This window comes from Microbispora sp. H10949 (genome assembly GCF_014161435.1).
Lineage (GTDB): Bacteria > Actinomycetota > Actinomycetes > Streptosporangiales > Streptosporangiaceae > Microbispora > Microbispora triticiradicis.
Genome location: NZ_JABBWZ010000007.1, coordinates 115,343 through 173,013, shown reverse-complemented (window position 1 = coordinate 173,013; position 57,671 = coordinate 115,343). Strand labels below are relative to the sequence as shown.

37 protein-coding genes and 1 pseudogene (1 of these 38 cut by a window edge) are annotated in these 57,671 nt (G+C 73.8%); 24 read left to right on the top strand and 14 right to left on the bottom strand.

All coding sequences use genetic code 11. The annotated features are described in order from the left end of the window. The first annotated feature begins 72 nt into the window (after window positions 1-72). From HHX40_RS20060 to HHX40_RS20050, 3 genes are all read left to right on the top strand, one after another. Entirely contained in the window at window positions 73-1,305 is a 1,233-nt protein-coding gene (locus HHX40_RS20060) for an ATP-grasp domain-containing protein (RefSeq protein WP_182881831.1), read from the top strand. A gap of 38 nt (window positions 1,306-1,343) precedes the next feature. Continuing rightward, a complete protein-coding gene (locus tag HHX40_RS20055; protein WP_182881830.1) occupies window positions 1,344-3,152 on the top strand; it encodes an AfsR/SARP family transcriptional regulator in 1,809 nt (602 codons plus the stop codon). A gap of 189 nt (window positions 3,153-3,341) precedes the next feature. After that, window positions 3,342-3,554, top strand: a complete 213-nt coding sequence (locus tag HHX40_RS20050; RefSeq protein ID WP_111697459.1) for an aroma-sacti cluster domain-containing protein — start codon at window positions 3,342-3,344, stop codon at window positions 3,552-3,554. A gap of 34 nt (window positions 3,555-3,588) precedes the next feature. On the opposite strand, the pseudogene HHX40_RS20045 reads toward HHX40_RS20050, so the two are convergent. After that, window positions 3,589-4,314: pseudogene (locus HHX40_RS20045) on the bottom strand (RNA-guided endonuclease TnpB family protein); the annotation flags it as partial. A gap of 158 nt (window positions 4,315-4,472) precedes the next feature. Here HHX40_RS20045 and HHX40_RS20040 point away from each other — a divergent pair. The 4 genes from HHX40_RS20040 (at window position 4,473) to HHX40_RS20025 (ending at window position 9,443) form a co-directional block, all read left to right on the top strand. Then, the gene (locus tag HHX40_RS20040) at window positions 4,473-7,547 is read left to right on the top strand and encodes an AAA family ATPase (protein ID WP_182881828.1); all 3,075 of its coding nucleotides are present in this window, start codon (window positions 4,473-4,475) and stop codon (window positions 7,545-7,547) included. Then, window positions 7,544-8,431 carry a S8 family peptidase gene (locus HHX40_RS20035; protein ID WP_111697457.1) on the top strand — a complete coding sequence of 296 codons (888 nt, stop codon included), beginning with the start codon at window positions 7,544-7,546 and terminating at the stop codon, window positions 8,429-8,431. The genes HHX40_RS20040 and HHX40_RS20035 overlap by 4 nt, the downstream gene beginning before the upstream one ends. Beyond that, window positions 8,418-9,044, top strand: a complete 627-nt coding sequence (locus tag HHX40_RS20030; RefSeq protein ID WP_182881827.1) for a GAF domain-containing protein — start codon at window positions 8,418-8,420, stop codon at window positions 9,042-9,044. The genes HHX40_RS20035 and HHX40_RS20030 overlap by 14 nt, the downstream gene beginning before the upstream one ends. 114 nt (window positions 9,045-9,158) lie before the next feature. Next, window positions 9,159-9,443, top strand: coding sequence for a DUF1540 domain-containing protein (locus tag HHX40_RS20025; protein WP_182875976.1), 285 nt, complete (start codon window positions 9,159-9,161; stop codon window positions 9,441-9,443). A gap of 27 nt (window positions 9,444-9,470) precedes the next feature. Here the strand turns inward: HHX40_RS20025 and HHX40_RS20020 are convergent, their stop codons facing one another. The 5 genes from HHX40_RS20020 to HHX40_RS20000 all read right to left on the bottom strand — a co-directional run bounded on the left by HHX40_RS20020 (window position 9,471) and on the right by HHX40_RS20000 (window position 15,899). Next, window positions 9,471-11,369, bottom strand: coding sequence for an IucA/IucC family protein (locus HHX40_RS20020; protein ID WP_182881826.1), 1,899 nt, complete (start codon window positions 11,367-11,369; stop codon window positions 9,471-9,473). After that, complete coding sequence (locus tag HHX40_RS20015) at window positions 11,366-11,959, bottom strand: GNAT family N-acetyltransferase (RefSeq protein WP_182881825.1); 594 nt, start codon at window positions 11,957-11,959, stop codon at window positions 11,366-11,368. The genes HHX40_RS20020 and HHX40_RS20015 overlap by 4 nt, the downstream gene beginning before the upstream one ends. Then, a complete protein-coding gene (locus tag HHX40_RS20010; protein ID WP_182881824.1) occupies window positions 11,956-13,251 on the bottom strand; it encodes a lysine N(6)-hydroxylase/L-ornithine N(5)-oxygenase family protein in 1,296 nt (431 codons plus the stop codon). The genes HHX40_RS20015 and HHX40_RS20010 overlap by 4 nt, the downstream gene beginning before the upstream one ends. Window positions 13,252-13,268: 17 nt before the next feature. Beyond that, window positions 13,269-14,753 (bottom strand): pyridoxal phosphate-dependent decarboxylase family protein, encoded by a 1,485-nt coding sequence (locus HHX40_RS20005; protein WP_208758811.1) that lies wholly within the window; start codon window positions 14,751-14,753, stop codon window positions 13,269-13,271. 84 nt (window positions 14,754-14,837) lie between these two features. Next, on the bottom strand, window positions 14,838-15,899 hold the full coding sequence (locus tag HHX40_RS20000) for an ABC transporter substrate-binding protein (protein WP_310738198.1): 1,062 nt from the start codon (window positions 15,897-15,899) through the stop codon (window positions 14,838-14,840). A gap of 136 nt (window positions 15,900-16,035) precedes the next feature. Here HHX40_RS20000 and HHX40_RS19995 point away from each other — a divergent pair, with 136 nt between their 5' ends. From HHX40_RS19995 to HHX40_RS19970, 6 genes are read left to right on the top strand one after another with little or no spacing between them, the layout of a single operon-like run. Beyond that, entirely contained in the window at window positions 16,036-17,076 is a 1,041-nt protein-coding gene (locus HHX40_RS19995) for a FecCD family ABC transporter permease (RefSeq protein WP_310738197.1), read from the top strand. A 46-nt stretch (window positions 17,077-17,122) separates the two neighbouring features. Further along, window positions 17,123-18,166 carry a FecCD family ABC transporter permease gene (locus tag HHX40_RS19990; protein ID WP_310738196.1) on the top strand — a complete coding sequence of 348 codons (1,044 nt, stop codon included), beginning with the start codon at window positions 17,123-17,125 and terminating at the stop codon, window positions 18,164-18,166. A gap of 28 nt (window positions 18,167-18,194) precedes the next feature. Beyond that, a complete protein-coding gene (locus HHX40_RS19985; RefSeq protein ID WP_310738195.1) occupies window positions 18,195-19,034 on the top strand; it encodes an ABC transporter ATP-binding protein in 840 nt (279 codons plus the stop codon). After that, window positions 19,031-21,562 (top strand): penicillin acylase family protein, encoded by a 2,532-nt coding sequence (locus HHX40_RS19980; RefSeq protein WP_220499349.1) that lies wholly within the window; start codon window positions 19,031-19,033, stop codon window positions 21,560-21,562. The genes HHX40_RS19985 and HHX40_RS19980 overlap by 4 nt, the downstream gene beginning before the upstream one ends. Further along, entirely contained in the window at window positions 21,552-22,121 is a 570-nt protein-coding gene (locus HHX40_RS19975; RefSeq protein WP_182881822.1) for a GNAT family N-acetyltransferase, read from the top strand. Before HHX40_RS19980 ends, HHX40_RS19975 begins: the two co-directional genes overlap by 11 nt. Before the next feature lie 17 nt (window positions 22,122-22,138). Further along, window positions 22,139-22,948: a (2Fe-2S)-binding protein gene (locus HHX40_RS19970; RefSeq protein WP_182881821.1), complete on the top strand. Its 810-nt coding sequence runs from the start codon at window positions 22,139-22,141 to the stop codon at window positions 22,946-22,948. A gap of 69 nt (window positions 22,949-23,017) precedes the next feature. Here the strand turns inward: HHX40_RS19970 and HHX40_RS19965 are convergent, their stop codons facing one another. Then, window positions 23,018-23,218 carry a hypothetical protein gene (locus tag HHX40_RS19965; RefSeq protein ID WP_182881820.1) on the bottom strand — a complete coding sequence of 67 codons (201 nt, stop codon included), beginning with the start codon at window positions 23,216-23,218 and terminating at the stop codon, window positions 23,018-23,020. A gap of 350 nt (window positions 23,219-23,568) precedes the next feature. Between HHX40_RS19965 and HHX40_RS36860 the strand changes: the two genes are divergently transcribed. Both HHX40_RS36860 and HHX40_RS19955 read left to right on the top strand, forming a co-directional pair. Then, a complete protein-coding gene (locus HHX40_RS36860; RefSeq protein ID WP_259403755.1) occupies window positions 23,569-23,826 on the top strand; it encodes a hypothetical protein in 258 nt (85 codons plus the stop codon). Window positions 23,827-23,938: 112 nt separating this feature from the next. Then, a complete protein-coding gene (locus tag HHX40_RS19955; RefSeq protein ID WP_182881819.1) occupies window positions 23,939-24,196 on the top strand; it encodes a hypothetical protein in 258 nt (85 codons plus the stop codon). A gap of 345 nt (window positions 24,197-24,541) precedes the next feature. Here the strand turns inward: HHX40_RS19955 and HHX40_RS19950 are convergent, their stop codons facing one another. From HHX40_RS19950 to HHX40_RS19935, 4 genes are all read right to left on the bottom strand, one after another. After that, a complete protein-coding gene (locus tag HHX40_RS19950) occupies window positions 24,542-25,606 on the bottom strand; it encodes a glucose 1-dehydrogenase (protein WP_182881818.1) in 1,065 nt (354 codons plus the stop codon). Next, window positions 25,606-27,402, bottom strand: a complete 1,797-nt coding sequence (locus tag HHX40_RS19945) for a glycoside hydrolase family 15 protein (RefSeq protein ID WP_182881817.1) — start codon at window positions 27,400-27,402, stop codon at window positions 25,606-25,608. Before HHX40_RS19945 ends, HHX40_RS19950 begins: the two co-directional genes overlap by 1 nt. A 184-nt stretch (window positions 27,403-27,586) precedes the next feature. Further along, entirely contained in the window at window positions 27,587-28,150 is a 564-nt protein-coding gene (locus tag HHX40_RS19940; protein WP_182881816.1) for a dihydrofolate reductase family protein, read from the bottom strand. Between the two features lie 32 nt (window positions 28,151-28,182). After that, a complete protein-coding gene (locus HHX40_RS19935) occupies window positions 28,183-28,770 on the bottom strand; it encodes an NADPH-dependent FMN reductase (RefSeq protein ID WP_182881815.1) in 588 nt (195 codons plus the stop codon). Between the two features lie 112 nt (window positions 28,771-28,882). Between HHX40_RS19935 and HHX40_RS19930 the strand changes: the two genes are divergently transcribed. The 7 genes from HHX40_RS19930 to HHX40_RS19900 all read left to right on the top strand — a co-directional run bounded on the left by HHX40_RS19930 (window position 28,883) and on the right by HHX40_RS19900 (window position 40,356). Next, the gene (locus HHX40_RS19930; protein WP_182881814.1) at window positions 28,883-32,146 is read left to right on the top strand and encodes a BTAD domain-containing putative transcriptional regulator; all 3,264 of its coding nucleotides are present in this window, start codon (window positions 28,883-28,885) and stop codon (window positions 32,144-32,146) included. A gap of 209 nt (window positions 32,147-32,355) precedes the next feature. Next, complete coding sequence (locus HHX40_RS19925; protein ID WP_111697438.1) at window positions 32,356-32,445, top strand: potassium-transporting ATPase subunit F; 90 nt, start codon at window positions 32,356-32,358, stop codon at window positions 32,443-32,445. Next, complete coding sequence (gene kdpA / locus HHX40_RS19920; RefSeq protein WP_182881813.1) at window positions 32,445-34,145, top strand: potassium-transporting ATPase subunit KdpA; 1,701 nt, start codon at window positions 32,445-32,447, stop codon at window positions 34,143-34,145. The genes HHX40_RS19925 and kdpA overlap by 1 nt, the downstream gene beginning before the upstream one ends. Window positions 34,146-34,204: 59 nt before the next feature. After that, on the top strand, window positions 34,205-36,271 hold the full coding sequence (gene kdpB, locus HHX40_RS19915; RefSeq protein ID WP_259403754.1) for a potassium-transporting ATPase subunit KdpB: 2,067 nt from the start codon (window positions 34,205-34,207) through the stop codon (window positions 36,269-36,271). Beyond that, window positions 36,272-37,123, top strand: coding sequence for a potassium-transporting ATPase subunit C (locus HHX40_RS19910; RefSeq protein WP_182881811.1), 852 nt, complete (start codon window positions 36,272-36,274; stop codon window positions 37,121-37,123). A gap of 9 nt (window positions 37,124-37,132) precedes the next feature. Next, a complete protein-coding gene (locus HHX40_RS19905) occupies window positions 37,133-39,691 on the top strand; it encodes a sensor histidine kinase (protein WP_182881810.1) in 2,559 nt (852 codons plus the stop codon). Beyond that, window positions 39,688-40,356, top strand: coding sequence for a response regulator (locus HHX40_RS19900; protein WP_111697433.1), 669 nt, complete (start codon window positions 39,688-39,690; stop codon window positions 40,354-40,356). The genes HHX40_RS19905 and HHX40_RS19900 overlap by 4 nt, the downstream gene beginning before the upstream one ends. Before the next feature lie 23 nt (window positions 40,357-40,379). On the opposite strand, the gene HHX40_RS19895 is transcribed toward HHX40_RS19900, so the two are convergent. From HHX40_RS19895 to HHX40_RS19885, 3 genes are read right to left on the bottom strand one after another with little or no spacing between them, the layout of a single operon-like run. Continuing rightward, window positions 40,380-41,096, bottom strand: a complete 717-nt coding sequence (locus HHX40_RS19895) for a 4'-phosphopantetheinyl transferase family protein (protein ID WP_182881809.1) — start codon at window positions 41,094-41,096, stop codon at window positions 40,380-40,382. A 20-nt stretch (window positions 41,097-41,116) separates the two neighbouring features. Beyond that, window positions 41,117-42,313, bottom strand: a complete 1,197-nt coding sequence (locus tag HHX40_RS19890) for an FAD-dependent monooxygenase (protein WP_182881808.1) — start codon at window positions 42,311-42,313, stop codon at window positions 41,117-41,119. Window positions 42,314-42,315: 2 nt separating this feature from the next. Next, window positions 42,316-49,506 (bottom strand): amino acid adenylation domain-containing protein, encoded by a 7,191-nt coding sequence (locus HHX40_RS19885; RefSeq protein WP_220499348.1) that lies wholly within the window; start codon window positions 49,504-49,506, stop codon window positions 42,316-42,318. Between the two features lie 241 nt (window positions 49,507-49,747). On the opposite strand from HHX40_RS19885, the gene HHX40_RS19880 reads away from it, so the two are divergent. Next, window positions 49,748-56,074, top strand: coding sequence for a type I polyketide synthase (locus tag HHX40_RS19880; RefSeq protein WP_182881807.1), 6,327 nt, complete (start codon window positions 49,748-49,750; stop codon window positions 56,072-56,074). 28 nt (window positions 56,075-56,102) lie between these two features. After that, a protein-coding gene (locus HHX40_RS19875; RefSeq protein ID WP_182881806.1) for a type I polyketide synthase crosses the window boundary here: on the top strand, window positions 56,103-57,671 show its 5' end (the start). 7,068 nt of this gene lie beyond the right edge of the window; the window shows 1,569 of its 8,637 coding nt (coding positions 1-1,569); the start codon lies at window positions 56,103-56,105; its stop codon lies beyond the right edge, outside the window.

Below are 57,671 nucleotides of genomic sequence, written 5' to 3'. Positions count from 1 at the left end.
GAAGACGAGACCGGCGGGGGTGTCGCCGGGACGATCCGCCGGATCCGGCCCGCGTACGACTACGGTCACGCCTTGCTGAGCGCCGCCGGCGGCTCCGGCGTCTCCGGCACGGCCGGCCCCGGCCGGTCGTACGGCCCTCCCCTCACCGTCGACCTGCGCGGAACACCGGGATCGGTGTCGTGGCGGCCGGTGGACATTCAGCCGGACACCGAGCCGGACGCGGAGGCCCTGCCCTGCGTCGTGCTGGCCGACCGCGCGGGCTGCGCCGAGTTCGCCGTCCTCCAGGACGCCCTGCACCACCTCGGCGTGCCGAGCGTGCGCGTCGACGCCGAGACCATCGCCTCGCTGCGGCTGTCCGCCACGGTCGGCGCCACGGTCGGCGCCGGCGACGCGAACGGTGTCGCGGGCGGTGTCGCGGGCGGCACGACCGGCGGGACGACCGGCGGCGGGATGTGCGGTGTGCTCGACCTGGACGGCCGCCGCATCGCGCCGACCGTCGTGTGGGCGCGCCACTTCTCGCCCCGGGCCATGCCCGCGACGGCGGACGCCGTGGAGACCCTCCTCCGCGCCGAGTCCTGGCACGCGCTGGTCCGCCAGCTCTGCTCGCTGGCCCCGGCGAGCCTGCCCGGCAACCGGCCCGGCAGGCTGGAACAGCTCGCCGGTGCGGCGAGGGCCGGTGTCCGCGTCCCCCGCACGGTCGTCACCACCAGCCCGGCGGAGGCCGCGGCCGCCATGGACGGGCCCAGGGTCGTCGTCAAGGTCGTCGAGGAGCACTTCGTCGAGACCGAGCCCGGGCTCCTGACCGGGGTCCTCCCCGAAGTCGCGGCCCGCGAGGAGGTGCTGCGCCGGCCCGCCCTCGACTACCCCGTCATCGTGCAGGAGTACGTCGAGCACGACGCGGAGCTGCGGGTCTACCACGTCGCCGGCGCCCTGCACGCGTACGCCGTGGGCAAGCGGTCCCCCGACTCGCCGTGGCGCGAGGAGGGCGAGGTGACGGTCACCCCGGTCGCCGTCCCGCCCGCGGCCGCCGACGCCGTACGGCGGCTCGCGGGCCTGTGGGGGATGACGTACGGCGCCTTCGACCTGCTGCTCAGGAAGGACGAGGTGGTGTTCCTGGAAGTGAACGCGGACGGCGACTGGCGCTGGTTCGAGGCGAAGGCCGGGGGACACGCGGTCTCCACGGCGGCCGCGCTCGCGACACGAACGCTCCATCTGGCGGCCCTGGGCAACGCCGTGCCCCCGCCGCCGCTCGACCTCGTCGACTTCCTCCTGCTGGGCGCCAGGACAGCCGGTTCCGTCCGGTGACCGGGGTCGCCGCGGAGACCGGGACCAAGGAACGCACCATGGGTGACGCGATCTCACCGCGACTGCACTGCTCGATTCTCGGTCCGCTGGAGGTCCACGTGGCGGACCACCGCGCGGTCATCGGCGCTCCGAAACAACGGCTGCTCCTGGCGATCCTGCTGTGCCACGCGAACGCGGTCATCCCGTCGGAGCAGTTGATCGACTGTCTGTGGGGCGAGACCCCGCCACGCACGGCGCGCAAGAACCTGCAGGTCTACGTGTCCGCGCTGCGCAAGATCGTAGGCGACCGGATCAGCTTCCAGGGGTGGGGCTACCGGATGCGCGCCGACCGCGAGGAACTCGACCTGCTGCGCTTCCTGGAACTGAGCAGGTCGGGCCGCGCCGCCGTCCGGAGCGGAGACCTCCCGTCCGCCGCCACGCTGCTGGGCGACGCCGTCGGCATGTGGCACGAACGGCCGCTGGTCGAGTTCCGCCACGTCCCGCTCGTGGCCGCCGAGGTGGGCCGCTTCACCGAGCTCTTCCTGTCGGTCTACGAGGACTGGGTGGAACTGGAGATCGAGCTCGGCCGCCACGTCGAGGCCCTGGGCTCCCTCGACGTCGTCGCCGCGCGGTTCCCCGCCCGCGAGCGCGTCGCCGCGGCGAGGATGACCGCGCTGTCGCGGTGCGGGCGGGCCGCCGAGGCATTGTCCCATTTCGAGGGCCTGCGGCGGCACCTCGCCGCCGAGATGGGCATCGACCCCAGCCCGCTGATCAGACAGCTCTACCAGACCATCCTCCGCGGTGACGGGCCTCCGCCCCCGCGACTTCCCGGCCTGGCCGGCGCCGCCGCCCGCCCCCGGCCCGTACGGGCCCTGGCGAACCGGCTGCCCCGCGACGTCGACGACTTCGTCGGCCGGGAGACGGAGGTGCGGCGCGTCCTCGAGGAGCCCGCCCACGTGACGGTGATCACCGGCGGGCTGGGCGCCGGCAAGACCGCCCTCGCCGTACACGTCGCGCACCTGCTGGCCCTCCGCTATCCGGACGGCGCCGTGGTGATCCCGCTGCGGCGCGACGGCGTCCCCCGGCCGGCCGCCGGCGTCCAGCGGGAGATCCTGGAGAGCGTGGGCCTGGATGTCACCGGCGTGCGCGAGGACGACGCGCTGGCGTCCGTCTGGCGGTCCTGGCTCGCCGACCGGAAGATCCTGCTGGTCCTCGACGACGCGCCGGACGAGGCGAGCGTACGCGTGCTGCTTCCCGGCACCACGTCGAGCAGGGTCCTGGTGACGAGCCGGAGCAGGCTCAGCGGGCTGGAGTCGGTGGCCCGGATCGGTCTCGGAGAACTGTCCGCGAGCGAGGGCGTCGAGTTCCTGAGCCGGGTGATCGGCCGCGACCGGGTGGCCGGGGACCTGCCCGCCGTCCTGCGGATCTTCCGGAGGTACGGGCTGTCGCCCCTGGTCCTGCGCCTGCTGGGGGCTCGGCTCGCCGGGCTGTGGCACCTGCCGCTCAGTCTGCTGGCCGAGCGGCTGGACCGGACCGCGAACGTGCTGGACGAGTTCGTCGCCGGGGACGTGTCGCTGCGCCGGCGGTTCGAGGAGTCCTACGCCCACCCGTCGTGGCCGCACCGCACCGCGTTCCTCGCCCTGGGCGCGCTCGGCGGCCCGGTCTTCGGGCACGAGGAACTCGTCGAGGCCCTGGACCGCGCCGGCGAACCGGGCGAGCGGGTCGTCGAGTCCCTCCTGGAGGCCGGCGTCCTGTCGATCTCGCAGACCCCGGCCGACGCCGAGGTGGTCGCCCACTCCCTGGCGTACGCGATGTCACCGCTCGCCCATCGGTTCGCGGCCGAACTGCACGGAAACCGGGAGCTCTGACGAACCGGGATCATCCGGACCGGGACCGGTCGGCACGCCATGGCTCCTCAGGGCGGGGCCGAGCGAGGCGGACGCGCGGCCAGTATGGCGGCGGCATGGCGTCGCCATACTGGCCCTGAACCCCTCGTCCCTACCGTTGGCGGCGTACCACAGTGGCCGGCAGGCCAGGCACGACCAGGAGGTGGGCCGTTGAACAGCCACGACGTTCAGACCGGGCCGGCGCCGTTCGACCCGCTGACGGCCCTGCGCGAGGCGGGGCATCCGGTGGACCTGCTCAACGAGCGGCAGCGGCAGGTGTTCGCCGAGCTGAGCAGGCCGGAGGTCGAGCTGCTGAACTCGATCAAGACCCGCCTGGACGAGGCCGCGGGCGAGGTCGAGGGCCAGGAGCTAAAACTCGTTTGACATCCTCCCCTCCCTTGAGGAAGGGGATTCCGACCGTCGCCGGCCGGGTTTCCTGCTTCACCGCCGGTTGCCCCGTCCGAGAGGGCTCTCGTTGAGGTCTTACCCCAGCTCCACAGGCGTTTCACCTCTCCGCCAGTCCGGCGGCGAGGATGTTCCTGGCGGCGTTGACGTCCCGGTCATGGGTCGCGCCGCAGGCGCACTCCCAGACCCGGACGTTCAGCGGCATCGACTTCTGCAGTGCCCCGCAGGCCGAGCACAGCTTGGAGGCGGGAAACCACCGGTCGATCACGACCAGTTCCCGCCCGTACCACCGGGCTTTGTACTCCAGCATCGACCGCAGTTGTCGCCAGCCGGCATCGGAGATGGCGCGGGCCAGCGAGTGGTTCTTGACCATGGCGCGGACGGCCAGGTCCTCGATCACGACCACTTGGTTATCGCGGACGAGCCGAGTCGACAACTTGTGCAGGAAGTCCCGGCGCCGGTCGGCGATCCGGGCGTGGGCGCGGGCGACCTTGAGCCGGGCCTTGGCCCGGTTCGCGCTGCCCGCCGCCTTGCGCGCCAGCGAGCGCTGGGCCTTGGCCAGGCGCCTGCGGCCGGCCCGCTCATGCCGGGGGTTGGCGACCTTTCCGTTCTCGTCGGTCAGATCGGGGATCGGGCGGGACAGGGTCACCAGGCTGGTGATCCCCGCGTCCACCCCGACCACGTCCCCTGCCTGCTCGGGAGTCGGATAGAAGCGGTACCGGTAAGCCCGCTTCACCATCTGAGCCACGCCGCACATCATGCCACCCGGCCAGCCGAGAATCGCATGTTTGTTCGCATGGAACTCCAACCAACAGCGAAACGCCGACCCCTGCCCCGCTCCGCAGGGAGCCCGATCCCTCCCCCGCCCGAAGGCGGGGGTCTCCGCGGAGGATCTTGATGACCGCCGGGGCGGCCCGCCCTGCGCGCCGGAACGTCGTGGTCGTCTTCATCGACCTGGTGGGCTCGACGGAGCTGGCCGAACGGCTCGATCCCGAGCTCCTCCGGGACGTCCTCGACCGCTACTACCAGGCGTGCACCTCCGGGATCAGCGAGCACGGCGGCGTGGTGGAGAAGTACATCGGGGATGCGATCATGGCCGTCTTCGGCATCCCCGCCGGCCGTGAGGACGACGCGCTCCGGGCGGTCCGCGCCGCCCACGCCGCGCTGCAGGGAGTGCGGGAGCTGAGCGACGGCCTCGCTCCCACGCACGGCATCCGGCTCGACGTGCACTGCGGCGTCAGCGCCGGGGAGGCGGTGGTCATCCCCACCCCGGGAGCGGACCTGCGCGTCATCGGCGACACCGTCAACACGGCCGCCCGCCTGCAGTCCGCCGCGGGCGTCGGCGAGATCCTCGTCGGGGACGAGGTCGCGCGCCTGGTCCGCGCCCAGGCGCGGCTGGAGCCCGTGCCGCCGCTCACCCTGAAGGGCAAGAGCAACCCCGTGCGGGCCTGGCGGGTGACCTCGCTGGAGCCGGACGCCGGGGACGACGACGACCAGGTCCCGCTCATCGGCCGCGCCGCGGAGACCGCGCGGCTCCGCACGGCGTACCGGGAGGCGGTGCGGGACCACCGGTGCCGGGTGGTGACCGTGTTCGGCGTGCCGGGCATCGGCAAGTCCCGGCTCGTACGCGACTTCGTCCACGAACTGCCCGCCGAGGTCACCGTGCTCACCGGGAGGTGCCGCTCGTACGGCGCCGGGATCACCTATCGCCCCATCACGGAGATGATCGAGTCCCTCGGCGACGACTGGCCGGACACGCTGGAGGCGGCGAGCGGCGCCGCCCTTCGCGGCCTGGTGACCGCGCACGCCGCACGCCCGCCGCGTACAGGAGAGGACGCGGGTGTCGAGGAGATCGCCCGGGCGGTGTGCGCGTTGTTCGAGGCGCTGGCCCGGCGCGAGCCGCTGGTGGTGGTCTGGGAGGACCTCCACTGGGCCGAGCCGACCCTCCTCGACCTGATCGACGACCTCACGACGTGGCTGGTCGACGTGCCGGTCCTGGTCGTACGGGTGGCCCGGCCCGAGTTGCTGGAGGCGCGGCCCTCCTGGGGGATCGACGTCGGCCGCGCCGTCGCGTTCGAGCTCGGCGTGCTGGACATGGCGCAGATGGAGCGGCTGGTCGCCGGGCTCGCCGAGCTCCGGTCGCCGGAGGGCGAGGTGGTCGCCCACGCCGTGGCCACCGGCCCGGCCCTGTTCCGGCGGGTCGCGGAGAGCTCCGACGGCAACCCGCTGTTCGCCGAACTTCTGCTGGAGACGCTGGCCGAGGAGGGGGAGGACGCCCCGCTGCCGCGCACCATCCAGGCGCTGCTCGGCGCGCGGCTCGACCTGCTCGACGACGGGGAGCGGGACGTGCTCGAACGGGCCGCGACGATCGGCCACGTCTTCACCCTCGACCAGCTCGGCGTCCTCTGCGCGGCGCAGCCGGAGACCCGGTTCGACGTCGACGAGACGGTCGGGCTCCTGATCCGCAGGCGCCTGGTCCGGCGCGGGGAGGCGGCGGGGTCGTTCCACTTCACCCAGACGCTGACCCGCGACACGGTCTACGCCATGACCCGCAAGGACCTGCGGGCCACGTGGCATCTGGCCCTCGCCGACCGGATCTCCGGGCGCTCGGGACGGGCTGAGGCCGCCGTCTCGTCCTCGTCCGGGGAGGAGTCGTCGCACGGCGACCTGACCCACCATCTGGAGACCGCCTGCCTGCTCAAGCGCGAGGTGCGGCCGGACGACCCACTGCTGCCGGCGCTGACCGAGCGGGCCGCCCGCGCCCTCGTCGGCGAGGGCACCCGGGCCCTGCACCGCAAGGACCTGCCCGCGGCCATCGCCCTGCTGGAGCGGGGACGCGACCTGCTGCCGGCCGGGCACCCCGAGCACCGGCCGCTCGCCGTACGCATCTGCGACGCCGGCCTGGCCCGGGGCGAGGCCGACCGGCCGTACGCCGCGCTGGACATGGCCGAGCGGATGCTGCCGGGCGACCCGCGCACCCGGCTCACGTGCGCGGTCCAGCGCGAGACGCTGGCGGTGCGCTTCGGCACCCGGCCCGCCTCGGCCAAGCCGTTCCGGGACCTGCTGGCCGCCGACCCCGGCGACGATCTCGGCTGGTGCCGGTTCCACCACCTGGAGGCGCTGCTGCGCATCGGCGAGGGCCGCTTCGGGGCGGCCGAGGCCGCGCTGCGCGAGGCTCTGGACCGGGCCCGCTCCCTCGGCGACAGGTACGAGGAGAACCGCCTGCTCAGCGGTTTGTGCGAGCTGGCGCAGTGGTCCCCCACCCCGCTGGCGGAGGGGCTCTCCCTGTGCGCCGGTCTGTCGGCCAGGTTCTGCGCCGACCGGGCGATGCTCCTGCCCGTCCTGGTCACCGAGGCGCGCCTGCTCGCGCTGGCCGGTGACGTCGCCGAGGCGTGGGCCGTCCTCCACGCCGCCGACCGGCACGCCCGGGACCTCCACCTCGACCTGGCCGCGGCCGCGGTCCTCCAGGTGCGCGGGCTGGTGGAGTCGCTCGTCGGGCGGCACGCCGAGGCCGAGGCGCTGTTCCGCCGGGCGGCGGCCGACCTCCACCGGGTGGGCCAGTCCGAGCCGGCCAGGACGCTGGAGCTGTACGCGGCGCGCGAGCTGCTGCGGCTGGGCCGTCACGCCGAGGCCGCGGGAGAGCTGGCGCGGCTGCGCTCGACGGGCGCGCGGCTGCAGGCCCGCGGTGAGCTGACCCTTCTCGCGCTGAGCGCCTGGGTCGCGTCCCTCGACGGCGACCACGGCGCGGCGGGCGCCCTCGCCGCCCGCGCGGAGGAGCTGCTCGCCCGGACCGACGACCCCTGCCTGCGCGGGGACGTGCTGGCCGACCTGGCGAAGGTCCACCACGCGGCCGGGCGCACCGGCCCGGCGGCCGAGGCCGCGGCCCGCGCGCTGCGGGGGTACGCGGCCAAGGGCGCGGAGCTGCCCGCCCGGCGGGTACGCCGGTGGATCGAGGAGGAGAGGCTACCGTGACACAGCCCCCCTGGCGCCGCGAGCGGCGTGAGCAGTTCCCCGGCGTGCCGGCCTGGAGCCTGGCGACCTCACGGCTGGCGCCGGAGGAGTTCGGCGTGAGTCGCCTGGAGGAGGTCACCAGGGAATGGGCGTGGGGCGACGACGGCACGGGGCCCGCCGACGGGGCGGGGGTGCGCGTCTGCGTGCTCGACACCGGGGTGGACGCCTCCCACCCGCGGGTCGGCCACCTGGACCGTTCGCTGGTGGTCGCCGACGACGGAGGGGACCTCACGGTCGTCGACTGTGACCCGGCCGACCCGGTGGGGCACGGGACCGCGTGCGCCGGCGTGATCCGCTCGATCGCCCCGGCCGTCTCGCTGACCTCGGTGCGGGTGCTGACCGACGGCCGGTCCGGCAGCGGCGCCGCCCTCCTGGCCGGTCTGCGCTGGGCCGTCGAGGAGGGGTTCGACCTCGTCAACCTCAGCCTGTCCACCACCAGGAGCCAGTTCCTGCCCGAGCTGCACGAGCTGGCCGACCGCGCGTACTTCCGGCGCTGCCTGCTCGTGGCCGCGGCGCACAACATGCCGGTGGTCAGCTTCCCCTGGACGTTCTCCTCGGTCATCTCCGTGGCCAGCCACGACGAACCCGACCCGATGACCTACTACTACAACCCCGCGCCGCCGGCCGAGTTCTACGCGAGGGGCGTCCGGGTCCGGGTGGCCTGGCGCGGCGGCAGGGAGATCCGCAGCACCGGGAACAGCTTCGCCGCGCCGCACATCACCGGGATGTGCGCGCTCGCCCTGAGCAGGCACCGGTGGATGACCCCGTTCCAGCTCAAGTCCGTGCTCTACCTGGCCGCCAGCAACGTCGTCGTATCCAAGGGAGACGCGCATGTCCGTGCCTGAACGGCGCTCCGACAGCGAAATCACCGAGCGCAGGCTGCTGCAGTCGACCGTCGAGGTCGCCCGGCACGTGTTCGCCTCCGCCGCGGCGTCGGTCTTCCTGGTGGACCAGGAGACCGGCGAGCTGGTCTTCGAGGCCGTGTCGGGTGAGGGGGAGAAGCACCTCATCGGCACGCGTTTCCCGTCCGGCACGGGCATCGCGGGCTGGGTGGCGGCGAGCGGCCAGCCCATGATCGCCGACGAGGTGGCCGCCGTGCCGCAGTTCGCCCACGACGCCGCCGAGTCCACGGGATACGTCCCGCACAGCATCATGGCGGCGCCGGTCATCCGGGAGGAGAGCTGCATCGGCGTTCTGGAGGTGCTCGACAGGTCCTCCGACTGGCGGGGCGAGCTCGCCGACGTGGACCTCCTCGCGATGCTCGCCGCCCAGGCCGCGTACGGCCTGGAGTTGCTGCTGCGGCTGCGGCGGTCGGAGGCGGCGCTCCCGGCCGCGGCCGGCGGGGACGACGTCCACCTCCTGCTGCAGCGGATCTCCGACCGGGTGCCCAGGGGCGCCGGGGCCGCCGACCCCACCGCCCTGAAGCTCCTCGCCGTCGCCGAGGAACTGCTGCACTAGTGCTGCTCCCCTGGCATGGCTTGGCCGACTCTGGTGGCGTCGGGGAGATTGCCGACCTGGTCAACAGCGGTATGAGCCGGGCGAAAGCCGTGACTGCCAGGGGGGACGCCGCTCATGGAGATGCCCGTTGTCAACCGTTGCGAGGCCACCTCGTGCGTGTACAACCGTGACCGCAGGTGCCACGCGACCGCCATCACGGTCGGCGACCTGTCCCACGCGCACTGCGACACCTTCTTCACCACCGCGGGGCCGGGCGGCGACCAGCAGACCGTGGGCCGCGTGGGCGCGTGCAAGATGTACGACTGCCGGCACAACGTGGCGTTGGAGTGCCAGGCGCCCGGCATCGACATCGGTTACGTGCAGGACGAGGCCGACTGCATGACGTACGCGCCCGCCTGAGCCGGACGGGGCTCAGGCGGGCGGTGCTCAGGCGGGCGGGGCGTACCGGGCGATCGGGTTGACCAGGTCGCCGGCCGTCTGGAGCGCGGCCGACGGGTCGGCGAGGTCCACCATCTGCCGGTTGTCGCGCAGTTGCAGGCGGTTGAGGCACGAGAGCGCGAACGTCTCCGCGAACAGGTCGTGGCGCCGGAACCGCTCGGCGAGATGCGGCGCCGACCGCCGGTAGTCCGCCGCGCACTCGGCGACCGTGCGCCAGAACGCCTCCTCGCCGAGCACGCCGCCCGTGGCCAGGATCGCGTTGAGGAAGCGCAGGAAGCAGTCGAACACGTCGGTGAAGATCGACAGTAGCCGCATGTCCTCGGGCACCTCGGCGCGGATCCGCCCCACGCCGGGCGGCAGGTCCGTGTCCGGGTCCATCACCACGATCTCCTCGGCGATGTCCTTGAAGATCACCCGCTCCACCGCGCCGCCGTCGAGCACCAGGATCACGTTCTCGCCGTGCGGCATTAACGCGAGGCCGTACGCGTAGAAGGCGTGCAGCAGCGGGGTGAGATAGGCGTCGAGGTAGCGCCGCAGCCACACCTCGGGCGGCAGGCCCGACTGCTCGATCAGCGCCGCCGCGAACGACCGGCCTTCCTCGTCGACGTGCAGGAGGGAGGCCATGGTGGCCAGGCGCCTGCCCGGCTCCAGGCCCGCCACCGGGCTCTCCCGCCACAGCGCCGCGAGCATCTTCCGGTACGGCGAGTGGGGACGGGTGGCCGACTCGTACAGGCGGTCGCGGTAGCCGGCGGCGGCCCGCTCGCGGATGATCGTCAGGCGGGTGGCGCGGAAGACCTCGTCGTCCCGCAGCAGGCCGGCGAGCCAGTCGTTGATCGCCGGGGTGGCCTCCATGTACGCCGCGGACAGGCCGCGCATGAAGCCCATGTTGAGCACCGACAACGCGGTCTTCACGTAGTGCTTCGACGGCGCGCCGGCGTTGAAGAACGTGCGCACCGACTGCTGGGGGAGGTAGTCGTCGTCGCCGGGGCCCAGGCAGACCAGGCGCCGTGTGGCGACCGCCGCGGCGAAGGTGACCGACAGCTTGTTCCACCACTGCCACGGGTGGACCGGAAGGAGCAGGTAGTCGGTCATGTCGAGGCCGAGGCCGGTGAGCGTGCCCGCGAAGCGGGCGAGGGTCTCCTCGCCGAGTTCGCCGCGTGTCAGCCGCTCGTAGTCGATGTCGCCGGAGCAGGAGAACACGCAGTGGTCGCGGTGGGCGGCCAGCCAGATCAGGCGTACGGGGGCGGCGGCCTCGGGGGCGTACCGGTGGTGGTCGTCGATCCCGTAGCCGATCCGGCCGCTGTTGGCCACGAAGCACGGATGGCCCTCGGTCATCGCGGCCTCGATCTCCTGGAATCCGGCCTTCGCCAGTTCGTCCGCGCCGGCCGTGCGCCTGGTCAGCTTGTACGCGAGGCTCGCCAGCGTGGAGGAGATCTCCTCCAGGTAGACGGGGAGGATCTCGTCGGTCAGCCCGAGGGAGCCGCGCATCTCCACGACGAGGTCCAGTGCGTCGAGAGGCAGGGCCTCGCCCGTCGTGCGCTGCCGGGTGATCTCGCCGATGTGCCAGTGGTCGAGCGACAGCACCGTCGCGGTGAAGCGGTATTCCACGGCTCCGTCGTCGGACCGCACGGCGTACCGGCCGTCGCCGAGCGGGCGCGGGACGAGCAGCCGTTCGTGGGCGAACTCGGCGAGTGCCTTGCGGACCAGCCGCCGGTTGGCCTTCTCCCAGGTCGCCGGGGTGAGGTGGGCGACCGCCGCGACAGGATCGCCGGCAGGATCTCCGGCGAGGCTCCCGGCGGAGTGCTCGGCGGGGTTCTCGGCGGCGTCTCCGGTGGGGGTTCCGGCCGCATCGGCCGGATCGGCGGCGCGGTTTCCGGGGCCGGTCACCGGTGGATCCCCTCCCCCCGCACACCGGCCGCGACGCTCGCGGCGTGGAATCGCTCGCGCGTGCACACGCTCAGCAGGGCCTCCTTCTCGGGTTTGGCGATCACGCCGACGACCTCGAAGCCGACGGCCGCGTTCAGCGCGTGGACGGCGGTGTTGCGCACGTCGGGCTCGACGACCACCCGCCGCACCGCCGGGTCGGCGAACAGCATCTCCAGCACGGTGGTGATCACGGCGCGGGAGAAGCCGTGCACCGGGGTGCCGGTGGGCGCACAGAGGAAGTGCATGCCCACGTCGCCGTCCCGCGCGTCGTACCGGCCCGCCAGCTCGACCCGGGCGGGGTCGTACCGCTCGGCCAGGAAGGCCGGGCGCCCGTTCACCAGCCCGAGGTAGGCGTCGCGGTGCGGGTGCGCCACGATCCGGCGGTACTCCTCGGCGACCTCGGCGACGTCCGCGTCCCCCATCATCCAGAACACGGCCTTGGGGTGGGTCACCCAGGCGTGCACGATCTCCGCGTCGGCGTCGGGGTCGAGCCGGCGCAGGGCCAGTTCGCCGACCCCGTCGTGGACGCCGCGGAAGACGATCCCGCTCACGCGACCACCCCCTCGGGTGCGCCGAACTCCTGGAAGGCGATCGCCTTCTCGATGGGGTAGTGCTCGCGGCCGAGGATCTGGGCGATGATCCACGAGTTGCGGTACGGGCCCATGCCCAGGTCGGGAGAGGTGACGCTGTGCGCGTGGGTCGCGCCGTTCTGCACGAAGATCCCCCGCCCGGTGACGTCGACGCTGTAGTTCCTGGCCACGTCGAACCGGCCGCGCCGGTCCCACCGGATGCGGTCCCGTACGGGATCGAGGAAGGCGGGCGGCTCGTAGCGGTAGCCGGTGGCCAGCACGAGGCCCTGCGTGACGAGCGTGAAGTCGCGCTCCTGCTCCAGGTGGCGCAGGCCGAGCGTGTACTCGCCCCGGGCCGCGTCGTAGCCCGCGTCGCGCAGCTCGGTGCAGGTCAGCAGCCGCGCCGGGACCGGCCCGCCGACGGTCTTGGCGTACAGCAGGTCGTAGATCTCGTTGATCAACGCCGCGTCGATGCCCTTGTGCAGGCACTTCTGCTCGGCTTCGAGGCGGTAGCGGGTGTCCTCGGGCAGCGCGTGGAAGTAGTCCACGTAGTCCGGGGAGGTCATCTCCAGGGTCAGCTTGGTGTACTCCAGCGGGAAGAACCGCGGCGACCTCGTCACCCAGTTCAGCCGGTAGCCGTGGGTGTCGATGCCGGCCAGCAGGTCGCGGTAGATCTCGGCGGCGCTCTGCCCGCTGCCGACGACCGTGATGCTCTCCTTGGCGAGCAGGTCCTCCTTGCGCGCGAGGTACTCGCTGTTGTGGACGACGCCGCCGCCGAGGCCGCGGCAGGGCTCGGGCACGTACGGCGGGGTGCCGGTGCCGAGCACGAGGTGCGGGGCGCGGTGCTCGCTCCGCTCGCCGGTGTCCGTCAGCGCGTGGACGACGTAGCACCCGTCCGCCTCGTCGTACGTCACGGAGGTCACCCGGTGGCCGAAGCGGACGCTCCGCAGCCGCCCGGCGGCCCACCTGCAGTACGCGTCGTACTCGGCGCGGAGCTGGTAGAAGTTCTCCCGGATGTAGAAGGGGTAGAGCCTGCCGGTCTCCTTGAGGTAGTTCAGGAAGGAGTACGGCGAGGTCGGGTCGGCCAGCGTGACGAGGTCGGCGATGAACGGCGTCTGCAGCGTGACCGAGTCGAGCATCATCCCCGGATGCCAGGCGAAGCCGGGCCTCGCCTCCAGGAACAGCCCGTCGAGCCCGGCGACCGGCTCGGCCAGGCAGGCGAGGCCCAGGTTGAACGGCCCCAGCCCGATGGCGACGAAATCATGGGCGGACATGCGTTTCTCCCTGGTGGTCAGCTACTGGACGGGGCGGCGAGCGGCACGAGGTCGTCCACGTGGCGCTGGGCGTGACCGGCGAGGAGATCGAGGACGTACGCGACGTCGTCCCGCGTGGTCTCCGGGTTGAGCAGGGTGAACTTCAGGTAGTGGCGGCCGTCGACGGTCGTCCCCGCGACGACGGCCTCGCCGGAGGCGGCCAGCGCCTCCCGGGCGTACAGGTTGGCGTCGTCGGCCAGTTCGCGGCCCGGGCCCTCCGGCGGCAGGTAGCGGAAGACCAGCGTGCTGAGCGGCGACCGCGTGACGACCTCGAAGCGCGGGTCCGCGGCGACCATGTCGTACGCCTCGCCCGCGAGGTCCACCACCTGGTCGAACAGCTCGCCGACCGCGTCCGCGCCCATCACGCGCAGGGTCAGCCAGAGCTTCAGCGCGTCGAAGCGGCGGGTGGTCTGCAGGCTCTTGTCCACCTGGTTGGGGATCCCCCGCTCGGCCATCCGCAGCGGGTTGAGGTAGTCGGCGTGGTGGGCCGCGTGCCGCAGCACCGCGCCGTCCCGCACCAGCAGCGCGCTCGAGCTGACCGGCTGGAAGAAGGACTTGTGGAAGTCGACCGTGACCGAGTCGGCCCGCTCGATCCCGTCGAGCAGGTGCCGCCGTCTGCGGGAGACCAGCAGCCCGCAGCCGTACGCCGCGTCCACGTGCAGCCACACCCCGGCCGCCGCGCACAGCCGGGAGATCTCCGGCAGCGGGTCGATCGAGCCGAAGTCGGTGGTGCCCGCGGTGGCTGCGACGGCCATGACCGTCAGCCCGGCACGGCGGCAACGGTCGAGTTCGCGGGCGAGCCCGCCGGGCCGCATGCGCCGCTCCGCGTCGGTCTCCACGGCGACGACCGCCTCCGGCCCGAGGCCCAGCAGGGTCGCCGCCTTGCGCACGCTGAAGTGGCCCGCCTCCGACGTGATCACCCGTAGCCGGGACAGCGGCACCCCGGCGGCGCGGGCCTCCTCGCGGGCGAGGAACAGCGCCTGGAGGTTCGACTGGGTGCCGCCGCTGGTGAAGACGCCGTCGGCGGCGGGGCCGAAGCCGATGCGGCCAGCCGTCCACTCCACCAGGCGGCGCTCGATGAGCGTGCCCCCCGCGCTCTGGTCCCAGGTGTCGAGCGAGGAGTTGACCGCCGACAGGACCACCTCGCCCAGCAGCGCGGGGAGCACCACCGGGCAGTTGAGGTGGGCGAGATAGCGGGGGTGGTGGAAGTAGACGGCGTCGCGCAGATAGACCCGTTCGAGCTCGTCGAGCGCGGCGGCGTGGTCGTGCAACGGCCGTTCGAGGTCGATCGCGGCGATCTCCGGCGCGAGCCGCGCCGGAGCGACGCCGCTGAACGGCCGTTCGGTCCGGCCGACCCGGCCGGCCACGCGGGTGGTCCCGGCGGCCATCGCGCTCCGGTATCCCTCCACGGTGTGGTCGTTGAGCAGATACGACCGCGCGTCTCCGGCGCGGGGATGGGTCATGGTCATCCTTAGTTAGTTAGGCTAGGCAAACCTAAGTCGGTGGAGCGCGGACGGGGGCCCGGGTGATTTCCGGTGAGATACGGGTCAGCCGAGCTTCTTGGCGTTCCGGATCGCCGTCGCCAGGTTCTCCAGGATCGGCGCGGCGCCCGCGTACGAGAAGCGCGGCACCGGGTCCCAGGCGGCGACCTGGCCGGCCTTGACCGCCGGCAGCTTGGGCCAGGCGGGCTTGGCCTCAAGGTCCTTGGGCTGCAGCGCGGTGGGCCGGTTGTCGAGCAGGATCAGGTCGGCGTCGTACTTGCCGGCGTTCTCCCAGCTGAGGTTCTCGTAGTAGCCGCCGTCGCCGGGCTTCTCGGGCTCGACGACCTCGACCCCCAGCTCCGCGAAGTACATCAGGTCGGTGTTGACCTTCGGATTGGAGACGTACAGCACGTCGGGGCTGCCGGAGGCGGCCATCACCTTGATCCCGGGGTTCTCGGCGACCGCCTTGCGCACGCTGTCGGCCGCGGCCTCGAACCTCGCCTTGGCCTGGGCGACGCCGGGGGACTTCAGGTCGGCGCCGAGGGTCTCGGCGAGGGCCGCGTAACGCTCGATCGTCTCGGTCATCGGCACCCGGGCGGCGCTGACGGCGACCGTGGGGGCGAGCTTGACGATCTTGTCCTTGCTCTCGTCCGGCACGTACCACAGCGCGCCGGGGTCGTACATGTGGGTGACGAGCAGGTCGGGGCGCAGCGCCGCGTACTTCTCGATGTTGAACTCGCCCCAGACGTTGCCGAGGATCGTCACCTTGTCCACGTCCAGGTCGCCCGCCTGCGGCTCCGGCGAGCCGTCGGCGCGCTTGGTCTCGCCGAACACGCCGACGAGCTTGTCCTGCAACCCGTAGTCGGCGAGGGCCGCCGCCGTGCCGGTGAACGCCACCACCCGCGCCGGGACCCCCGCCGCCGTGGCCGTCTCCTTCCTGTCGTCGGTGAAGGACCACGCCCCGGCGCTCGCACCGGCGGCGGCGCCCTGGCTCGCGCCGGCGCTCTGACCTGCGGAGGAAGGGGCGGAACCGCCCGATCCGCAGGCCGCCAGCGCCAGCGTGAGGGCGGCGGCTCCGCCCGCGGCGAAGAGCCCGCGACGGGACATGGTGGTGTTCAGGTTTCGCACGGTTCGTCTTTCTCTCGCACAGTCATCCCCCCTTGGACAGATAGACGGGGGACAGATCGATTGTTAGGTTACCCTTACCTAAGTTCTTGTCCAGAGGGGCGATCGGAATTCGTCCCCCGCCCCGATGGAGCCGGCCGTGGTCGTCACCGAGTCCTCGCAGATCAGCGGGCCCGCGCGGGTGCCGCGAAAACATCCGGCGAGGGCCCGTCCGGTGGCCACGGTGCTCGGCCCGGCGCTCGCGCTGCTCGCCGTCCTCGTGCTGAGCCTCGGGCTCGGCGCCCGGCCGATGTCCCCGGCCGAGGTCTGGCAGGGGCTCGTGGACACCGGATCCGGCGCGTACACGGTGGTGCACGAGATGCGGCTGCCCCGCACCCTGCTCGGGCTGCTCGCGGGCGCGGCGCTGGGCGTGGCGGGCGGGGTCATGCAGGCGCTGACCCGCAACCCGCTCGCCGACCCCGGCCTGCTGGGCATCAACGCGGGGGCCTCCGCGGCGGTGGCGACGGCCGCCGGACTGCTGGGCGTGGCGACGTTCCAGGGCTACGTCTGGTTCGCGCTGGCCGGCGCGGCGGCCGTGTCCGTGCTCGTGTACGGCGTGGGCGGCGGGCGGGCGGCCACCCCGGCGCGGCTGGCGCTCGCGGGAGCCGCGATCAACGCCGCGCTCTACTCGTACGTGAACGGGACGATGCTGCTCGACGCGGCCTCGCTGGAGACGATGCGCTTCTGGACGGTCGGCTCGCTCGCGGGCGCGCAGAGCGGGACGGTGGCCATGGTCGCGCCGTTCGTCGCGGCGGGGCTGCTGCTGGCCCTGGCCCTGGCCCGGCCGCTCAACGCGCTCGCCCTCGGCGACGACTCCGCCCGGTCGCTCGGCGCGCGTCCCGCCGTGATCCGTACGGCCGCCATCGTGGCCGTGACGCTGCTGTGCGGGGCGGCGACGGCGGCCTGCGGGCCGATCGTCTTCGTCGGGCTCATGGTGCCACACCTCGTGAAGACGCTGACCGGCCCCGACCTGCGCCGGCTGCTGCCCTGCTGCGCGGTGCTCGCGCCCGCGCTGCTGCTCGGCGCGGACGTGCTCGGGCGCATCGTGGCACGGCCCGGCGAGTTGCAGGCGGGCATCGTCACGGCGGTGCTCGGCGGCCCGCTGTTCCTGTACTTCGTGCGAAGGAAGGTGCGGGCATGAGGCCGGAATCCGCGTGCGGGCGGGCGGCGTGGGAGAGGTGCGGCCGGTGAGCGTGGTCCGCGCCGCCGCCGGGCGGCCCGTCGTGGCCGGGATCGTCGCCGTACGCCCCCGGGCCGTGGCGGTGGGGATCGGCTGCCTGCTGCTGGCCCTCGCCTTCGGCGTGCTCACGGTCGGCGGCGGCGACTACCCGATGAGCCCGGCGGACGTGCTGCGCACCCTCGCGGGCGGCGGCGGCCCGGCCGAGGACTTCGTCGTACGCGAACTCCGGCTGCCCCGGGTGGTGACCGCGCTGGTCGTGGGCGCGGCCCTCGCGCTGGCCGGCGCGATCTTCCAGGCGCTCGTGCGCAATCCGCTCGGCAGCCCCGACCTGCTCGGCTTCACCCAGGGCGCGGCGACGGGCGCGCTCCTGGTGGTGGTCGCGGGCGGCGGCAGCGCGGCCCTCGCGGGCGGCGCGGTGCTCGGCGGCGTCGTCACCGGAGTGGTGATCTACCTCCTGGCCTGGCGCGGGGGCCTGCACGGGCACCGCCTCGTGCTGGTGGGCATCGGCGCCACCGCGGTCCTCACGGGAGTCAACGGCTATCTGCTGACCCGCGGACGGCTCATGGAGGCGGCCCGCGCCATGCTGTGGCTCACCGGCAGCCTGGACGGCCGCGGCTGGGAGGACGCTCTCCCCCTGCTCGCCGCGACGGCGGTGCTGGTTCCGGTGGTGCTGCTCGGCTGCGCGCGACCCCTGGCGATCACCGAGATGGGCGACGACCTGGCCCGCGGCCTCGGTGTGCGGGTGCAGGGACTGCGACTCGTCCTGACGGCGGCGGCCGTGCTGCTCGCCTCCCTCGCGGCGGCGGCCGCCGGACCGGTGTCGTTCGTGGCGCTCACCGCGCCGCATCTGGCCCGGCGGATGACCCGGACCCCCGGGCCCAACCTGCTCACCGCGGCCTGCGTGGGCGCCGCGCTGCTGACCGGCGCCGACCTCGCGGCGCAACGACTGTTCGGAGACCACCAGTTGCCGGTGGGAGTGGTGACGGGCGTGCTCGGCGGCGGCTACCTCGTCTGGCTGCTCGCCGCCCAGCGGAAGGCGGGCCGGATTTGACCAGGACGAACGGAAACGGAGTGATGACGTGGTGAGCGGCGCGGTGGAGGCCGTGCGGGGCGACGGGCCCCGGTTGCGCGGCGACGCGCTGACCCTCGCGTACGACGGGCGGGTCGTGGTGGAAGGGCTGGACGTCGCCATCCCGGACCGGTCCTTCACGGTCGTCGTGGGGCCCAACGCCTGCGGCAAGTCCACCCTGCTGCGGGCGCTGGCACGCACGCTCAGGCCGTCCGCCGGGGCGGTGCTGCTCGACGGACGGGACGTCACCTCGCTGCCCGCGAGGAAGGTCGCGCGCACCCTCGGCCTGCTGCCGCAGACGTCGGTCGCGCCTGACGGGATCACGGTCGCCGAGCTGGTCGGCCGCGGCCGGTATCCCCACCAACGGCTGCTGCGCCAGTGGTCGGCGGACGACGAACGGGTCGTGGGGGAGTCGATGGCCGCCACCGGGGTCGCCGACCTCGCCGGACGCCTGGTCGACGAGTTGTCCGGCGGCCAGCGGCAACGGGTGTGGATCGCGATGGCGCTGGCGCAGGAGACGCCGCTGCTGCTGCTGGACGAGCCGACGACCTACCTCGACATCGCCCACCAGATCGAGATCCTCGACCTGTGCGCCCGGCTGCACGAGGAGCGGGGGCGCACGCTCGTGGCCGTGCTCCACGACCTCAACCACGCCGCGCGCTACGCCACCCATCTGATCGCGATGCGCGGCGGGCGCGTCGTGGCCTCCGGCGCTCCCGCCGAGGTGATGACCGCCGGCCTGGTGGAGGAGGTCTTCGGCCTCCCCTGCCGGGTGATCGACGATCCGGAGACCGGCACTCCGCTGGTCGTCCCAGCCGCCCGCCGCCGTACGGGGGAGAAGGAGTCGTGAGCGTGCGGATCTACCGCGATCGGTGGGGCATCCCCCACCTGCGCGCGGGCGACGCCCGCGAACTGGCCTACGCCCAGGGGTTCGTCACCGCGGTGGACCGGGCCTGGCAGCTCGAGGTCGAGCGGCTCCGCGGGGCCGGCACCTCGGCGGCCGTCCTCGGCGCGGACGCCGTCCCGTGGGACCGGTTCGTACGGCAGGTCCGGCTGGACGACACCGCCCGGCGCTGCCTCCGGGCGCTCGACGCGGACACCGCGGCATGGGTGGGCGCGTACGTGGACGGCGTCAACGCGGGCCTGCCCGAGGGAGCCCGCCGCGCCCCGGAGTTCCGGGCGGCAGGGCAGGCGGGGAACGCGGCCGGTCACGACGAGACAGAGCCCGCCGGGGACGACGGCGCTGCAGGAGACGGCGCGGCCGCGCTCGTGCCGGGCCGGTGGGAGCCGTGGACGCCGCTGGCGGTCTGGCTGTCGCACCACGTCCTGTTCGCGCACGTCCCGGCGAAACTGTGGCGTGAGGCCGTCACCGCCCGGCTCGGCGCGGAGACCGTGGCGCTGTTCGCCACCGACGGGCCGGGCACCTCCGGAAGCAACGGCTGGCTGGTCCCCGGCGACCGCACCCGCACGGGGGCGCCGATCATCGCCGGAGACCCGCACCGGATCATCGAGGACCCCGGCTTCTATCAGCAGATTCGCCTGGCCTGCCCGGAGTTCGACGTGGCCGGGCTGGCCGTGCCGGGAGTTCCGGGCATCGCCCATTTCGGGCACGCGGGGACGGTCGCCTGGGCGATCACCAACGCCATGGCCGACTACCAGGACCTCTTCCGCGAACGCCTCCGGCGCCGGGACGGCCGCGTCGAGGCGCTCGGCCCGGCCGGCTGGCGGCCCGCCACCGCCCACACCGAGGTCGTCGAGGTCGCCGGAGGCGAGCCCGTCGAGGTGGAGGTGATCGAGACCGAACGCGGCCCGGTCGTCATGGGCGAGCCACCCCGGCCGTACGGGCCCGCGCGGCAGGAGACGAAGGGACGCGCTCCTCGCGACCGGGACACCGGGCGGGAAGGCGGGTCGCCTACCGGCCACGCGGGCGAGTGGGAGGACGGCCCGGACAGCGGACAGGACGCCGCGCAGGATCCCGGGCGTGAGGGTGAGCCGGATGCCGGGCGCGAGGACGAGCGCGCGGGCGAGTGGGAGGGGGTGAGCCTGCGGTACCCGCCGCGGGTGTTCCACGACCTGGGATTCGCGACGCTTCCCGCCCTGCTGCGGGCCAGGACCGTGGCCGACGTCGACCGGGCGTTCGACCGGTGGGTGGAGCCCGTCAACGTCGTGCTCGCCGCGGACACCGGCGGCGGCCTGCTGCACCGCGTCGCCGGTCTGGTGCCCGTCCGCCACCCCGGCAACTCGCAGCGGGTCGTGCCCGCCTGGGAGCCCGGCCACGAGTGGCGCGGCAGGCACGCGCCGATGCCCCGCCGGGAGGTCACCGGGATCACGGTGATGGCCAACGAACGAGGAATCTCGGCTCCCTTCGGCGTCGAGTTCGCCCCGCCGTACCGGGCCGACCGGATCAGGGCCCTCCTGGAGGCCGCCCCCGTCTGGTCCGCCGGGGACATGGCGGCGATCCACACCGACACGCTCCTGCCAGGCGCGCGGCCGCTGCTGGGGCTGCTGGCCGGGCTGACCGGGCTCGGTCCCGGCGCCGTACGCCTCCGGGACCGGCTCACCGGCTGGGACCGGCGGATGGACGCGGACAGCGTCGCCGCCGCTGCGTACGCGGATGTGCGTGCCGAGGTGGTGCGGCGCCTGGCGGCCCATCCCGCGCTCGCGCCGCTGGCCGACCTGTCGCACCCGCTCCAGCCCGAACAGGCGCACAGCCCGGATACGAGCACTCCCGTGGAGGCTCGTCCCGCACAGGCCGGCGCCGCGAAGGCCCGTCCCATGCCCACCGCTCGTCCCACGCAGGCCGGCGGCGGGCCGCCCGTTGACGGTGATCGGGAGGCGCCGGGTGAAGGTGTCGCCTGTCCGGAGGTGTTCCGGCCGTGGCTGGTGGCGGCTCCCCGGATCGCGCACGCCCTGGAGACCCTGCTGACTACCGACCGGCTCCCCGGGCTCGGCACTGACGATCTGGCCGAGATCGCGCGGGCCGCGCTGGAGGACGTGGCGGCTCGCGGCGAGACCGGCGTCCGGTGGGGTGACCTGCACCGGCTCGTCCCCTGGCGGGCGCTGCCCGCCCCGGCGGCCACTCCGTCGGACCCCTCCGGCGCCGCGCAGGCGGAGCCGGGGGTCTCGGGTGACCACGGTTGTGTGCTGTGCACGTCCAGCGTGCCGGGTGTCACCCATCACTGCGCCCGCGGCCCGGCCGCCCGCTACGTCTGGGACCTCGCGCGGCGCGACGCGAGTCTCTGGGTCGTCCCGTTCGGCGCGAGCGGCGTGCCGGGCGACCCCCACCACCGTGACCAGCAGCCGCTGTGGGTGCGCGGCGAACTCGTGCCCCTGGTCACCGACTGGACCCTGCTGACGGAGGAACGACATGATCTCTGAGGCTTCCGCCCTGCGGGCCGCCGTGTACGAGCAGGTGGTGACCGGGTTTGGCACCGTCCGCATCGTCCCGGTGGACCCGGCGGCCGACGCCGCTCTGATCCACTCGTGGGTCACCCAGGAGCGGGCGAGGTTCTGGGGCATGCTCGACGCGAGCCCCGAGCGGGTCCTAGAGATCTACGACTACCTGGACGGGCTGACCACCCACCACGCCTACCTCGTCCACCGGGACGACCGGCCGGTGGCGCTCCTCCAGACCTACGAGCCGGAGGCGGACCCCGTCGGCGAGTGCTACGACGTCCGGCCGGGCGACTTCGGTGTCCACCTGCTGGTCGGCCCGGCCGCCGGGGAGGGTGAGCGCGGCTTCACCGGCGCGCTGCTGTCCGCCCTCCTGGCGTACGCGTTCTCCGATCCCGCCCACACCCGGATCGTCGCCGAGCCGGACGCCCGCAACGAGAAGGTGATCGGCCGCATGCTGCGGACCGGTTTCACGCTCGGGCCCGAGATCGACCTGCCGGACAAGCGCGCCCGGCTGCTCTTCCTGACCCGAGACGACCGCTGAGAACCAAGGAGTACGCAGTGCTGCTCGACGCCCTTTCCCGGCACCTGGAAGGCCTCGCGGCCGAGCGCGGCGGCGTGCTGGGGGTGCTGCCCGGGCTGGTCGCCGACGACTCCCCCGGCTGGATCCCCGCGGCCGACCTCGTGCGGGAGCCGTACGAGATCCTGCTCGCGTTCGTGGACGAGACCGCGGCACGCTGGAACGCGCCGCGTCACGTGGCGGCGGCGCTGCTGTGGAAGACCTACGGCTACTGGCACACGATGCCGATGGTCCTCGGCTGGGCCCTCCACCGGCGGGTGCCCGTGATGCGGCTGGAGGACACGCTGGTCAGGCCGTCGGCGGCGGGGATCACGGTGGCGGCGTCCCGGCTGACCGTGGCCGTGCTCCCCGACGACCCCGCGGCCGGAACCGTCACCGGAATCCCCACCGGAACCACGGCCACCGCCACGGCCGTCGGCGCAGCCACCGTCGGAACCATGGCCGCGACCCTGGCGGCACCGGTCTCGGGGCCGTCCGGCACGGTCGTCGTCGAGGACCTGGCAGCGGTCATCAGGGCGGCGATCCTCGACGGCCAGCGTCCGTTCGTGCAGGCGCTGAGCGCGGTGGCGCGGGTGGGTGAGCGCACCCTGTGGGGATCGACCGCGGAGGCGGTCGCCCACCCGCTGCTCGCGCTCGGACCGTACGCCGAGGCGGCCCGGCTGCTGGAGGAGATCGGACCGCCGGTCGCCGGGCTGCTCGCGCCCGACGGCGACGGGTACCGCCGCCGCACCTGCTGCCTGTGGATCACGCTGCCGGACGCCGACCCCTGCTCCACCTGCTGCGTGCGCTGACCCGGCGCCGGGCCCGCGCCCCGGCCGTGGCCGTCCGGCGCGTGCTCGAACCGCGAGCCGGACCGGGAGCTACTGCGACAGGGACGCGGCGGCCGCGTCCCGGCGGCGTCCGGCGGCGGCCCGGGCGGCGAGGAGCACGGACAGGGCCTCGCAGTCGTCCGGGGTGAGCGGCGCGTAGGGGAGCAGGTAGAGCCTGCCCCCGGGCCCGTCGACGAGCTCGACCGGCAGGGGACGGGTGAGCACCTCGGCCGGTGCGGTGATGGCGGTCATGATGAAGCGATTCTTCCGCACGCCACCGACATTTCCCGCGTGCCACAGGCTCGGCCGACCGCTGCGCCGGGGGCCTCGACCGGTCTCACGCCCGCCGCGGGCCTTTCTCACCTCTGCCGGCGACGGGCTGGTGCTCCTCGCCGACTAGGACCGCGGCCGCTGGGACCGTAAGATGATCGAAGAAGAGCTGGCCCTGGTGCCCGTGGCGCTGACCGGCGGCCCGCTGGGGCCGTACGGCGTGCAGGCCGCGATCGCCGCCCTGCACGACGAGGCGGCCGACGTCACCACGACCGACTGGCCGGATCGTAGCTCTGTACGACGTCCTGTTCGCGCTTACTCCGTCGCCGATCGTGGCGCTGAACCGCGCGGTCGCGGTCGCCATGCGCGACGGGCCGCAGGCCGGGCTGGCGCTCCTGGAGCAGCTCGCGGAAGAGCCCCTGCTGCGGGATCATCACCCCTATCACGTGGCATGCGCCGACCTGCTGTCCCGGCTGGGCCGGAAGGGTGAGGCCGCCGTAGCGTACCGGCGGGCCCTCGACCTCGCCGGCACCGAACCCGAACGCGCTCACCTGCGCCGGAAACTGTCCCGGAATGAGCCCGAGCCCTGATCAGCCGCGGCTGGGTGTGGGGGTGGGGTTGTAGGTCGGGGTGCTGGTGGGTGTGGGGGTCGGGTTTCTGCTGGGCGTGGGGCTGGGGTTGTAGGTCGGGGTGCTGGAAGGTGTGGGGGTCGGGTTTCTGCTGGGCGTGGGGCTCGGGTTGTACGTCGGGGTGCTGGAAGGTGTGGGGGTCGGGTTCCTGCTGGGCGTGGGGCTCGGGTTGTACGTCGGGGTGCTGCTGGGAGTGGGGGTCGGGTTCCTGCTGGGCGTGGGGCTCGGGTTGTACGTCGGGGTGCTGCTGGGAGTGGGGGTCGGATTGCCGCTGGGCGTGGGGCTCGGGTTGTACGTCGGGGTGCTGGAAGGTGTGGGGGTCGGGTTGTAGGTCGGGGTACTGCTGGCTGTAGGGGTCGGGTCGTCGATGGGGCTCAAGGTGGGGAGCGGCTCCGGCCGGGGATTGATGGTGAGGACGGGGCTTGGGCTGGGACTTGCCGGTATGGCGTGGGCGGCGTCCGCATTCACCAGGTCGCCGGCGAAGACGGCGAGAAGCGCGGTCAGGGAGAGCAGAAGCCCGGACCGTGTGATCGTTGTGTAGTGCATGGGCGCAGGCTGGCTCCCCGCACTTGGAAGTCACTTGTGAGCAGCCGCATGCGCTGGTCGCAGCCGTGGGCGCGCGCGTTCGCGCGGCGCCACACGCACGTTCCATCCGCTGTTCCCCGGGGCGGGCGGGTTAGGACCGCGTGCCGTCGTCCAGGGTGATGACGACCTTGACGTCCTCGGGTTCCGCGGTGAACGCGTCGGCGAACGACTCCAGCGGCACCCGGCGGGTGATCAGCCGGTTCAGCCAGGCGTGGTCGGCCTGCGCGAGGGCGTCGGCCGCGGCGGCGTAGTGCCGGAGATTGGCGTTCACCGACCCGATGAGGACGTCGTTCTCCAGCACGATGTCGCGGTTGAGGCTCCCGGCGTCGATCGTTAGCCGGCGCCCGGCGGAGGAGACCCCAGTGAGGCAGACGATGCCGTACGGCGCGGTGTTGAAGGCCACCCCGAAGATCACCGGTCCGGCGCCGGTGGCCTCGATGACGACGTCGGGCCGGATCTTCGCGGAGACCTCGCCCGCGTCGCCCGTGTGGTAGTCGGCGCCGAGGTCGCGCACGAGTTCCGGTTTGGGGCCGTCGGTGACCCGGTCGAGGACGTGCACCTCCAGGCCGCGCCGCACGCCGAGCAGCGCGGCCAGCAGGCCGATCGGCCCGGCGCCGGTGACCAGCGCCGTCTTCGGGTGGAACCAGGCCCGGGCGCCGACCTTCTCGACCTCGTCCCAGGCCTTGGCGACGACGCTGGTGGGTTCGAGCAGCACCCCGACGTCCGCCAGCGCGGGATCCAGCTTCACCGCGTAGCCGGGCTCGACCACCCAGGCCCGGCTCGCGTACCCGTCGAGGTCCTTGATGCCGCGCTCGGTGTATCGGCCGTTGCCGCACATGTCGAACTGCCCGTGCGCGCACGCGCCGCACGGCACCGGGTCGGGCCGCCGGACCACTCCGACCACCAGGTCGCCCGGGGCGAAGCCGCTGCCCTCGGGCGCCCGTCGCACCCTGCCCAGCGACTCGTGGCCGATGACCAGCCGCTCGCGGCCGGGCGGGGCCGAGCCGTAGTCGCCCGCGGCGATCTCCTTGTCCGTGCCGCACACTCCGACGGCGAGGCCGTCGACGAGCAGGTCGCCGTCTCCCGGCTCCGGGTCGGGGACGTCGACGACCGCGAGGGAGTCCTTTCTCAGCGGGACGACGGTGAGAGCGCGCATCAACGCCCACCTCCAAGGTGCTCGGCCGGGTCCGCTCCGGACAGGTGACGGGCCGCGTTGACCAGCCCGACGTGGCTGAACGCCTGCGGCGTGTTGCCGAGCTGCCGCCGGGCGACGGGGTCGTACTCCTCGCTGAGCAGCCCGAGGTCGTTGCGCAGATCCAGCAGCCGTTCGAAGAGCTCGTACGCCTCGCGGTGCCGCCCGATGCCGTACAGGGCGTCGGCGAGCCAGAACGTGCAGGTGACGAACGCGCCCTCCGCGCCGGGCAGGCCGTCGACGTCGCCGTCGGCGCCGGGCCGGTAACGCAGCAGGAAGCCGTCGGAGCACAGCTCACGCTGAACCGCCTCCACGGTACCCCGCACGCGCGGGTCGTCCCAGGGCAGGAACCCCGCCCGGGGGATCAGCAGCAGGGCGGCGTCGAGGCCCTGCGACCCGTAGAACTGGGTGAACGTGTTCCGCCCCGGGTCGTAGCCGCGGTCGCACACCTCGGCGTGGATCTTGTCCCGGGTGGCCCGCCACCGGTCCACCGGCCCCTCCAGGCCGAAGCGTTCGACGGCCCGCACGGCCCGGTCCATGCCCGCCCAGGCCATGACCTTGGAGTGCACGAAGTGGCGGCGGTCGCCGCGCACCTCCCACAGCCCGTTGTCCGGGTCGTCCCAGTGGCCCTCCAGGAAGTCCAGCAGCGCGCGTTGCAGGTCCCAGGCCTGTTCCTCGGACTCGATGCCCGCCATGCGGGTCAGGTGCAGCCCGTCGAGGACCTCGCCCCACACGTCGAGCTGGAACTGGCCCGACGCCGCGTTGCCCACCCGCACCGGAGCCGACCCCTCATAGCCGGGTAGCCAGTCGATCGTGTATTCGGGCAGCCGGCGGGTGCCGTCGATGCCGTACATGATCTGCAGGTCGGCCGGATCGCCGGCCGCGGCCCGCAGCAGCCACTCCCGCCACGCCTTGGCCTCCGCGACGAAACCGGTGCCGAGCAGCGCCTGCAGCGTGAACGTCGCGTCGCGCAGCCAGCAGAACCGGTAGTCCCAGTTGCGCGGGCCGCCGAGCTGTTCCGGCAGCGAGGTGGTGACCGCGGCGACGATGCCGCCGGTCGGCTTGTAGGTCAGCGCCTTGAGGACGACCAGCGAGCGGCGCACCGCGTCCTCCCACCGGCCCTTGTAGCGGAAGCCGCGCAGCCACGACGTCCAGAACGCCTCGGTGTCGGCGATGGCCCGCTCGGCGTCCACCGGCTTCGGCGTGCGTTCGTGCGAGCGCCGGTAGGTCAGCACGAACGGCACCCGCTGCCCGGCGGCGACGGTGAAGTCGGCGTAGGTGGTCATGTCCTCGCCGCGCAGCGGCACCGGGGTGCTCAGCCAGGCGGCGTCCGGCCCGGCGACCGCGACCAGTTCGCCGTCCCGGCTCCGCACCCAGGGCACGATGTGGCCGTAGTCGAACCGCAGCCGGAGCGTCATCCGCATCGGCACCCGTCCGCTCAGGCCCTCGACCACGCGTACGACGTCGGCCGCCTCGCCGCGCGGCGGCATCGCGTCGATCACCCGTACGGAGCCCTCGGGGGTGTCCCACTCCGTTTCGAGCACGAGGGAGCCGCCCCGGTAGCGGCGGCGCGTGCACAGCCCGCCCGCGGCGGGGGCCACCCGCCAGAAGCCGGCCCGTTCGTCGCCGAGCAGGGCGGCGAAGCACGCCGGGGCGTCGAACCGGGGCAGGCACAGCCAGTCGACCGACCCGTCCCGGCCGACCAGCGCCGCCGTCTGCAGATCACCGAGCAGTCCGTAGTCCTCGATCCGCAACGCCACCGCGCGCCCCCACAGCCGTCCGCCACTCCTGAACCGGCGCGCTACCCCGGCAAAGGGAACGTATGTACTGTGCAACGAAACTGTGCTGAGGAAGGGCGGGGCGGAGGCGGTGCCGGACGGGCAGGAGCTCCCGGAACGCGCTCCTGCCCGTCCTGCCTGTCCTGCCCGATGGCCCGCCGAGCCGTCAGCCGCGCCTGGGCTCCAGGCGCACGGCGGTGACTCCGCAGTCGAACGGCGTCACGGAGACCACGTGGAAGCGCTTCTTGTCGCCGCCGCCGGGGAACACCGGCAGGCCCGCCCCGATCGCGGTCGGGTTGACGAACAGGTTGAGCTCGTCGATCAGGTCGGCGGCGATCAGGCTCGTCACCAGCGTGCTGCCGCCGTACGTGATCAGGTCGCCGCCCGGCTGGGCCTTGAGCTTGCCGATGGTCTCCGCGAGGTCGCCGCCGGCCACGACGGCGTTGTCCCAGGGCGACTCCGCGAGGTCGTTGGAGATGACGGTCTTGGGCGTGTTGTTCATGAAGTCGATGGCCTCCTGGGTCTCCCCCTCGGGACCGGACGCCCAGGCCGGGATGAACCCCTCGGCGAGCCGGCGGCCGAGGACGATGTGGTCGACGTTCTCCATGAGCCCGGTGATGTAGGCGCCGAGGTCGTCGGTCCACGGGAAGGTCATCCAGTCCATCTCGCCGTGCGGACCGCCCATGTAGCCGTCGATGGTGGTCTGGACCTGAAGCTTGAGCTTGCGCATGATTCGTTCCTTCTTCTTCGCTGAGTGAGAGGTCAGGCGACGTACGGAGTCCTGGCGCGGGCCTCGCTGAGCGCGGCGGCCCACCAGGCGAGCTGGTCGAGCATCGTCGTGACGCTGGTGTTGCAGGCGGCGCCGTCCTTGGGCCAGCTTCCGTCCGCGGCGAACAGGTCCCAGTAGCACGGAAGGCTGATGGTGCCCTGGAGCGTCACCGCGTGCAGTTCGGCGAAGATCTGCCGCAACTGCGCGACGGCGTGCAGGCCGCCGGACTCCCGGCCGTAGGAGATGAAGGCGACCGGCTTGGCGTGCCACTCCTCGTAGTACCAGTCGATCGCGGTCTTGAGCGACGCGGGGAAGCTCTGGTTGTACTCCGGGGTGACGACGGCGAAGGCGTCGGCGGCGGCCAGGCGTGCGCCCAGCTCCGCCACCTGCGGCGGGACGACGTCGTCGTGGTCGCCGAGGGTCGCCGGGACGCGGGTCTCCGCGAGGTCGATCAGGTCGATCTCGAAGTCGCCGCGCCGGCGCGCCCTGGTGGTGAACCACTGCGCCACCGTCGGGCCGAACCTGCCGCTGCGGGTGCTGCCGATGATGACCGCCAGCACTGGTCTCGTGGTGTCCGGCATCCTCGGCCTCCCTTTTTCCGTTTCGCCGTCCGGCTGATGTCCCCGACTCTCGCAGGGGGCGTTTACGGTTCGTTTACGGTGTCCTCTCGCCCCCGGCGTTAGGGTGCGCAGCATGCGTTTCGGAGTCCTGGGTCCGCTCGCGGTGTGGACGGCGGGGGGCGAGCCGGTGGCGGTGCCCGGCGCGAAGGTGCGCGCCCTGCTCGCCGTGCTGCTGCTCAACGACGGGCGGCCGGTCTCCGCCGACCGGCTGATCGACGACCTGTGGGGGGACGACCCGCCGCGGCGCAATCCCCTCGGCGCGCTGTCGGCCAAGGTCTCCCAGCTCCGCAGGGCGCTGGAGGACGCGCAACCCGGGGCGCGTGAGCTCGTCGTCTCCCGCCCGCCGGCCTACCGGCTGCTCCTGGACGACGAGGCGGTGGACGTCCGGCGCTTCCACGCGCTCACCACGCGGGCCCGGCAGGCCGGCGACCCGAGGGCCGGGGCGGCCCTGTTCGCCGAGGCGCTGGCCCTGTGGCGCGGCCCGGCGTTCGCCGACTTCGCCGACGAGCCGTTCGCCCAGGCCGTGATCGCGAGACTGGCCGAGCAGCGGCTGACCACGCTGGAGGACGCGGCCGAGGCCCGGCTGGCGCTCGGCGAGCACGCGGTGCTCGCCGCCGAGCTCGGCGACCTGGTCGCCGCCCATCCCCTGCGCGAACGGCTGCGGGCCGCGTACATGCGGGCCCTGTACGGCGCCGGACGCCAGAGCGAGGCGCTGGAGAGCTACGAGGAACTGCGCCGCCTGCTCGGCGACGAGCTGGGGCTGGACCCCGGCCCCGAGCTCGCCGCGCTGCAGCGGGCGATCCTCACCCAGGACCTGCAGGCGCCGCCCGCACCGGACCGGCGGCCCCGCTCGAACCTGCCCGCCCCGCACACCGAGCTGGTCGGGCGGGAGAGCGCGGTCGCCGAGATCGGCGCGCTGCTGCGGGACGAGCGGCTGGTGACGCTGACCGGCCCGGGCGGCGTGGGGAAGACCCGGCTCGCGACCGAGGTCGCCGACGGCCGGCGGGACCTGCCCGACGGGGTGTGGCTCGTCGAGCTGGCCGGGGTGAGAAACGGAGCGAGGAACGGGGTGCGGAACGGCCTGCGGGCCGGTGCGGTGGCCGACGCGGTGACCGCGGCTCTCGACATCAGGGAGGGCGACCACGCCGACCTGTCCGCGGCGCTGCGGTCCAGAGACCTCCTGCTCGTCCTGGACAACTGCGAACACGTGATCGACGAGGTGGCGGCTTTGGCGGAGCGCCTGCTGCGGACCTCCCCCGGCCTGCGTATCCTCGCCACCAGCCGGGAACCGCTCGCCCTGGCGGGGGAGGTCGTGTGGGACGTGCCGCCGCTCGACGTCCCGGGCCGCGACGCCGGACCGGGCGCGCTGGCGGAGTCCAGCGCCGTGCGGCTGTTCGTCGCGCGTACGGCCGCCGCCGTGCGGGGCTTCACACTCGACGACGGCAACGCCGCGGCTGTCGCGCTGCTGTGCCGCCGCCTGGACGGCATCCCGCTCGCCCTGGAACTGGCCGCGACACGGGTCCGCGCGCTGGGCGTGCAGGGGGTGGTGGACCGGCTGGACGACCGGTTCCGCCTGCTGGCCACCGGCCACCGCGGCGCCCCGCCCCGGCAGCGGACGCTCATGGCGATGATCGACTGGAGCTGGGAGCTGCTGACCGTCCCCGAGCGGACGGTGCTGCGCAGGCTGGCCGTACACGCCGACGGATGCACGGTGGAGGCCGCCGAGTCCGTGTGCGGCGGTGACGACCTCGACGTGCTCACCCTGCTCGTACGGCTGGTCGACCGCTCGCTGGTCGTGATGCTGCCGACCCCGGAGGGACCGCGTTACCGGTTGCTGGAGTCGGTGGCCGCCTACTGCGCGGACCGCCTGGCGGAGGCCGGGGAACGGGAGCGGATCCGGCGGCGGCACCGGGACCACTACCTCGCCCTCGCGGAGCGGGCGGCGCCCCTGCTCCGCGGCCCCGAGCAGCGCCAGACGCTGCGGCTCCTCGACGCCGAAGCCGCCAACCTGCGCGCCGCGCTGGACCACTGCCTGGCGGACCGGGACGCCGCCGCCGCGCTGCGGCTGACCGGCGCCCTCGCCTGGCACTGGTTCCTGCGCGGGCGGCTGACCGAGGCCCGGCGCTCCCTCCAGGCCGCCCTCTCCCTCGCCGAAGACGGCACGGCGGCCAGCACGGGGCACGTCGGGGAGGACGGCGGGGAGGACCTCGCGCGTCTCGCCGACGAGGTCCGGATATGGCTGGCCGGTTTCGCGGCCCTGCAGGGCGACGCCGCCGGCGGCGCGGCGGTCGCGGACCGGCTGGACGCCGGCCGGAGCAGGGCCGTGTGGTTCCTCGCCCACGCCTCGCTCGGCTACCTGGACCTCGCCGACAGCGAGAAGCTGCTGGCCCGCGCCCTCGACGCGGCCGCAGCCGAGGGCGACCGGTGGGCGGAGGCCGCCGCCCTCATGACCCGTGCCCAGCTCGCCCACGTACGCGGCGACCTGGCGGCACTGGAACGCGACGCGGCGCGGAGCGCCCGGATGTTCGCCGAGATCGGCGACCGCTTCGGCCGGATGGGCGCCACGGGCTGGCTGGCCGCCCTGGCCGAGGCCACCGGCGACCACGCGCGCGCCACCCGCCTGCATCGGGAGGCCCTCGGCATGGCCGAGGAGCTCGGGCTGTGGCCGGAGGTCGCGACCAGACTGTGCTGGCTCGGCTGGATCCACACCCAGCAGGGCGACCACGCGGCGGCCCTCGACGACGGCGCGAGGGCGCTGCGCCTGGCCGGTGAGCAGGGATACCGGCCCGGTGAGATCTTCGCCGGGACCGTGCTCGCCTACGCCTCCCGGCGCGGCGGCGACCTCGACACGGCCGAGACACACCTGCGGCTGCTGCTGGAGGCCGCGCCGTATCCCCCGGCGCACGAGGACGACCCGCCGTCCGTACACGTCCCGATGCTCCTGGTGGAGCTGGGTTTCGCCGCGGAACTGCGCGGCGACGCCGGTACCGCGCTGCGCCTGCACCTGGAGGCGTTCGACCTCGCGGCGCGGCTGGACGCGCCGCGCGACCAGGTGGGCGCGCTGGAGGGACTGGCCGGGGCGCTCGCCCTGACAGGCGACCACGCCGGGGCCGCCGAGGTGCTCGGCGCCGCCGAAGCGGCCCGCGACGCGAACCGGCTGCCCCCCGCTCCGGCCGAACGGGCCGACCTCGACCGCGTCACCGCCGCCTGCCGCGACGCCCTCGGCGAGGAGTCGTTCACCGCCGCCCGCGCCCGCGGCTCCCTCCTCGGCCCCGAGGCGGCGCGCGCCCGGCACGGCCGGGAGCACCCGGATCGCGCGATACAGCGATCTTCGTAGTGGCGACGTCAATAATCCCGCCATAGGCGTATATAAAGCGTCAACGGGCGCAGAACCCCGCATTTTTCGTGATTCGCTGACTGGGAATCGCCCGTCCGAGGGCGGCATGATGCGAATCGAGGAGTGAGGATGACCGACGTCGTCTTCGCCGCCCTGACGATCGCGAGTTTCGTGATCCTGGGCCTGGTCGTGAGCGCGGTGGAGCGGTTGTGAGCGCCGTCAACGCCGCCGGTCTGGCCGTGGTCGCCATTCTGCTGGTCTTCATGGTCGTGGCCCTGCTGTTCCCGGAACGGTTCTGATGACCTTTCCGACGAACCCCGCCGTCAGCGCCGTCCTGGTCACCGGGACCGTCCTCGTCGCCCTGGCGCTCTGCTACCGGCCACTCGGCGACCACATGTTCCGGGTCTACACCGGCAGCCGGCACTGGCGGGTCGAGCGGATGGTCTACCGCCTGATCGGCGTGGACGCCGACGCCGAGCAGGGATGGCCGGCGTACGCCCGCGCCCTGCTCGCGTTCTCGGTCGTCTCCGTGTTCGTCCTCTACTCCCTGCAACGGCTGCAGGACCACCTGTTCCTCAGCCTCGGGATGCCCGCCGTACCGCCGGACCTGGCGTGGAACACCGCGGTCGCGTTCGTCACCAACACGGACTGGCAGGCGTACTCGGGCGAGTCGGCCATGGGCCACGTCGTGCAGACCGCGGGCCTGGCCGTGCAGAACTTCGTGTCCGCGGCGGCCGGCCTCGCCGTGGCGGTCGCGCTGCTGCGCGGGTTCGCCCGCGCGAGGAGCGACACCCTGGGCAACTTCTGGGTCGACCTGGTGCGCGGCACGATTCGGATCCTGCTGCCGATCGCGTTCGCCGCCGCGATCCTGCTGGTGGCCGGGGGAGCGCTGCAGAGCTTCGGCGGCCACCACGGCTGGACCACCCTCGCGGGCGGCGGGCAGACCCTCACCCCGGCCGGCGCGGCCGGCCAGGAGGCGATCAAGGACCTGGGCACCAACGGCGGCGGCGTCTTCAACGCCAACTCCGCCCATCCCTGGGAGAACCCCACCGCCTGGACGAACCTGCTGGAGATCTTCCTGCTCCTGGTGATCGCGACGTCACTGCCCCGGACCTTCGGGCGGATGGTCGGCGACAACCGGCAGGGCTACGTCATCGTCTCGGTGATGGCCGTGCTCGCGCTGGTCAGTATCGGCGTGACCCAGACGGCCGAACTACAGGCGGCAGGGACCGTGCCGCAGGCGACGGCGGGTACGGCGCCGCAGTGGGCCGGTCAGGCGGCGGAGGGCCGCGAGGCCCGCTTCGGCGTGCCGGACTCCGCGCTGTTCGCCAGTGCGGCGACCCTGACCTCCACCGGCTCGGTCGACTCCGCCCACGACTCCTACACCGCGTTCGGCGGCGGCATGCTGATCGTCAACATGCTGCTCGGAGAGGTCGCGCCCGGCGGCGCCGGCTCCGGGCTGTACGGCATCCTCGTCCTCGCGGTGATCACCGTCTTCGTCGCGGGTCTGATGGTGGGCCGCACCCCCGAGTACCTCGGCAAGAAGATCGGCTCCCGGGAGATCAAACTGGCCTCGCTGTACTTCCTGGCGACCCCGATCGTGGTGCTGCTGGGCACGGCGGTCGCGATGGGCACGGGAGCGGGCCGCGCGGGCATCGGGAACGGGGGTGCCCACGGCCTGTCGGAGGTCCTCTACTCCTTCGCCTCCACGGGCAACAACAACGGCTCGGCCTTCGCCGGGCTGTCGGCGAACACGCCCTTCTACAACACGGCGCTCGGTCTGTGCATGCTGCTCGGCCGGTTCCTGCCGATGGTGCTGGTCCTGGCGCTGGCGGGGTCCCTGGCCCGGCAGGCGCCGGTCCCCGTCTCGGCGGGCACGCTGCCGACCCACCGCCCGCAGTTCGCCGGCCTGCTCGCCGGGGTGACGGTCGTCCTCGTCGCCCTCACCTTCCTCCCCGCGCTCGCGCTCGGGCCGCTCGCGGAAGGCCTGTCCCGATGAGCCCCCGGACGAGCCTCCGGACGACACGCGGCGGCTCCCCGGGGCGCGCCGGCGGGGGCATGACCGGCCTCCGGCAGGCGGCCCGCGCGCTGCCCGGGGCGGTGCGGAAGCTGAACCCCGCCACCATGTGGCGCAACCCGGTCATGTTCATCGTCGAGATCGGCGCGCTCTTCACGACCGTCCTCGCGGCCGCGACCCCGTCCTTCTTCGCCTGGGCGATCACCGGATGGTTGTGGCTCACCGTGCTGTTCGCCAACCTGGCCGAGGCGGTGGCGGAGGGCCGCGGCAGGGCGCAGGCGGCGGCGCTGCGCGCCGCGAGACGCGACACGGTCGCCCGCCGCCTCGTCGACCCGGCCGACCTCGCCAAGTGGGAGGAGGTCGGCGCCCCGGACCTGCGCCAGGGCGACCACGTGATCGTGGAGGCGGGCGAGACCATCCCCGGCGACGGCGACGTGGTCGACGGCATCGCCTCGGTGGACGAGTCGGCCATCACGGGGGAGTCGGCGCCGGTCATCCGCGAGTCCGGCGGCGACCGCTCCGCCGTCACCGGCGGCACGCGGGTCCTGTCGGACCGGATCGTCGTACGGGTCACCCAGCGGCCGGGCGAGAGCTTTCTCGACCGGATGATCTCCCTGGTCGAGGGGGCCGACCGCAGGAAGACACCCAACGAGATCGCCCTCAACATCCTGCTGGCCGCTCTGACGATCATCTTCCTGGTCGCCACCGCGACCATGCAGCCGCTGGCCGTCTTCTCCCGATCGGTCAACCCCGGCGTGGCCGACTCGATCGCCCTCACCTCCGACGGGGTCACCGGCGTCGTGCTGGCGGCGCTGGTCGTCTGCCTCATCCCCACCACGATCGGCGCGCTGCTGTCGGCCATCGGCATCGCCGGGATGGACCGCCTGGTCCAGCGCAACGTGCTCGCCATGTCGGGCCGGGCGGTCGAGGCCGCGGGCGACGTGTCCACGCTCCTGCTCGACAAGACCGGCACGATCACCCTGGGCAACCGGCAGGCGGCGGCGTTCCTGCCCGTGCCGGGTGTGCCCGCGCTCGAACTGGCCAGGGCGGCGCAGCTGTCGAGTCTCACCGACGCCACCCCCGAGGGCCGTTCCATCGTGGTCTACGCGAAGAACGCGTACGGGCTGCGCGAACGGGAGCCGGGCGAGCTCGCCCACGCCGGGTGGGTCCCCTTCACGGCCCAGACCCGCATGTCCGGCGTGGACATGGACGGCCGGCGGATCCGCAAGGGTGCCGCCACCGCGGTCATGAAGTGGGTGCGCGACAACGGCGGCCATCCGACCGCCGACGCGGGTCACCTGGTCGACGGCATCTCCGCCTCCGGCGGCACCCCGCTGGTGGTGGGCGAGGTGAGCGGCGGCGCGGCCCGGGTGCTCGGGGTCATCCACCTCAAGGACGTGGTCAAGGAGGGGATGCGCGAGCGGTTCGACGCGATGCGCCGGATGGGCATCAGGACCGTGATGATCACCGGGGACAACGCGCTGACCGCCAGGGCCATCGCGGAGGAGGCCGGGGTCGACGACTTCCTCGCCGAGGCCACCCCCGAGGACAAGCTCGCCCTGATCAGGCGGGAGCAGGAGGGCGGCCGGCTGGTCGCGATGACCGGGGACGGCACCAACGACGCGCCCGCGCTGGCCCAGTCGGACGTCGGCGTCGCCATGAACACCGGCACCAGCGCCGCCAAGGAGGCCGGCAACATGGTCGACCTCGACTCCAACCCGACCAAGCTCATCGAGATCGTCGAGATCGGCAAGCAGCTACTCATCACCCGCGGCGCGCTGACCACGTTCTCGATCGCCAACGACGTCGCGAAGTACTTCGCGATCATCCCGGCCATGTTCGCGGCCGTCTACCCGGGCCTGGGCGCGCTCAACGTCATGCGCCTGGCCAGCCCGCAGTCGGCGATCCTGTCGGCCGTCGTCTTCAACGCGCTGGTGATCGTCGCGCTGATCCCGCTGGCCCTCAAAGGCGTCCGCTACCGGCCGAGCAGCGCCTCCACCCTGCTGCGGCGCAACCTGTGCGTGTACGGCCTGGGCGGGATCGTGGTCCCCTTCGCCGGCATCAAGCTGATCGACCTCGTCGTCCGCCTCCTTCCGGGGATGTCCTGAATGAAACACCTGCCCAGTCCGATCCGCCGGCACCTGGCCGCCGTCCGCGCGGTGCTGGTGCTCACCGTGGTGACGGGGATCGTCTATCCACTGGCCGTCACCGGGGTGGCCCAGGTCCTGTTCCGGCACCAGGCGAACGGCAGCCTGATCGAGCGGAACGGCCGGATCGTCGGCAGCTCGCTCATCGGCCAGTCGTTCACCGACGCCGCCGGCGCCCCGATCCCCCGCTACTTCCAGAGCCGGCCGGCCGCGCCGGGTCACGTGTACGACACCACCTCCAGCGGCGCGGGAAACCTCGGGCCGGAGGACGTCGTCGACACCCTCCCCGCTCCGGGCCGGAACGGCCGGACATCCCTGCTCACCCAGGTCTGCGCGCGCTCCCTGGCGGTGGGCCGGCTGGAGGGCGTCAGCGGCGCCCGCCCGTTCTGCACCCCCGGCGGGGTCGGCGCCGTGCTCAAGGTCTTCCCCGCGACCGGCGCCGCGACCAGGGTCGTCTCGGTCAACCAGGCCTGCCCGGCCACCCCGTTCGTCCCCCGCTACCAGGGCGTACGGGTCGAGTGCGCCCGGCCGGGCGAGGACTACTCCGCGGGCCGCACCGTGCCCGTCCGGGGCGCCGTCGCCCGGGTCGCCGTTCCCCCCGACGCGGTCACCGCCGGGGCGTCGGGCCTCGACCCGCACATCTCCGTGGCGTACGCCGTGCTGCAGGCGCCGCGCGTGGCGAGGGCCCGGGGCCGCACAGTGGAGAGGGTGATGGATCTCGTCCGGCGGCACACCGTGGGCCCGTGGCTCGGCTACGTCGGCCGCCCGGTCGTGAACGTGCTCGAACTCAACCTCGCCCTGGACGAGGAGTAGGAGGCCGCGGTGGCACGCGGACGGCTGCGGATCTACCTGGGCGCGGCGCCGGGCGTCGGCAAGACGTACGCCATGCTCGACGAGGGCCGCCGGGGCCTGGAACGCGGCCGGGACGTCGTCGTCGGGCTCGTCGAGACGCACGACCGCCCCCGGACCGCCGCGCTGCTCGCCGGCATGGAGGTGATCCCCCGCCGGCAGGTGGTCTACCGGGGGGCCGTCTTCGGCGAGCTGGACGTCAAGGCCGTCGTCGCCCGCCATCCGAAGATCGCGCTGATCGACGAGCTGGCGCACACCAACACCCCCGGCTCCGGGCACGCCAAGCGGTGGCAGGACATCGAGGAGATCCTCGACGCCGGCATCGACGTGATCTCCACGGTGAACATCCAGCATCTGGAGTCGGTCAACGACGTCGTCTTCCAGATCACCGGCATCCCGCAGCGCGAGACCGTGCCGGACGAGGTGGTGCGGCGGGCCGACCAGGTCGAGCTGGTCGACATGTCGCCCGAGGCGCTGCGCCGCCGCATGGCGCACGGGAACGTCTACCGGCCGGAGAAGATCGACGCCGCCCTCTCCAACTACTTCCGGGTGGGCAACCTCACCGCTCTGCGGGAGCTGGCGCTGCTGTGGGTCGCCGACAAGGTCGACGAGCAGCTCGACCGTTACCGCGCCGAGCACGGCATCGCGGGCACCTGGGAGGCGCGCGAGCGGGTGGTGGTGGCCCTCAGCGGCGGACCGGAGGGAGACACCCTGCTCAGGCGGGCGGCCCGCATCGCCGACCGGACCAAGGGCGCCGACCTGCTGGCCGTACACGTGACCACCGGCGAGGGGCTCACCGGCGCGCACCCGGCGCACCTGGCACGTCAGCGGGCGCTGGTGGAGAGCATGGGCGGCACCTACCACCAGGTCGCCGGCGCCGACATCGCGCAGGCGCTGCTCGACTTCGCCCGCGGGGTCAACGCCACCCAGCTGGTGCTCGGCGCGTCCCGGCGGGGCCGGACGGCCCGGCTGTTCTCCCCCGGTGTCTCGGTGATCGCCACCGCCGACTCCGGCTCGATCGACGTGCACATGGTCACGCACGAGGAGATGAGCAGGGGACGGCGCCGGGCGCCGCGCCGGGAGGCCGCCCTCACGCCCATCCGGCGGCTGGCCGGCTGGGCGCTCGCCGTCCTGGGGATGGGCGCGCTGACCGCCGTGCTGCTCCCGTTCCGCGACGGACTGCGGCTGCCCAGCGAGATGCTGCTGTACCTACTCATGATCATCGCGGTCGCCCTGGCCGGGGGCCTGCGGCCGGCGCTCACCGCCGCCGTCGGCGGGTTCCTGCTGCTCAACTGGTTCTTCACCGCGCCCGTGCACACCTGGACGATCTCCGACCCGGAGAACGTCTTCTCGCTGGTCGTCTTCGTGCTCGTCGCCGCCACGGTCAGCGCCGTGGTGGATCTGGCGGCCCGCCGCACCCGTGAGGCCGCGCGGGCCGGCGCGGACGCCGCGCTGCTGTCCACCCTGGCCGGGCACGTGCTCCGGGGCGACGCCGCGCTGCCGTCCCTGCTCGCCCGGCTGCGGGAGACCTTCGGCCTCACCTCGGTCACGTTGCTCGAACGCGTCGGCACACCGGTCCCGGACGACCGCGGCGACCCGCGGGCGTGGCGGATCGCGGCCACCGCGGGCGGCACGCCCTGCACCAGCCCGGCCGCGGCCGACACCGACGTCGTCGTGGACGAGGAACTGACGCTCGCGGTGCGCGGACGCCTGCTGGACGCCGCCGACCGCCGGGTGCTGGAGGCGTTCGCCGCGGAGGCCGCCGTCGCGCTGCGCCAGCGGCGGCTGCGGGAGGAGGCCGACCAGGCCAGGCCGCTGGCCGAGGCCGACCGGATGCGGACGGCGCTGCTCGCCGCCGTCGGCCATGACCTGCGCACGCCGCTGGCGTCGGCCAGGGCCGCGGTCGAGAGCCTGCGCACCACCGGCGTCGACTGGTCACCGCAGGACCGGGAGGAGCTTCTCGCCACCGCCGACGAATCGCTGATCAAGCTGAACCGGCTGGTGGACAACCTGCTCGACATGAGCCGCCTGCAGGCCGGCGTGCTGGGGCTGGCGCGTCAGCCGGTCGCCCTGGAGGAGGTGGTGCCCCGGGCGATCGACGACCTCGGGCCGCCCGGCGTCCGCGTCGACGCGGACGTCTCCGTCGAGCTCCCCGAGGTCGTCGCCGACGCCGCCCTGCTCGAACGGGTCCTGGTCAACCTGCTGTCCAACGCGGTCCGGCACAGCCCGCCCGATGAGCGCATCCTCGTCACCGCCAGCGCGTACGGCGACCACGTGGAGGTCCGGGTCGTCGACCGCGGTCCCGGCATCCCCCGTGAGGCCCACGACCGGGTCTTCCTGCCGTTCCAGCGGCTCGGCGACCGGGACAGCCACACCGGCGTCGGGCTGGGCCTGGCCCTGTCGCGCGGGCTCGCCGAGGCCATGGGTGGCACGCTGGTCCCGGAGGAGACACCCGGGGGAGGTCTCACCATGATCCTCACCCTGCCCGTCTCCGCGCCGACGCCGGCCGCACGTCCCGAGGAGCTCGCTTGACCCGCGTCCTGGTCGTCGACGACGAGCCGCAGATCCTCCGGGCGCTGCGGATCAACCTGGTCGCCCGCCACTACGAGGTGGCGACGGCCGCCGACGGCGGCACCGCCCTGCGCCAGGCCGCCGAGTTCAATCCCGATCTGGTGCTGCTCGATCTCGGCCTGCCCGACCTCGACGGCGTGGAGGTCATCCACGGCCTGCGCGGCTGGAGTGCCGTGCCGATCGTGGTGCTGTCCGGCCGGGCCGGAAACCAGGACAAGGTCGACGCGCTGGACGCCGGCGCCGATGACTACGTCACCAAGCCCTTCCACATCGAGGAACTGCTGGCCCGCATCCGCGCCGTCACCCGCCGGACCTCCGTACCCGAGGCCGAGACGGCGCGGGTCAGCGTCGGCGACCACGTCGTCGACCTGGCGGCCAAGACGGTCTCGGGAGACGTGCGCCTGACCCCGACGGAGTGGCGCATCCTGCAGATCATGCTGCGCAACCCCGGAAAGCTGATCAGCCAGCGCCAGCTGCTGACCGAGGTGTGGGGGAGCACCCACGTCAGGGAGACCCACTATCTGCGGCAGTACCTGGCGCAGTTGCGCAAGAAGCTCGAACGCGACCCCGCCCGCCCGGTCCACCTCATCACCGAGCCCGGCATGGGCTACCGCTTCACCCCCTGAACCGCCGAGCGACCCGGCGGCGATCAGCGCTGGGCGAGAGCGACCGCCGCCGTGTAGCCGTCGGGGACCTCCACGTCGTCGATGCGCCACCCGGGCGGCTCTCGCCGGGGATGCACTCCGGCCCCGACGTAGTCGGCGGACAGGTCCCTGGCGAGGCCCGTGCCGAGTCCTTTGAGGTAGGCCTCCTTGCGGGTCCAGAGACGGCCGAACGCGGCGCGCCGCTCACCGGGCGGAAGGACCGAGAGCTCGGCGGCCTCGGCGGGGTGCAGCCTGGGCACGATCCCGTCGGCCACGCGGAGCTCGGGGAGCCGCTCGACGTCCACGCCGACCGGCACCCCGGCGACGGCGAGCAGCACCAGCCCGTCGCTGTGGGAGAGGGAGAAGTGGAGCGCCGCGTCCGCCACGACGGGCCGGCCGTGCGGGCCGCCGCACAACGGGCAGGGCGCCCGCGTCAGCTCGATCTCCCCCGGGGGCCTGCCGAGACAGGCGCCGAGGAGGCGGCGCAGGGCCACGTGCGCGACGACGTAGCACTCGCGGTTCCCTTCGTGGCGGAACTCGGCCGTCCGCCTCCGCTCCTCCGCGTCCAGCACGAGGGGAGCCGCGTCCAGGGCCGCGCGACGATGCGCGGCGGCGCGCACGAGCCAGAGACGGGGCTCGTCGTCCGGCGCGGGAAGCGGCCCGGGCCCCTCGGGAGCGAGCTCACGCGGCACCAGGCTGTGGGACACCGTGCTGTATGACATCGTGCTGTGGGACACCTGGGTCATCGGCCGGCCCCGGCGGGCACGGACGCCCGCGTCGGGAGATCGGCGGACATCGACGTCTCGAAGGGCTTGAAGAGCACGGACTTCGGGGCGAACCGCATGAAGGCATCACGGATCAGGCGCGGCACGGGCCGCTCCTCCTGCTCGATCGCGCTCATCGCGTACGACCTCTCGACCAGCCACCTGATGTGGGCGCGGCGCCGGTCCTCGTAGGCGCGCAGGGCCCGGACCGGGTCGCCGGAGCCGGCACACGCCTGGGCGAGGACCACCGCGTCCTCCACGGCGGAGCTCCCGCCCTGCACCAGGCTGGTCATCATCGGGTGCGCCGCGTCGCCGAGCAGGGTGACCGGGCCCTCGCCCCAGCGCTCCAGGAACGGGCGGTCCTGGGCGGGGACGGGGATGACGGCCTCGGGCTCGGTGGCCTCGATGGCCGCCGTGACCTCCTCCGCCCACCCCTGGTAGGCCCGCAGGATGTCGGCCTTGGTGCCGTTCCACTCCCGGGCCGCCTCGGGCGTCATGTTCCTGGTGCCCCACCAGTAGGCGTTGCCGTGGCCGATGTCGTGGAGGCCGAAGCGCTGGCCTTTACCCCAGTAGTGCCCGTTGAATCCCCTGGTCAGCCGTGGATGGGCGAACCGGGTGACGGCCAGCCAGCAGACGTAACCGGCCTCCCGGACCGGTTCGGGGCCCGTCAGCTGCCGCCTGATCGCCGAGTGGATCCCGTCGGCCCCGATCAGCAGGTCTCCGTGCGCCTCACGGCCGTCCGCGAAGCGGACGCGTACGCCGTCCGGGCCCGCGCTGAAGCCGGTCGCGACGGCGCCGAGGCTGATGGGACAGTCCCCGGCCGCTTCGAGCAGCGCCGCCTGCAACTCGCTCCGGGAGATGCAGACACTGGGCGCTCCCAGCTTCGCGCAGTTCTCCTTGTACGGCAGGACCCGGAGGGTGCGCCCGGCCGTGGTCATCATCTCGACGTGCTCGATCACCTGGCCGCGTTCCTCCAGGCCGAGGTCGATGCCGAGCGAGCCCAGGGCCCTGATCGCGTTGGACATGATGGAGAGCGCGGACCCGGCGGCGCGCAGTTCGCCCGCGCGTTCGTAGACCTCGACCTCCATCCCGATCCTGCGCAACGTGACGGCGGCGGCCAGACCACCGATTCCCGCCCCGACGACGACGGCCTTCGGCCGCGGAGAACCACCCATGATCATCGCTCCTGGTCAGGTCGGGTCAGCGCCGCGAGCGCGGCCGCGACGTGCTTGACGTACGGTTCCTCGACCACCTGGAGGTGATCACCGGGGACGGCGACCACCTCGACCCGTCCCGTGGTCAGCGCGCGCCACCCGTTCGTCGGGTCGTCGTACATGCTGTCGACGGCCGCGTGCAGCGGCTTGAGCACGTCGGGCAGGGGTTCGGCGGCGTGGAGCAGGGTCAGGTCCACGTCCAGGAGTCCCGGGCGATAGTCGAGCATCGCCTGGTAGTTCGCCTGGAAGACCTGGTAGAGGCGGCGGACGGCGGCCGCGGAGCTCCCGGGCGGCAGGATGCCGTTGCGCTCGGCGAGTTCCCCGACGCGCGCGAAGATCTCCTCCTGCGTGCCGCACCGCTCCGCGATGGCCTCGACCGGGGTGTCGCTTCCGCTGTCGAGCCAGAGCAGCTCCCAGAAGAAGAACGTCAGCAGGGTGCCGTCGCCGACGTCGCGGGGAGCGTCGGGACGCAGCGCGATCGTGTCGAGGAGCACCAGACGCTCGACGCGCTCGCCCGCCGCGCGCAGCTGCCTGGCCATCTCCACGGCGACGAACCCGCCGAACGACCAGCCGCCGATGACGTACGGCCCGCGGGGCTGCCGCCGCCTGATCGCCTCGACGTAGGTGCGGGCCAGGTCGGGGATCGTGGTCAGGGGCTCGGTGCCGGGCGTGCTTCCCGGCGCCTGCAGGGCGTGGAAGGGCTGGTCGTCCGGCAGATGCCCGGCGAGCGGCCGGTAACAGAGGACGTTGCCGCCGATGGGGTGCACGAAGTAGATCGGCGGGCGGCGCCCACCGGTGCGGAGCGGCACCAGCGGATCGAAGCCGCCGCGCTCCCCGGCGCGCAGCCGTTCGGCGAGCCCGGCGACCGTGGGGGCCGCGATGAGATCGGACATCGGCACGGCCGTGCCGTACCGCTGCTCGATGAGCACCATCAGCCGCATCGCGGTGAGCGACGTGGCCCCCGCGTCGAAGATGTCGTCGTGGACGCCCAGGTCCGGCGTGGCCAGCGTCTCGGCGACCAGGCCGGCGAGATCGCGTTCCAGGGCGTCGCGCGGCGGCGTGGCGGAGTCCGCGGGCGCGGGGCCGTCGAGCGGCATCCGGCGCAGCGCCGCGTCGTCCCGCTTGCCGCTGGCGGTCAGCGGCAGCGCGTCCAGCCAGGTGACGTGCGTGGGCACCATGTAGCCGGGCAGCACCGCGCGCAGCCGTCGCCTGACCTCACGGGGATCGCTCCGCTCGCCGTCGCCCACCAGGAAGGCGGCGAGGAAGGCGTCGGCGTCCCTCCTCCTGGCGACGACCGCCACCTCGCGCACGCCCGGCAGCGCCAGCCCGGCGAGGGCGTGCTCGACCTCGGCGGGTTCGACCCGGAAGCCCCGCACCTTCACCTGGTCGTCGGCGCGGCCCGTGCCGGCGATGTCGCCGGACGGGAGGAGGTGGCCGAGGTCGCCGGTCCGGTACAGGCGGGTGCCCGAAGCGTCCCGGACGAACCTTTCCGCGGTGAGCTCGGGGGAGCCGATGTAGCCGTCCGCGAGGACCACCCCGCCGAGGTAGATCTCCCCCTTCACGCCCACCGGAACGGGGCGCAGCCGGGCGTCGAGGACCCGCGCCGTCGCCCCGTCGATCGCGGTGCCGATCGGGGGCAGCGTGGGGAAGGACTCCGGGTCGCCCGACATGGTGAAGCTGGTGACGACGTGCGACTCGGTCGGCCCGTACTGGTTCTCCAGGACGACGCCGGGCAGCCGCGCGCAGAACCGGCGGATCTCCGGCGTGACCCGCAGCTGCTCGCCGGAGGAGACCACGACCTTCAGGGACCTCGGGACGAGCCCCAGGGCGTCGGAGGCGTGGGCCAGCTGCTGCAGGGCGACGTACGGCATGAAGATCCGTTCGATGCCCTCCCGGTCGAGCAGCCGAAGCAGGCCGGGCATGTCGTGGCGCCGGGCCTCCGAAACGAGGTGGAGGGTGCCGCCCGAGCAGAGCGTGGAGAAGATCTCCTGGAAGGAGACGTCGAAGCTCGTCGGTGCGTACTGCAACGTCCTGCCCCCGCAGGCGCCGCTGGCCCGGCGGTTCTGCCAGTCCACCAGGTTGTCCAGGGCGCGGTGGGGCATGGCGACGCCCTTGGGCCGGCCGGTGGAGCCGGAGGTGAACAGGACGTAGGCGGTGTCCGCGGGGCCGACGGCAGGCGGGACGCCGCGGCCGCCGTCGTCCGTGAGAAGGTCGTCCACGGTGATCACCCGTGTGCCGTCGGGCACCAGGTGCGCGTGGGCCTCGTGGGCGACGACCAGGAAGGGACTCGCCTGCCGCACCATCGCGGCCAGCCGCTCCGCCGGGTAGCCCGGGTCGAGCGGAACGCACGCGGCGCCCGACCGGGTGGTCCCGAGGATCACCGCGATCATCTCCGCGGACCTGTCCATCGCGATGCCGATACGGGCGCCCGGCGGGAGCCCCAGGCTCAGCAGCCGCCGGGCCGCGACGTCCGCCGTCCGGTCGAGGTCCCGGTAGGACCAGCACCGCTCGCCGTCCCCCCGATCGCTGTGGACCACGGCCGGGGCGTCGGGGGTCCGGGCGGCCTGCGCGGCGAAGCGCGCCACCACCGTGGAACCCTCCTCGCGGCCCGCCGTACGGACGGGAGGGCACGGCGGGGCGAGGAAGGCGAGGTCCGCCTCCTCGCCGGGGTGGTCGAGGATGCGCCCGAGGATGCCGGCGTAGGCCCGGCCGAAGATCGGGGCCCATTCGGGGCCCACGCTCTCGCCGGCGCAGTCCAGCCGGAGCCACACGCGCCCGTCCAGGGGCTCCGTAACCGCGTTGACGAGGAGTTTGAAGTTGGTCTCCTCCCAGGTCCGCACCGCGAGCAGGTCGACGACGGGATGCCCGAGCACCGGCGCCAGGACGTGGAAGTGGATGTAGTTGAAGGCGGTCTCCACGACGGCTCCGCCGCCGTTGTCCTCCTGGATCGCGCTGAGGGGATAGTGGCGGTGCCGATGGCCGTCCCGCTCCGCCCGGAACGCCTCGCGGACCGTGTCGAGCCAGGTGCGCGGGCCACAGCCGGAGTCGGAACCGGACTCGGGGCCGGACTCCGGGCCGGACTCGAGGCCGCAGTCGACGCGGAGGGGCAGCGTGTTGACGAAGAGGCCCGCCGTGCGGTCCCCGCCCGGCAGCTCCGGGCGTCCGTTCGCGATCAGGCCGGTGGTGACGTCGCCGGCGCCGGAGAACAGCCGCAGCGTCAGGCAGTGCGCGGCGAACAGGACGGACTTCACCGGCACGGCGTGCGCCCCGGCGAAGTCCGCGAGCCGCCGCCCGATGTCGTCCGGCAGGTCCACGCGGTGAACGAAGTGCTCCGCCGGGCCGCGGCCGCGGAGCGTGTCCAGGTCGACGGGCTCCGCGCCGTCCAGGGTCCGCCGCCAGTACGCCCGGTCCTCGGCCGAGGCGAGCGCGCGCAGCTCGTCGCGGACGTGGGTCGCGGGCGAGGGAAGGGGGCCGTCGGCCACCGGCCCCCAGCCGACGCCCCGCGCGTCGAGATAGTCCTGGAGGAGCTCGCCGAGCAGTCCCGCCATGCTGCCGCCGTCCAGGAGGGCGTGGTGGAAGCTGAGAACCAGCTCGACGGTGGTCTCGCGGACGTGGACCCGGAAGAGGTACAGCGGCGCCCGGGTGAGGTCGTACGGGTGGTAGCGCCGTTCCTCGACGTGCGCGCTCACCTCGGCTTCGGCGGCCTCGTCCGGGAGCCCTCGCAGATCGGCGATCTCCAGGCCCCCGGTGACGACGGGGTGCACGATCTGGAGGGGCCGGTCACCACCCGCCAGGTCGAACGCCGAGCGGAGCACCGGGTGGCGGGCGACGAGCCGGTCGAACGCCCGCCGGAACGCGGCCTCGTCCCAGTCCAGGCGGAAGGTGTAGCGGAACACGTCGTGGTAGACGGCCGAGCGCTCCTCGGTGGTGCTGTGGTAGATCAGGCCGAGCTGCAACCGGGTGAGGGGATAGGCGTCGACGACGTCGTCCCTCCGGTACGGCTCCGCGAGGAGGGCGAACGGCTCCGGCTCGGGGTCGGCGGGCTCGCTCGTGGTCGTGAGGGCGGCGAGCGCGGCGACGGTCGGGTTCCTGAGCAGGTCCGTGACCGAGAAACGGATGCCGAGTCGTTCGGCCGCGGCGCGGATGCGCAGGCTGATCAGGGAGTCGCCGCCCAGCGCGAAGTAGTCGTCGTCCACCCCCACGTCGTCCACGCCGAGGAACCGCGCCCAGATCGAGGCGAGGGCGGCCTCGACCGGGGTGCGCGGGGCGGTGCGCGCCGCCTGTCCGGGAGAGGGCGGAGCGGGCAGGGCGCGGCGGTCCGTCTTCCCGTTGGGCGTGAGCGGCACGCGGTCGATGCGGACCAGGTGGGCGGGGATCATGTAGTCCGGCAGAGCCCGCGCCAGATGGTCGCGGAGCACGGTGTGATCGATCTCGGCGTCGGCGGCGTAGTAGCCGACGAGGAACGTCCCGCGCGCCTCCGAGGTGTGGTCGACGACGACCGCGTCGCGGACCCCCGGCGCCGTCGACAGCCGGTCGCGCACCTCGCCCAGCTCCACGCGGTTCCCACGGATCTTCACCTGGTCGTCGATCCGGCCGAGGTATTCGAGCGACCCGTCGGCGAGCCTGCGCGCGAGGTCGCCGGTGCGGTACATCCGTCCCGGTCCGAAGGGGTCGTCGGCGAACCTCTCCGCGGTCAGCTCCGGGCGGTCGAGGTAGCCGCGCGCCACGCCCACCCCGCCGACGCACAGCTCGCCCGCCACCCCGTCCGGCTGCGGCTCGTCCCGCTCTCCCAGGACGTACAGCCGGGTGTTGTCGATCGGACGGCCGATGGGGACCCGGTCCACGGGTCGTCCCGGGTCCGCCGGGCAGTCGTGGAAGGAGACGTCGACGGTGGCCTCGGTGGGCCCGTAGAGGTTGACGAGCCTGGGCGCCCCGCCGGGCCGTGCGGCGAAGACCCGGTTGAACTGCGTCACCCGCGAGGGCGGCAGGGCCTCGCCGCTGCAGAAGACGTACCGCAGCGACGCGGTCTCCTCCACGGCCCCCGGCGACTCCAGGAGATCGAGGAAGGGCCCGAGCATCGAGGGGACGAAGTGCAGCACCGTGACCTTCTGCCGCGCGATGGCGTGCAGGATGGCCCGCGGGTCCTTCTCGCCGCCCGGCGGGAGCAGCGCCACCGTCGCGCCCTCGATCGCCCACCAGAACAGCTCCCACACCGACACGTCGAACGAGATCGGCGTCTTCTGCAGGATGACGTCGCCCGCGCCGATGGGGTAGGCGCGCTGCATCCAGGCGAGCCGGTTCACCACCGAGTGATGCTCGACCATGACCCCCTTGGGCCTGCCGGTGGACCCCGAGGTGTAGATGACGTACGCGAGGTCGTGCCCGGCGACCGGCGGACCGGCAGGATCCTCCAGCACGTCCTCCAGCACGTCCTCCAGCGCGTCCTCCGCGTCGTCCACGTGCAGCACGGGGGCGGGCAGGCCGGTCGTCCCGGGCGCGGCCAGGACGACGACGGCGCCGCAGTCGGCCAGCAGGAACTCGATGCGCTCGCGCGGATGGCCGGGATCGACGGGAACGTAGGCGCCGCCCGCCTTGAGCACGCCGAGGATCGCCACGAGCATCGCCGGGCCGCGTTCGAGCAGGACGGCCACCCGGTCGCCGGGGCCCACCCCGGCGGCGCGCAGGCGCCGGGCCACCCGGCCGGCCCGGTCGTCCAGGTCACGATAGGTCAGCGGGGGCCCGCCGTCGGCGGTGAGGACGGCGATCCGGTCCGGAGTGCGGGCGACCCGCTCCTCGACGAGCGCGTGCAGCGGTCGATCACTCGCGTAGGGGACGTCGGGGCCGCTCGCCGCCAGCAGCCAGGAGTCCCGCTCGCCGGGTCCGAGCAGGGACAGCTCCGCCAGTGGGTCGTCGGGCCGGTCGGCCGCCTGGCGCAGCAACGCCTGGAGGTGGGCCGCCACCGCCGTGATCGGCAGGTCCTCGTCGAACACGTCCGTGGCGTGGTCGAGGGCGACCTGGACGTCGTCGGAGCCCCGGAAGTGGACGACGCTGACGGCGAGCGCGTCCTCGTCGTGTACGGGCACGAGACCGGTGGTCTCCCGGGACAGCCCGGCGACGCTCGTCCGCCTCGGCAGCGTCAGATAGGACAGGGTGACGTCGAAGAGCCGCCGGTGCTCCTGGCCGGTCTTCCGCAGGTCGCGCAGCACGTCGCCGAGCGCCGCCCGCTCGTGCCGCTGCAGGTCCCGGGCGGCGGCCTGGACGTCGGCGCAGAGTGCGCGCATCGTCTGCCCGGCGTGGACCGGCACGCGCAGCGGCAGAGTGTTGGCGAACTGCCCGACGGTCCGCATCTCGTCGCCGGTACGGCGGTTGAGCAGCGGAACACCCAGAACGACCTCGCCGGCGCGGTGAACCCGGCCGAGGTAGGCGGCGAAGACACCCGCCAGGAACGGGAACATGGGCTGCCCGCGCCGCCGGAGCCGCTCGACGACGTCCTTTTCCACGGCGAAAACGAAACGCGCCCTGCCGCCGGTCGATTTCCTGGTGAAAAGCGCGGGAGAAACGTCCCGAAGGGCCTGGCGGAAGAATTCGAGGTCGTTCCGGTGCTCCGCCGAACCGGTATATCCGGCCGCCGTGCCGGCGAAATCGAGATAGGAGGGCGCGCTTATTCCGGCGGAGGCGCCGGTGGCGTAGTCGTCGAGGGCGCCGGTGACGAAGAGGTTCAGCCCGAAGCCGTCGGCGACGATGTGATGCGCCTTGACCACGACGTGCACCGCGTCGGCGGCCTCCCTTAGTACGGTGATCTCGGCGAGGGGTCCGCCGGTCAGCGGGAAGGCCACGCCGAGCGAGCGCTCCGCCCAGGCGTCGCAGGCAGCGCGGGGGTCGGGCTCGGCGGAGAGGTCGACCACGCCGATCGGGGGGATGCCCTCCTCGGTCCACTGGTGGGCCGTTCCGTCCCGCTCGCCGACCCGCAGCCGGAAAGCCGCGTGGGCGGCCACGGCGCGCGCCAGGCAGGACCTCAGGAGCGCGAGGTCGACCGGGCCGGTCAGTCGTTCCTGGACGAGGCAGTTGAACTGCGGAGAGTCCGCGGCGGCCGCGGCGGCCGCCCAGACGTCCCGCTGATATGGCGTCAGAGGTAATCGCGCGGAGGGGATCACAGCACCTCCAGAAACGGTGTGGCGGTGTTGACCGTTACTCCCGTAAACGGAGCCTAGGAACGGCCCGGCGCGACGGACAACCCCCTTAGGGGCCGGGTAGGGGGTGGGCCCGAATTCAACAAGGGTTGTGACGCCCGAATTCACGATCCTAGGCTGCGGAAGAACCGCCGCGAGCAGGCGCCACCGAAACAGCTTCGGCCCGGAAAGGTCAGCGGAAGCTTCGGAACAGAAAAGGCAGCGCATGGACGCCGACACGGTCCACGACCTCACCTGCCCGATCGCCATCGTGGGAATGGCCGGCCGCTTCCCGGGTGCCCCCGACGCCGAGAGCCTGTGGCGGCTGCTGATGAACGGGGACAGCGCGATCGGACCCGTCCCCGCCGACCGCTGGGACGCCTCGCAGCCGCTCGATCCCGACAGGCGGATCCAGGCGGTGGGCGGCTTCATCGACGGGGTGGACCGCTTCGACGCGGCATTCTTCGGCGTGTCGCCGCGCGAGGCCGCCGACATCGATCCCCAGCAGCGGCTCCTGCTGGAGACGGGCTGGCGGACCCTGGAGGACGCGGGCGTCCGCGCGAGCGACCTCGCGGGCAGCAGGACCGGGGTCTACGTCGGAGCCTCCTGGCACGACTACGAACTCCTCCGCGGCCGGCGGGGCGCCCATGCGACCCCGCACAGCCTGGTGGGCAACGCCCTGGACGTCATCGCCGCGCGCCTGTCGTACTTCCTCAGGCTCCGCGGCCCCAGCATGACCGTCGAAACCGGGTGTTCCTCCTCGCTGGTGGCGCTCCATCTCGCCGCGCAGGCCCTGCGTCAGGGCGAGATCGACGCCGCGATCGTCGGCGGGGTGAACCTCATGCTCGACCCGCATGTCACCGTCGGGCTCACCCATTTCGGCGCGCTCTCCCCACAGGGGCGCTGCGCGGCCTTCGCGGCCGGCGCGGACGGCTTCGTCCGCGGGGAGGGCGTCGCCGCGCTCTACGTGAAGACGCTCGACCGGGCGCTGGCGGACGGCGACCGCGTCCACGGCGTGGTCGTCCGCACCGTGGTCAACAACGACGGTGGCGGCGACAGCCTGGTCACCCCCAGTCCCGAAGGGCAGGAGGACCTGCTGCGGCAGGCCTACCGGCAGGGCGTCGTCCCCGCCTACATCGAGGCGCACGGCACCGGGACCGGGCGCGGCGACCCGATCGAGGCGACCGCCATCGGGCGGGTCCTCGGCGCCGGCCGCACCGGCGACCCGGTCCACATCGGCTCGGTGAAGACCAACATCGGCCACCTTGAGGCGTGCGCGGGCCTGGCGGGCCTGTTCAAGCTGCTGCTCGCGCTGCGGCACCGGGTCGTCCCGCCGAGCCTGCACGCCGGGACGCTCAACCCCGGCATCGACTTCGAGGGGCTGGGGGTGCGCGTCGCGCGTGAGCCGCTCGCACTCGCGCCGGACGGCCCGGTCCACCTGGGGGTCAGCTCGTTCGGCTGGGGCGGTACGAACGCCCATGTCGTCGTGTCCTCCCCGCCTCCGGGCACGCACCCCGAAGCCACCCCCGCAGGCGCGGTTCCGACCGGTCTGCCCGCCGTCGTCCCCCTCTCCGCCAAGGACAGCGGGGCCCTCGCCGAACTGGCCGGCCGAATGACGTCCTTCGTCCCCGAGGGGGTCACCGGGATCGAGGAGGTCAGCGGGATCGCCGAACTCGCCGGCCGGCTCGCCCATCGCCGCGACCACTTCCCGGTCCGGGCCGCGTGTGTCGCCCCCGACGCCGGGCGGCTCCGCGCCGCCCTGGAGACGCTCGCCGCCGACCCGGAGAGCGGGGTGACGGGAAGGGCCGTCGAAAGGGGCCGCGTCGCCTTCGTCTTCCCGGGACAGGGCTCGCAGTGGAGCGGCATGGGCCAGTCGCTGTACCGCGAGAGCCCGCTGTTCGCCGCGGTCGTCGACCGGTGCGCCGAGGCCCTCCGTCCCCACGTGTCCTGGGACCCGCGCGGCGTCTTCTCCGGCTCCGGCGGCGAGGAGTGGACGACCCGCATCGACATGCTGCAGCCCACGCTGTGGGCCATGTCGCTGGGGCTGGCCGAACTCTGGCGTGCCTGCGGGGTCGAACCCGACGTCGTCCTCGGTCACAGCCAGGGCGAGATCACCGCGGCGACCGTCGCGGGCATCCTCTCTTACGAGGACGCCGCCCTGGTCATGGCGCGGCGCAGCGCCATCGCCCGCCGGGCCTCGGGCCGGGGCCGGATGCTCGCCGTCGACCTGTCCCGGGAGGAGGCGGTGGAGGCGCTCGCGGGCTTCGAGGACAGCGTCTCCCTGGCCGTCCACAACGGGCCGCGCTCCTGTGTGCTCTCCGGCGAGCAGGAGGCCGTGCTCACGCTGAAGGAGATCCTGGAGGCCGAGGGCACGTACTGCAGGCTGGTCAACGTCGACTACGCCTCACACAGCCCCCAGATGGACCCCCTGCGGGAGGACCTGCTCACCGCGCTCGCCCCGGTGAGGCCGTGCGAGGGCCGCGTCGCGATGCTGTCGACGGTCCGGGGCCGGCGGGTCGAGGGCGCCGAACTGGACGCCGCCTACTGGACGGACAACCTGCGCGACCCGGTCCTGTTCGCCGACGCGATGAACGCGCTCCTGGAGGACGGCGTCACCCACGTCGTCGAGATCAGCCCGCACCCCGTGCTCGCCCCCGTGATCAACCCCGTGATCGTCCCTGAGACCGCCACCGGGATCGGAGCAGGCGACCGGCCGATCGCCGTCCTGACCACGCTGCGCCGGGACGCGGGCGGCACCGGGGACTTCGCGGCAGCCCTGGCCAGGGCGTACGTGGCGGGGCTCGAACCATTCGCCGAGCTGCCGAGGAACGGCTTCCGCCCGCTGCCCGGCCACCCCCTGCGCGCGGACCGCCACTGGGTCGCGGGCGGGGCCGCGTCCGGGCCGGCCGCCCGCGGCCTCGACGTCCGCCTCGGCCCCGCCCCCGGTGAGCGCGGCGCCTGGCACGGCGCCCTGGAACTGTCGGCGCGGGCCGTCCCCTGGCTGGGCGATCACAAGGTGTACGGCACGGCCGTGCTGCCGGGGGCCGCGATTCTCGGCGCCGCCGTCGCCACCGCGCGGGCCCGCGCCGGCCGTCCGCCGCTGGCCGCCCGGAGCGCGCTGGCCCCCGAGAGCTCCCTGACCTTGGAGAACGTCGTCTTCCACAAGGAGGTGGCCCTCGACGACGAACGGCCCGCACGCCTGACCGCCGAGTGGCGAGACCACCCGCGGGGCGGCGCCTTCCGCCTGCTGTCGCTGCCCGAGGGGGCGGACGAGTGGACCGTCAACGCCGTCGCCGAGGTCTCCGCTGACCCGGAGCCGCTCCCCGTGCCCGGGTTTCCCGAGTGGCACACGGGTGTGGAGCCCACCGGCGTGAGCTCCTTCTACCAGGAGTGCGGGGACCGGGGTCTCGACTACGGCCCGGCCTTCCAGGGGGTGCGGACGCTGTACCTGGACCCGGCGGGCGGGCGCGCCCTCGGGCGGGTGGTCCTCGCCGAGCGCCTGAGCGGGAGCAGCCGCGCCGGTTCCCCCCTGCACCCCGCCCTCTGGGACGGCTGCCTGCAGATCGCCCTCACCCTGTACGGCGGAGCCGACGCGCTGGTGCCCACCGCGGTCCGGCGGGTCCGGGTCCTGGCCGATCCGGACCAGCCCGTCACCGCCTGCTGGTCGCACGCCGTACGCGACGGCGACGGCCGGGTGGACGTGTTCGTGTTCGGCGAGCGGCACGAGCCGCTGCTGACCGTGGAGGGCCTCGAAATGCGGCCGCTGCCTGGCGCCGCGGCCGCGACCGCCGACACGGCCCGGCTGCACCACGTCGGCTGGACCGAGGTGCCTCCCCCCGCCGGGATGCCCACCGAGCCGGGCCGCTGGGCCGTGTACGGCGGCGCGACGCCGGCCACCGACCGGCTCGTCGCGGCCCTCACCGCAGCCCTCACGGCGGCCGGCGCACGAGTGACGGACGAGGCGGCCGCGGCCGACGCCGTGCTGTTCGTCGCACCGGGGGCGGACGCCGGGCACGAGGCGCAGATCGAGGGCCTGAACCGGCTCACCGGCATCGTGAGGGAGTGCGTCACGGCGGGCGCGTCGCCGCGCCTGACCGTCGTCACCACCCTGGCCCAGGGCATCGGCACCACCGCACCCCCCGACCCCGGGGCCGCGCTCTACTGGGGCTACACCAGGGTGCTGCGGCGCGAACATCCGGAGCTCGAACCACGGTTGGTGGACGTCGACCCCGCCGACATCGACCCCGCCGACGCCGACCCCGCCGACGTCGACCCGGCCGACTTCGCAGGCTCCGACTGGACCGGCTCCGGCTGGGCCGCCCGGTGCGCGGCCGAACTGCTCGGCCCGGACGCCGAGGACCAGATCGTGCTGCGCGGCTCCACCCGGCTGGCGGCCAGGATCACCCGAGGCGAACCCGAGCCGGACCCCACGCTTCCCGCCCCTCGCACCGGACCGCAGCCCTTCCGGGCCGAGGGGCGGGACCACGTCCCCCTGGAGCGACGTCCGCCGGAGGACGGCGAGATCGAGATCGAGGTCACGGCGGCGCCGTCCACGGGGAACGCCGTCGCGGGCAGGGTCGTCGCGACCGGGCCGGCCCGAGGGGCCCGGATGGACGGAGAGGACCGACCGGACGGAGAGGACCGGAGGGCCTCGGTGAACCGGGGGGACCGGGTGGTGGCCCTCGCCGCCGGTCCTCCGGCCAGCCACGTCGTCGTCCGAGCGGAGCACGCCCGGACGATCCCGGACGCGCTCACCGACGCCGAGGCGGCCGGGATCGCGCTCCCGGCGGCCGTCGCCTGGCACGCCCTCACCGAGATCGGCCGCGTCCAGCCGGGCCAGACCGTGCTGGTCCTGTCCGGGGACGGTGCTCTCGGACAGGCTGCCGTACGGCTGGCACGGCGCCTGGGCGCGCGGGTCGTCACCGCGGCGCCCGGCCCGGCACCGCACGAGCATGACCGGATCGACCCGCATCCAACCGACTCGCATCCGGCCGACGCACCTCGGATCGACCCGCTCCCGACCGGCCCACAGCGGATCGACCTGCAGCGGATCGACCTGCGCGACCCGTCCTGGCCCGACGCGGTACGGCGGGTCACCGGCGGCAGGGGAGCCGACGTCGTCGTCGACTGTCTCGGCGGATCGACGCTGCCCGCCGGCCTCGGCGCGCTCGCCCGGGGCGGCCGGTTCGTCGATGTCAGAGGCCCCGGGGGCGGGCCGTACCAGCGGGTGGACCTGGGCCTGTTCCGCGAGGGCGTGATCTACGCCGTCGTCGACCCCGCCGAGCTCGCCGGGCGCGCGCCGGAGACGCTCGCGCGGGTCTGGGACCTGGTCACGGCGGACGAACTCGGCCCCCTGCCGATCGGCACCCGCCCCTTCGCCCATCCGCCGGAGGACGGCGACGAGGCCGTGCTCACCGCCCCGGAGACGGTCGGCCGGGTGGCCTGTGTGCCGCTGCCCGGCGGGCGTTTCCGCGCGGACGGCACCTACCTCGTCACCGGCGGCATGGGGGCGCTCGGCCTCTCGCTCGCGGAGTTCCTCGCCGAGAACGGCGCGGGCTGCCTGGTCCTGCTGGGGCGCTCGGAGCCCGGCCCCGGCCCGGCCCGGCGCGTCGCCGCGCTCCGGGACGGCGGGACGCGGGTGCGCACGGTCGTGTGCGACGTCGCGGACCAGGCGGGGCTGTGTGCGGCGCTGGACGACGTACGGCGGGACCTGCCGCCGCTGCGCGGGGTGTTCCACGCGGCCGGAGTGCTCGCCGACACCACGGTCACCCGCATGACGCCCCGGCACCTCGCCGACACGACGCGCCCCAAGGTGGACGGCGCCCGCAACCTCGACGCGGCCACCACGGACGACCCGCTGGACCTCTTCGTCCTCTTCTCGTCCGCGGCGGCGCTCGTCGGCACCGCGGGACAGGCGGCCTACGCGGCGGCGAACTCCTTCCTGGACGCGCTCGCCGAGTCCCGGAGGCGGCGCGGCCTGCCGGGGCTCAGCGTGCAGTGGGGTCCCTTCACCGAGGTGGGCCTGGCCGCCGGGGACGCCAGGCGCGGCGCCAGGCTCGCCGACCTGGGCATGGGAGGCTTCCCGACGTCCGAGGCCTGGCCGGCGCTGGTCCGCATGCTGGACACCGGCGCGGCCGTGCAGGGCTACGTGGAGCTCGAACCACGCCGGTGGTTCGACGCGTACCCGGCGACGGCGGCGCTGGGAAGCTGGCGCCACCTGCGGGAGGCGGCCCGGGACCCGGGCGCCGGGCAGGGCGGCGAGTTCCGCGCCCGCCTCTCGGAGCTGCCCGAGCAGGCCCGGCTGGCCCTGGTGGAGACCAAGATCCGGGAGCTCGCCGGACGCGTCCTGCGCCTGGCGCCCGAGCACATCGAGAGCGAGGTCCCCTTCAAGGGGCTCGGGCTCGACTCGCTGATGAGCCTGGAGCTGCGCAACCGCCTGGAATCGGCGTTCGGTCTCAGGCTCTCGCCCACGCTGCTGTGGGCGCACACCAATTCCAAGGCGCTGTCGCGGGCCCTCTGCCACCAACTGTCCCCGGCCGCGAACAGCGCCTGACCCGTCCACCCACCCCGAGGGATCCGCCATGGAAGAGGCCACCAAGCCGACCCCGCTCACCCGTGCCCTCGCCACCATCCGCACGTTGCGGCGGCAGCTCGACGAACAGCGGGGGAACCAGCCGATCGCGATCGTGGGCGCCGGGCTCAGGCTGCCCGGAGGCATCACCGACCTCGACGGCTACTGGGCGGCCCTCACCGCGGGCCGCGACCTGGTGCGCCCGATGCCGCGCGAGCGCAGGGGCCCCTTCGGCGACGCGTGGGAAGGCCTGCCCCAGCGCGGCGGGTTCCTCGACGACGTGCTCGGTTTCGACGCGGAGTTCTTCGGCATCAGCCCCCGCGAGGCCCGTCATCTCGATCCCCAGCACCGGCTGCTGCTGGAGGTGGTGTGGGAGGCGATGGAGAACGCGGGCCTGCCGGCGGAGCGGGTCGCGGGCACCCGCGCCGGCTTCTACCTCGGCGTCATGTGGCAGGACTACCGCGACTGGCTGCGGGACGAGCCCGACGCCTACGCCACCACCGGCAACGGCCACAACTTCGCCGCGGGCCGCGTCGCGTACGCGCTGGGGCTGACCGGGCCCACGCTCGCGGTCGACACCGCCTGCTCCTCCTCGCTCGTCGGCGTACACCTGGCCGTGCAGGCCCTGCGCCGCGGAGAGTGCGAGATCGCCTTCGCCGCCGGCACGAACCTCATCCTGTCGCCCACCTCGGCGCAGCTGGTGCGGGAGACCCGATCCCTGTCGCCGGACGGCCTGTGCCGGCCGTTCGACGCCAGGGCGAACGGCTTCTCCCGGGGAGAGGGGTGCGGGGCGGTCGTCCTCAAGCGGCTCGACCACGCGTTGCGCGACGGCGACCGGGTCCACGGGGTGATCCGGGGCACGGCCGTCAACCAGGACGGCCGGTCCGGCGGCTTCACCGCGCCCAATCCGCTCTCCCAGATCTCCCTCCTGCGGGCGGCCCTGGAGGACGCCGGCCTCCGGCCCTCCGACATCGGGCACGTCGAGGCGCACGGCACGGGCACCGCCCTCGGCGACCCGATCGAGATGGAGGCCCTGGCGGCGGTCATCGGCCGGGACAACGGCGGCCTGCCGCTGCACGTCGGGTCCGTCAAGAGCAACTTCGGGCACCTGGAGGCCGCCGCGGGCATCGCGGGGCTGATCAAGGCCCTCCTGTGCGTACGGCACCGCCAGGTGCCCCCGGTGGTCCACTTCCGGACGCTCAACCCCAGGATCGACCTGTCCGGCACCGGCATCGTCGTGCCGGAGACGCTCACCGGCTGGGCCGAGGGCTGCGGGCCGTACGCCGGGGTGAGCTCGTTCGGGATGAGCGGCACGAACGCCCACGTGATCGTGGGCCCGCCCGACCCCGTGACGCCTCCCGCGGAGGGCGTCCCCGTCAGGGGATTCACCGTGTCGGCCAGGACGCCCCGGGCGCTGCGGGCCCTCGCCGCCCGCTACGCGGAACGTGTCGTCGCGCTGGGTCCCGAGCGCTACGCGGCCTTCGCCTACACGGCCACGCACGGGACGACCCGGCACGCCGTCCAGGCCTGGATCGACGCCGCCGATCCGGAGGCGGCGGCCGCGGCCCTGCGCCGCCTG

Bases quoted from the DNA above. Each gene is read 5' to 3' on its own strand.
- HHX40_RS19975 (WP_182881822.1), top strand. From the start codon at position 21,552: ATGATCTCTGAGGCTTCCGCCCTGCGGGCCGCCGTGTACGAGCAGGTG.
- HHX40_RS20030 (WP_182881827.1), top strand. From the start codon at position 8,418: ATGTCCGTGCCTGAACGGCGCTCCGACAGCGAAATCACCGAGCGCAGG.
- HHX40_RS20055 (WP_182881830.1), top strand. From the start codon at position 1,344: ATGGGTGACGCGATCTCACCGCGACTGCACTGCTCGATTCTCGGTCCG.
- HHX40_RS19930 (WP_182881814.1), top strand. From the start codon at position 28,883: ATGCGTTTCGGAGTCCTGGGTCCGCTCGCGGTGTGGACGGCGGGGGGC.
- HHX40_RS20040 (WP_182881828.1), top strand. From the start codon at position 4,473: ATGACCGCCGGGGCGGCCCGCCCTGCGCGCCGGAACGTCGTGGTCGTC.
- HHX40_RS20010 (WP_182881824.1), bottom strand. From the start codon at position 13,251: ATGTCCGCCCATGATTTCGTCGCCATCGGGCTGGGGCCGTTCAACCTG.
- HHX40_RS20005 (WP_208758811.1), bottom strand. From the start codon at position 14,753: ATGACCCATCCCCGCGCCGGAGACGCGCGGTCGTATCTGCTCAACGAC.
- kdpA (WP_182881813.1), top strand. From the start codon at position 32,445: ATGACCTTTCCGACGAACCCCGCCGTCAGCGCCGTCCTGGTCACCGGG.
- HHX40_RS19880 (WP_182881807.1), top strand. From the start codon at position 49,748: ATGGACGCCGACACGGTCCACGACCTCACCTGCCCGATCGCCATCGTG.
- HHX40_RS20025 (WP_182875976.1), top strand. From the start codon at position 9,159: ATGGAGATGCCCGTTGTCAACCGTTGCGAGGCCACCTCGTGCGTGTAC.
- HHX40_RS19895 (WP_182881809.1), bottom strand. From the start codon at position 41,096: ATGTCATACAGCACGGTGTCCCACAGCCTGGTGCCGCGTGAGCTCGCT.
- HHX40_RS19950 (WP_182881818.1), bottom strand. From the start codon at position 25,606: ATGCGCGCTCTCACCGTCGTCCCGCTGAGAAAGGACTCCCTCGCGGTC.
- kdpB (WP_259403754.1), top strand. From the start codon at position 34,205: ATGACCGGCCTCCGGCAGGCGGCCCGCGCGCTGCCCGGGGCGGTGCGG.
- HHX40_RS19965 (WP_182881820.1), bottom strand. From the start codon at position 23,218: ATGACCGCCATCACCGCACCGGCCGAGGTGCTCACCCGTCCCCTGCCG.
- HHX40_RS19940 (WP_182881816.1), bottom strand. From the start codon at position 28,150: ATGCGCAAGCTCAAGCTTCAGGTCCAGACCACCATCGACGGCTACATG.
- HHX40_RS19890 (WP_182881808.1), bottom strand. From the start codon at position 42,313: ATGGGTGGTTCTCCGCGGCCGAAGGCCGTCGTCGTCGGGGCGGGAATC.
- HHX40_RS19910 (WP_182881811.1), top strand. From the start codon at position 36,272: ATGAAACACCTGCCCAGTCCGATCCGCCGGCACCTGGCCGCCGTCCGC.
- HHX40_RS19935 (WP_182881815.1), bottom strand. From the start codon at position 28,770: ATGCCGGACACCACGAGACCAGTGCTGGCGGTCATCATCGGCAGCACC.